General features: G+C 68.4%; 44 protein-coding genes and 2 tRNA genes (2 of these 46 cut by a window edge). 12 read left to right on the top strand and 34 right to left on the bottom strand.

Annotation, left to right across the window (positions count from 1 at the left end):
- The 6 genes in view from FFS20_RS00755 to FFS20_RS00730 are tightly spaced (at most 33 nt apart) and all read right to left on the bottom strand, a layout consistent with a single transcriptional unit that may run on beyond the window.
- On the bottom strand, nt 1–354 hold the 5' end (the start) of the coding sequence (locus tag FFS20_RS00755; protein ID WP_137824022.1) for a SufS family cysteine desulfurase. The gene continues 930 nt to the left of window position 1, outside the view; the window shows 354 of its 1,284 coding nt (coding positions 1–354); the start codon lies at nt 352–354; its stop codon lies off the left edge, out of view.
- Nucleotides 354–1,112 (bottom strand): Fe-S cluster assembly ATPase SufC, encoded by a 759-nt coding sequence (gene sufC / locus FFS20_RS00750; RefSeq protein ID WP_137824021.1) that lies wholly within the window; start codon nt 1,110–1,112, stop codon nt 354–356. The genes FFS20_RS00755 and sufC overlap by 1 nt, the downstream gene beginning before the upstream one ends.
- A gap of 11 nt (nt 1,113–1,123) precedes the next feature.
- Entirely contained in the window at nt 1,124–1,447 is a 324-nt protein-coding gene (locus tag FFS20_RS00745; RefSeq protein ID WP_137824020.1) for a non-heme iron oxygenase ferredoxin subunit, read from the bottom strand.
- A complete protein-coding gene (sufD, locus tag FFS20_RS00740) occupies nt 1,444–2,619 on the bottom strand; it encodes a Fe-S cluster assembly protein SufD (protein ID WP_137824019.1) in 1,176 nt (391 codons plus the stop codon). The genes FFS20_RS00745 and sufD overlap by 4 nt, the downstream gene beginning before the upstream one ends.
- Before the next feature lie 33 nt (nt 2,620–2,652).
- Nucleotides 2,653–4,083 carry a Fe-S cluster assembly protein SufB gene (sufB, locus tag FFS20_RS00735; RefSeq protein WP_137824018.1) on the bottom strand — a complete coding sequence of 477 codons (1,431 nt, stop codon included), beginning with the start codon at nt 4,081–4,083 and terminating at the stop codon, nt 2,653–2,655.
- Nucleotides 4,080–4,799, bottom strand: a complete 720-nt coding sequence (locus FFS20_RS00730; protein WP_137824017.1) for a helix-turn-helix domain-containing protein — start codon at nt 4,797–4,799, stop codon at nt 4,080–4,082. Before FFS20_RS00730 ends, sufB begins: the two co-directional genes overlap by 4 nt.
- 119 nt (nt 4,800–4,918) lie before the next feature.
- On the opposite strand from FFS20_RS00730, the gene FFS20_RS00725 reads away from it, so the two are divergent.
- Genes FFS20_RS00725 through FFS20_RS00710 form a run of 4 tightly spaced genes read left to right on the top strand, consistent with a single transcriptional unit; the run spans nt 4,919 to nt 7,983 of the window.
- Nucleotides 4,919–5,854: an ABC transporter ATP-binding protein gene (locus FFS20_RS00725; protein WP_137824016.1), complete on the top strand. Its 936-nt coding sequence runs from the start codon at nt 4,919–4,921 to the stop codon at nt 5,852–5,854.
- On the top strand, nt 5,851–6,636 hold the full coding sequence (locus FFS20_RS00720) for an ABC transporter permease (protein ID WP_249356336.1): 786 nt from the start codon (nt 5,851–5,853) through the stop codon (nt 6,634–6,636). The genes FFS20_RS00725 and FFS20_RS00720 overlap by 4 nt, the downstream gene beginning before the upstream one ends.
- A 14-nt stretch (nt 6,637–6,650) precedes the next feature.
- A complete protein-coding gene (locus FFS20_RS00715; RefSeq protein ID WP_171006931.1) occupies nt 6,651–7,556 on the top strand; it encodes a COX15/CtaA family protein in 906 nt (301 codons plus the stop codon).
- Nucleotides 7,519–7,983 (top strand): VOC family protein, encoded by a 465-nt coding sequence (locus FFS20_RS00710; protein ID WP_137824015.1) that lies wholly within the window; start codon nt 7,519–7,521, stop codon nt 7,981–7,983. Before FFS20_RS00715 ends, FFS20_RS00710 begins: the two co-directional genes overlap by 38 nt.
- 174 nt (nt 7,984–8,157) lie before the next feature.
- On the opposite strand, the gene FFS20_RS00705 is transcribed toward FFS20_RS00710, so the two are convergent.
- The gene (locus FFS20_RS00705; RefSeq protein WP_137824014.1) at nt 8,158–9,144 is read right to left on the bottom strand and encodes a heme o synthase; all 987 of its coding nucleotides are present in this window, start codon (nt 9,142–9,144) and stop codon (nt 8,158–8,160) included.
- Nucleotides 9,145–9,257: 113 nt separating this feature from the next.
- Between FFS20_RS00705 and FFS20_RS00700 the strand changes: the two genes are divergently transcribed.
- The 4 genes from FFS20_RS00700 (at nt 9,258) to FFS20_RS00685 (ending at nt 14,672) form a co-directional block, all read left to right on the top strand.
- Complete coding sequence (locus FFS20_RS00700; protein ID WP_137824013.1) at nt 9,258–9,659, top strand: hypothetical protein; 402 nt, start codon at nt 9,258–9,260, stop codon at nt 9,657–9,659.
- 215 nt (nt 9,660–9,874) lie between these two features.
- The gene (gene tkt / locus FFS20_RS00695; protein WP_137824012.1) at nt 9,875–11,959 is read left to right on the top strand and encodes a transketolase; all 2,085 of its coding nucleotides are present in this window, start codon (nt 9,875–9,877) and stop codon (nt 11,957–11,959) included.
- Nucleotides 11,956–13,059: a transaldolase gene (tal, locus tag FFS20_RS00690; protein WP_137824011.1), complete on the top strand. Its 1,104-nt coding sequence runs from the start codon at nt 11,956–11,958 to the stop codon at nt 13,057–13,059. Before tkt ends, tal begins: the two co-directional genes overlap by 4 nt.
- Nucleotides 13,056–14,672, top strand: coding sequence for a glucose-6-phosphate isomerase (locus FFS20_RS00685; protein WP_137824010.1), 1,617 nt, complete (start codon nt 13,056–13,058; stop codon nt 14,670–14,672). The genes tal and FFS20_RS00685 overlap by 4 nt, the downstream gene beginning before the upstream one ends.
- Before the next feature lie 81 nt (nt 14,673–14,753).
- Here the strand turns inward: FFS20_RS00685 and secG are convergent, their stop codons facing one another.
- The 10 genes from secG to FFS20_RS00635 all read right to left on the bottom strand — a co-directional run bounded on the left by secG (nt 14,754) and on the right by FFS20_RS00635 (nt 28,433).
- Nucleotides 14,754–14,999, bottom strand: coding sequence for a preprotein translocase subunit SecG (secG, locus tag FFS20_RS00680; RefSeq protein WP_137824009.1), 246 nt, complete (start codon nt 14,997–14,999; stop codon nt 14,754–14,756).
- 44 nt (nt 15,000–15,043) lie between these two features.
- Nucleotides 15,044–15,829: a triose-phosphate isomerase gene (gene tpiA, locus FFS20_RS00675; protein ID WP_137824008.1), complete on the bottom strand. Its 786-nt coding sequence runs from the start codon at nt 15,827–15,829 to the stop codon at nt 15,044–15,046.
- Nucleotides 15,830–15,841: 12 nt separating this feature from the next.
- Complete coding sequence (locus FFS20_RS00670) at nt 15,842–17,062, bottom strand: phosphoglycerate kinase (RefSeq protein WP_137824007.1); 1,221 nt, start codon at nt 17,060–17,062, stop codon at nt 15,842–15,844.
- Nucleotides 17,059–18,060, bottom strand: coding sequence for a type I glyceraldehyde-3-phosphate dehydrogenase (gene gap / locus FFS20_RS00665; RefSeq protein ID WP_137824006.1), 1,002 nt, complete (start codon nt 18,058–18,060; stop codon nt 17,059–17,061). Before gap ends, FFS20_RS00670 begins: the two co-directional genes overlap by 4 nt.
- Nucleotides 18,061–18,069: 9 nt before the next feature.
- Entirely contained in the window at nt 18,070–19,053 is a 984-nt protein-coding gene (whiA, locus tag FFS20_RS00660; RefSeq protein WP_137824005.1) for a DNA-binding protein WhiA, read from the bottom strand.
- Nucleotides 19,054–19,079: 26 nt separating this feature from the next.
- Nucleotides 19,080–20,075, bottom strand: coding sequence for a uridine diphosphate-N-acetylglucosamine-binding protein YvcK (gene yvcK / locus FFS20_RS00655; RefSeq protein ID WP_137824004.1), 996 nt, complete (start codon nt 20,073–20,075; stop codon nt 19,080–19,082).
- Nucleotide 20,076: 1 nt separating this feature from the next.
- Complete coding sequence (rapZ, locus tag FFS20_RS00650) at nt 20,077–20,961, bottom strand: RNase adapter RapZ (protein WP_137824003.1); 885 nt, start codon at nt 20,959–20,961, stop codon at nt 20,077–20,079.
- Nucleotides 20,962–21,111: 150 nt separating this feature from the next.
- Nucleotides 21,112–22,974 carry an excinuclease ABC subunit UvrC gene (uvrC, locus tag FFS20_RS00645; protein ID WP_137824002.1) on the bottom strand — a complete coding sequence of 621 codons (1,863 nt, stop codon included), beginning with the start codon at nt 22,972–22,974 and terminating at the stop codon, nt 21,112–21,114.
- The gene (gene uvrA / locus FFS20_RS00640; protein ID WP_137824001.1) at nt 22,967–25,846 is read right to left on the bottom strand and encodes an excinuclease ABC subunit UvrA; all 2,880 of its coding nucleotides are present in this window, start codon (nt 25,844–25,846) and stop codon (nt 22,967–22,969) included. The genes uvrC and uvrA overlap by 8 nt, the downstream gene beginning before the upstream one ends.
- A gap of 73 nt (nt 25,847–25,919) precedes the next feature.
- Nucleotides 25,920–28,433 (bottom strand): DEAD/DEAH box helicase, encoded by a 2,514-nt coding sequence (locus tag FFS20_RS00635; RefSeq protein WP_137824000.1) that lies wholly within the window; start codon nt 28,431–28,433, stop codon nt 25,920–25,922.
- 71 nt (nt 28,434–28,504) lie between these two features.
- Here FFS20_RS00635 and FFS20_RS00630 point away from each other — a divergent pair, with 71 nt between their 5' ends.
- A complete protein-coding gene (locus FFS20_RS00630) occupies nt 28,505–28,795 on the top strand; it encodes a YciI family protein (RefSeq protein ID WP_137823999.1) in 291 nt (96 codons plus the stop codon).
- 168 nt (nt 28,796–28,963) lie between these two features.
- Here FFS20_RS00630 and FFS20_RS00625 read toward each other — a convergent pair whose 3' ends face one another.
- The 5 genes from FFS20_RS00625 to rpsA form a co-directional block, all read right to left on the bottom strand.
- Nucleotides 28,964–30,025 carry a TerC/Alx family metal homeostasis membrane protein gene (locus tag FFS20_RS00625; protein WP_171006930.1) on the bottom strand — a complete coding sequence of 354 codons (1,062 nt, stop codon included), beginning with the start codon at nt 30,023–30,025 and terminating at the stop codon, nt 28,964–28,966.
- Between the two features lie 321 nt (nt 30,026–30,346).
- Nucleotides 30,347–32,482, bottom strand: a complete 2,136-nt coding sequence (gene uvrB / locus FFS20_RS00620; protein WP_137823998.1) for an excinuclease ABC subunit UvrB — start codon at nt 32,480–32,482, stop codon at nt 30,347–30,349.
- Nucleotides 32,483–32,574: 92 nt separating this feature from the next.
- The gene (gene coaE, locus FFS20_RS00615) at nt 32,575–33,504 is read right to left on the bottom strand and encodes a dephospho-CoA kinase (protein ID WP_137823997.1); all 930 of its coding nucleotides are present in this window, start codon (nt 33,502–33,504) and stop codon (nt 32,575–32,577) included.
- A 22-nt stretch (nt 33,505–33,526) separates the two neighbouring features.
- Nucleotides 33,527–35,386 (bottom strand): hypothetical protein, encoded by a 1,860-nt coding sequence (locus FFS20_RS00610; protein ID WP_137823996.1) that lies wholly within the window; start codon nt 35,384–35,386, stop codon nt 33,527–33,529.
- Nucleotides 35,373–36,851, bottom strand: a complete 1,479-nt coding sequence (gene rpsA / locus FFS20_RS00605) for a 30S ribosomal protein S1 (RefSeq protein ID WP_137823995.1) — start codon at nt 36,849–36,851, stop codon at nt 35,373–35,375. The genes FFS20_RS00610 and rpsA overlap by 14 nt, the downstream gene beginning before the upstream one ends.
- 206 nt (nt 36,852–37,057) lie before the next feature.
- On the opposite strand from rpsA, the gene FFS20_RS00600 reads away from it, so the two are divergent.
- Nucleotides 37,058–37,897 (top strand): class I SAM-dependent methyltransferase, encoded by an 840-nt coding sequence (locus FFS20_RS00600; protein WP_137824113.1) that lies wholly within the window; start codon nt 37,058–37,060, stop codon nt 37,895–37,897.
- A gap of 230 nt (nt 37,898–38,127) precedes the next feature.
- On the opposite strand, the gene FFS20_RS00595 is transcribed toward FFS20_RS00600, so the two are convergent.
- Both FFS20_RS00595 and polA read right to left on the bottom strand, forming a co-directional pair.
- Nucleotides 38,128–38,742 (bottom strand): maleylpyruvate isomerase N-terminal domain-containing protein, encoded by a 615-nt coding sequence (locus FFS20_RS00595; RefSeq protein ID WP_137823994.1) that lies wholly within the window; start codon nt 38,740–38,742, stop codon nt 38,128–38,130.
- Nucleotides 38,743–38,986: 244 nt separating this feature from the next.
- Entirely contained in the window at nt 38,987–41,656 is a 2,670-nt protein-coding gene (gene polA / locus FFS20_RS00590) for a DNA polymerase I (RefSeq protein ID WP_137823993.1), read from the bottom strand.
- 43 nt (nt 41,657–41,699) lie between these two features.
- Here polA and FFS20_RS00585 point away from each other — a divergent pair, with 43 nt between their 5' ends.
- Nucleotides 41,700–42,158, top strand: coding sequence for a hotdog fold thioesterase (locus tag FFS20_RS00585; protein ID WP_137823992.1), 459 nt, complete (start codon nt 41,700–41,702; stop codon nt 42,156–42,158).
- A gap of 215 nt (nt 42,159–42,373) precedes the next feature.
- Here the strand turns inward: FFS20_RS00585 and FFS20_RS00580 are convergent, their stop codons facing one another.
- Entirely contained in the window at nt 42,374–42,997 is a 624-nt protein-coding gene (locus tag FFS20_RS00580; protein WP_232623608.1) for a response regulator, read from the bottom strand.
- Between the two features lie 137 nt (nt 42,998–43,134).
- Between FFS20_RS00580 and FFS20_RS00575 the strand changes: the two genes are divergently transcribed.
- Nucleotides 43,135–43,219, top strand: a tRNA-Leu gene (locus tag FFS20_RS00575).
- Between the two features lie 989 nt (nt 43,220–44,208).
- Here the strand turns inward: FFS20_RS00575 and FFS20_RS00570 are convergent.
- The 9 genes from FFS20_RS00570 to trpB all read right to left on the bottom strand — a co-directional run.
- A tRNA-Gly gene (locus tag FFS20_RS00570) sits at nt 44,209–44,279 on the bottom strand.
- Between the two features lie 86 nt (nt 44,280–44,365).
- Nucleotides 44,366–44,950, bottom strand: a complete 585-nt coding sequence (locus tag FFS20_RS00565) for a GNAT family N-acetyltransferase (protein ID WP_212743266.1) — start codon at nt 44,948–44,950, stop codon at nt 44,366–44,368.
- A 20-nt stretch (nt 44,951–44,970) separates the two neighbouring features.
- Complete coding sequence (locus FFS20_RS00560; protein WP_171006928.1) at nt 44,971–46,488, bottom strand: dicarboxylate/amino acid:cation symporter; 1,518 nt, start codon at nt 46,486–46,488, stop codon at nt 44,971–44,973.
- 458 nt (nt 46,489–46,946) lie between these two features.
- Nucleotides 46,947–48,485 carry a pyruvate kinase gene (pyk, locus tag FFS20_RS00555; protein ID WP_137823991.1) on the bottom strand — a complete coding sequence of 513 codons (1,539 nt, stop codon included), beginning with the start codon at nt 48,483–48,485 and terminating at the stop codon, nt 46,947–46,949.
- A gap of 116 nt (nt 48,486–48,601) precedes the next feature.
- Nucleotides 48,602–50,044 carry a glutamate synthase subunit beta gene (locus tag FFS20_RS00550; protein ID WP_137823990.1) on the bottom strand — a complete coding sequence of 481 codons (1,443 nt, stop codon included), beginning with the start codon at nt 50,042–50,044 and terminating at the stop codon, nt 48,602–48,604.
- Nucleotides 50,037–54,734, bottom strand: coding sequence for a glutamate synthase large subunit (gene gltB / locus FFS20_RS00545; RefSeq protein ID WP_137823989.1), 4,698 nt, complete (start codon nt 54,732–54,734; stop codon nt 50,037–50,039). The genes FFS20_RS00550 and gltB overlap by 8 nt, the downstream gene beginning before the upstream one ends.
- A gap of 188 nt (nt 54,735–54,922) precedes the next feature.
- Nucleotides 54,923–56,083 (bottom strand): prolipoprotein diacylglyceryl transferase, encoded by a 1,161-nt coding sequence (lgt, locus tag FFS20_RS00540; protein WP_137823988.1) that lies wholly within the window; start codon nt 56,081–56,083, stop codon nt 54,923–54,925.
- Entirely contained in the window at nt 56,080–56,877 is a 798-nt protein-coding gene (trpA, locus tag FFS20_RS00535) for a tryptophan synthase subunit alpha (RefSeq protein ID WP_137823987.1), read from the bottom strand. The genes lgt and trpA overlap by 4 nt, the downstream gene beginning before the upstream one ends.
- Nucleotides 56,874–57,671, bottom strand: the 3' portion of a protein-coding gene (trpB, locus tag FFS20_RS00530; protein ID WP_137823986.1) for a tryptophan synthase subunit beta. 417 nt of this gene lie beyond the right edge of the window; only the last 798 of its 1,215 coding nucleotides appear in the window; its start codon lies beyond the right edge, outside the window — the gene reads right to left on this strand; its stop codon occupies nt 56,874–56,876. Before trpB ends, trpA begins: the two co-directional genes overlap by 4 nt.

Here is a 57,671-nt window from a genome sequence, read left to right as displayed (position 1 = left end):
GATGGCGAACCGCTGCGCGGCCTCTCCCCCGAACCCGTGGCTGGCCCGGTCGATGCCGAGGGCGACGATGTTGAGCGCCTCGGTGGCGTTCTTCGTCCACACGACCTGGTTCGGCGCACCGCCGACGAGGTTCGCCACGGCTTCCCGGCCGGCCTCGAACGTGTCGGTGGCCATGACGGCGAGCGTGTGCGCACCCCGGTGGACGGCGGCGTTGCGCTGCGTGAAGTACTCGGTGAACGTGTCGATGACGCATTCGGGCTTCTGCGACGTCGCTCCCGAGTCGAGATAGGTCAGCGGCGACTCCCCGACCCTCGCATGGAGGATCGGGAAGTCACCCCGGAGCCGAGAGAACATCAGACCGCGGACGAGAGGAAGCGGTCGTAGCCCTCGTTCTCGAGGCGCTCGGCGAGTTCCGGTCCGCCCTCCTCGGCGACCTTGCCCTTGACGATGACGTGGACGAAGTCGGGCTTGATGTAGCGGAGGATCCGCGTGTAATGGGTGATGAGGAGGACGCCGACGTCGGTCGTCTCACGGACCCGGTTGACGCCTTCGGAGACGATGCGCAGGGCGTCGACGTCGAGGCCGGAGTCGGTCTCGTCGAGGACGGCGAACTTCGGCTTGAGCATCTCCATCTGGAGGATCTCGTGGCGCTTCTTCTCACCGCCGGAGAAGCCCTCGTTGACGTTGCGGGTCGCGAACTCGGGGTCGACGCGCAACTGCTCCATCGCCGACTTGAGGTCCTTCGTCCAGTTGCGCAGCTTGGGAGCCTCGCCGTCGATCGCGGTCTTGGCCGAGCGGAGGAAGTTCGTCACGGTCACGCCGGGCACCTCGACGGGGTACTGCATGGCGAGGAAGAGACCGGCCTTGGCGCGCTCGTCGACGGTCATGTCGAGGACGTCCTCACCGTCGAGGGTGACGGATCCTCCGGTGACTTCGTACTTCGGGTGACCGGCGAGCGAGTAGGCCAGCGTCGACTTGCCCGAGCCGTTGGGGCCCATGATCGCGTGCGTCTGGTTCGAGTCGATCTCGAGGTTGATGCCGTTGAGGATCGGCTTCTGGCCGGCCTCGGTGTTGACGCTGACGTGCAGGTCGGAGATTTTCAGTGTGGACATGATTATCCTTTTCAGTTCACAGTCGTGTTCGGGTCGAGCAGGATGCGGCCGGCGATCTCCTGGCACGGGTAGACCGCGACGGGTTCGAAGGCCGGGGGGCTCAGCGGCTGGCCGGTGTTGAGGTCGAACTGGGAGCCGTGCAGCCAGCATTCGATGGCGCACCCCTCCACGTCGCCCTCGGCCAGGGACACCTCGCCGTGGGTGCACAGATCGTCGATCGCGTGGACGACTCCGAAGGAGTCGCGGGCCAGGCAGATCTCGCGGTTCTCCACGTCGATCCGCAGCGCGCTGTCGAGTGCCACATCCTCGGAGGCGGCCACGTCGATCATCGTCACAGAACGCTCCGGGACAGTTCGTCCTCGATGCGGGCCGAGAGGACCTCTTCGATCTCCGGCACCTGGATCTTCTGGATGACCTCGTTGAAGAAGCCCCGGACGACGAGCTGGCGGGCGACGTCCTCGGGGATGCCGCGCGACATCAGGTAGAAGAGGTGCTCCTCATCGAAGCGACCGGTCGACGAGGCGTGTCCGGCTCCTTCGATGTCACCGGTCTCGATCTCGAGGTTCGGCACGGAGTCGGCGCGCGCCCCATCGGTGAGGATGAGGTTGCGGTTGAGCTCGTACGTGTCGATGCCGAGCGCCTCGGGGCGGATGAGGACGTCGCCGATCCACACGCTGCGCGCGTCCTTGCCCTGCAGGGCGCCCTTGTACATGACGTTCGACGTCGCCTTCGCGGTGTTGTGGTCGATGTACGTGCGGTGCTCGAGGTGCTGGCCGGCATCGGCGAAGTAGAGGCCGAGGAGTTCGGCCTCGCCGCCGTTGGCGGAGTAGCGGACGTTGGCGTTGAGCCGGACGATATCACCGCCGAGGGTGACGACGATGTGCTTGAGCTTCGCGTCCTTGCCGACGATCGCGTCGTGCTGGCCGAGGTGCTGCGCACCGTCGTCCCACAGCTGCAGGGAGACGAAGGTGAGGTCCGCGCCGTCGCCGACGACGAGGGAGACGAGCTCGGAGTAGCGGGTCAGTCCCTCGTGCTCGACGACGATCGTCGCCTTCGCGTTCGCTCCCACGGACACGACGACATGGCCGTGGACGAGGTCGGTGCCGGTGCCGTCGGCGTGGATGACGACCGCCTCGGTGAGCTCCGTGTCAGCGGACACCGTGTAGTGGGTGACGGAGCTCGTGCGATTCGCGGCCACAGCGGCCGCCCGGTCCTCGGGTTCGAGGATGCCGAGCTCCTGGGCGGCGTCGAGGCTGATCTCCTCGACGGTGACGCCGGCAGGCAGCTCGCCGGTGACGTTCAGGCGCGCCTCGCCGGGCGCATCGGCGAAGAAGTCGCTGAGCTTGCGCACGGGCGAGAAGCGCCACTCCTCCTCCCGGCCGGTGGGCACGGGGAAGTCGGCGACGTCGAAGCTGCGGGTGCGCGCGTCGCGCTTGGCGTCGGGCACGTGGACGCCCGCGCCGTGCGAATGCTCGGAGACGCCGAGCGGGTTGGTGGTGTCAGTCACAAAATCTCCTTAAGCGTGCAGTCGGTCGCGGGCTCAGCCCACGGCGCCTTCCATCTGCAGTTCGATGAGGCGGTTGAGCTCGAGGGCGTACTCCATCGGCAGCTCGCGGGCGATCGGCTCGACGAAGCCGCGCACGATCATCGCCATCGCCTCGGTCTCCTCGAGGCCGCGCGACATGAGGTAGAAGAGCTGGTCCTCACTCACCTTCGACACGGTCGCCTCGTGGCCGAGCGTGACGTCGTCCTCGCGGATGTCGATGTAGGGGTACGTGTCCGACCGGGAGATGTTGTCGACGAGCAGGGCATCGCAGAGCACGTTGTTCGACGAGCCCTCGGCACCCGGGTAGACGTGGACGAGTCCGCGGTAGCCGGCGCGACCGCCGCCGCGGGCGACGGACTTCGAGACGATCGAGGACTGCGTGTGCGGGGCGGCGTGGACCATCTTCGCACCGGTGTCCTGGTGCTGGCCCTCGCCGGCGAAGGCGACCGAGAGCGTCTCACCGCGAGCGTGTTCGCCCGTCAGCCAGATCGCCGGGTACTTCATCGTCACCTTCGAGCCGATGTTGCCGTCGACCCATTCCATCGTCGCGCCCTCTTCGGCGATCGCACGCTTCGTCACGAGGTTGTAGACGTTGTTCGACCAGTTCTGGATCGTCGTGTAGCGGACGCGGGCGTCCTTCTTAGCGATGATCTCGACGACGGCGGAGTGGAGCGAGTCCGTCTTGTAGATCGGGGCCGTGCAGCCCTCGACGTAGTGGACGTACGAGCCCTCGTCGGCGATGATGAGCGTGCGCTCGAACTGGCCCATGTTCTCCGTGTTGATGCGGAAGTAGGCCTGCAGCGGGATCTCGACGTGGACGCCCTTGGGGACGTAGATGAACGATCCGCCCGACCACACGGCCGTATTCAGCGCCGAGAACTTGTTGTCACCCGAGGGGATGACCGAGCCGAAGTACTCCTCGAAGATCTCCGGGTGCTCCTTGAGACCGGTGTCGGTGTCGAGGAAGATGACGCCCTGGCTCTCGAGCTCCTCGTTGATCTTGTGGTAGACGACCTCGGACTCGTACTGCGCGGCGACGCCGGCGACGAGGCGCTGCTTCTCCGCCTCCGGGATGCCGAGGCGGTCGTAGGTGTTCTTGATGTCCTCGGGCAGGTCCTCCCACGACTGGGCCTGGCCCTCGGTGGAGCGGACGAAGTACTTGATGTCGGCGAAGTCGATCCCCGAGAGGTCAGCACCCCAGTTCGGCATCGGCTTCTTCTCGAAGAGCTTGAGCGCCTTGAGGCGACGCTGGAGCATCCAGTCCGGTTCGTCCTTGAGCTTCGAGATGTTGCGCACGACGTCTTCGTTGAGACCGCGAGCCGCTGCGGCTCCGGCATCGTTCTCGTCGTGCCAGCCGTATGCGTACTGCCCGAGGTCTTTGAGCTCGGGGTTCGCCTCGATGATCGGATTGCTTGTGTCAGTCATCGTGAACCTCCTTGAGGTCGATCGATTGAGTGGATGAGGGGCCTGGTGAGTTCCGAGGTCGGAATGTGGGTCGTGCAGACGTGGTCACCGTGGGCGAGCGACGAGAGTCTTCTCACATCGACGCCGAGGTATTCCGAGAACATCGCGAGCTCTGCTTCGCAGATCTCGGGGAACTCGGCGGCCACGGATTGGATCGGACAGTGTCCTTGGCACAGCTGCATCGCCTCGAGCGACGTGCCCGCCGCAACCGGTGTCGCCGAGGCGGCGTAGCCCTCACGGGTGAGCGCTGAGGCCAGGGCTCTCGAGCGCGACGCCACCGACGTCCCGCCCCGCTTCTCGAGCTCTCCGCCGAGGCGGTCGCGCAGCTTGGCGACGAAGTCGTCGGAGAAGTCGACGACCGCGTCCTCCCCCATCCGGTCCTGGAAGAACCGGAGGATGTTGACGGCGAACTCGTCGTAGGAGCGGCTGAGTTCGTCGTGGCCGCGCGAGGTGACGACGTAGTGCCTGGCCGGTCTGCCCCGCCCTGCCTGCTTCCCGGCGAGACCGCGGACCTCGATGAGTCCCTGGCCTTCGAGCGCGTCGAGGTGACGACGGATCGCTGCCGGGGTGAGCTCAAGGCCCTTTGCCAGCGCCGAGGCGGTGATGGGACCGTCGTCGAGCACGGAGCGGAACACCTTCTGCCGGGTCCTGCTGTCGTCCGCGTCGTTCGCAGTCATAGTCCACCTCCCTTGACTAACACAACACTATTGTTGCGTAAATTGTTTCGTAAAACTAGGTGAGCCTAACTGAAGGCCCGGTTTCGACGGGACGTTTCGACCGGTCGTAGAATGGTCGGGTGGCACAATCGGCACTCCTCATCCGTGGGCTGCGCTATTCCTACGGGGCGCACCACGTCGTCGACGGCATCGACCTCGACGCCCGCGTCGGCACCGTCCTCGGCGTTCTCGGCCCCAACGGGGCGGGCAAGTCGACGACGATCGCACTCGCCGTCGGCTCGAAGCGGCCCGACGCCGGAACCGTGGAGATCTTCGGTCGCGACCCGTACCGCCGCCACGAGGAGACCGCACAGCTCGCCGGTGTCATGCTCCAGGACGGCGGCCTGCCGATGAGCGCGAAGCCGCTCGCCGTCCTCCGCCACCTCGCCGCCCTCTATCCCGATCCGCGCCCGCTCGACGAGCTCGTCGAACCGCTCGGCATCCGCGAGTTCGCCAACCGGTCGATCCGCCGGCTCTCCGGCGGACAGCGCCAGCGCGTGGCGCTCGCCGCCGCCCTCATCGGCCGTCCCCGCATCGTCTTCCTCGACGAGCCGAGCGCCGGGCTCGACCCGCAGGCCCGTGAGGTCGTACACGAGGTCATCGGCGACCTCGCCGCCTCCGGGGTCAGCGTCGTCCTCACCACGCATGACCTCGCCGAGGCGGAGAAGCTCGCCGAGGACATCGTCGTCGTCGACCGCGGCAGGATCATCGCCCGCGGTGCCCCCGCGGAGCTGCGCGGCGCCTCGGCGGCGGGACGTCGGCTCGTCATCACCGTGCCCGACGCTCCCGACCCGTCGACGGACGCCGGACGGGAGCTGACCACTGCCCTGACCGCCGTCGCCCCCGCCTCGGTGCAGGGCACGCTCATCGTCGCCGCAGGGAACCTCGACAGCGCGCGCATCGCCGCCCTGTGCACGGTCATCGCCGAGGCGGGGCTGACGATCGGGGACATCAGCATGCAGTCGCAGTCGCTGGCCGATGTCTTCTTCGAACTCACGGGAAGGCCGCTGCGATGACCGAGACGACAGTCAGCGGCGCGGGTGCCTCCCAGCCGTCCACGGCACCGGGCATGCGCGCCCGGCGGGTGTTCGCCCAGGCGAAGTTCGAGACCGCAGCCGTGCTCCGCAACGGCGAACAGCTCCTGCTCGCGCTCATCCTCCCGCTCGGACTCCTCGTCTTCCTCACGACGACTCCCCTGCTCGACGCGCTCGGGGCGATCCCGGCCGGCGGCGACCGGCTGAGCATCGCGTTGCCCGGCACCCTCGGTCTCTGCCTGGCCTCGACGGCGTTCACCGGGCAGGCGATCGCCACCGCCTTCGACCGGCGCTACGGGGTGCTCGCCCAGCTCGCGACGACGCCGCTGGGCACGACAGGCCTCATCCTCGGCAAGCTCGGGGCGGTCATCGGCGTCGTCGTCATCCAGTACGCGCTCGCGTTCGGCATAGCCGCCGTCCTCGGCTACCGCGGCGGACTCGACGTCCTCGCGCTCATCATCACCACGATCCTCGGTACTGCGGCCCTGCTCGCGCTCGGGCTGCTCATGGCCGGCACGCTGCGCGCCGAGGCGACCCTGGGCGCTGCCAATCTCGTCTGGGTCCTCATGGCCGGTGCCGGCGGACTCGTCCTTCCCGCCACCGGCGAATGGGGAACCATCGTCGGCTGCCTTCCCTCCGGTGCCCTCGGGGACGCGATGCGCGCGAGCCTCGCCGGCACCTGGGACGTCACAGCTTTGATCGTGCTCCTCGTCTGGAGCCTGGTGGGAGCGCTTGCCGCACGCAGGTGGTTCCGCTTCGAATGAACAGAGGAATGCGCATGAAGAACCAAGTGACCCGAATCCGGTTCGCCGCGTGGGCGATGCTCATCGCTCAGGCCGGGATCATCTTCACCGGCGGCATCGTCCGCCTCACCGGCTCCGGACTGGGCTGCTCGGACTGGCCGAAGTGCACCCCGGATTCGCTCGTGCCCACGCAGGCGATGGGCTTCCACGGTCTCATCGAGTTCGGCAACCGCCTGCTCGCCGTGGTCCTCGCCCTCATCGGCGTCGCGATCCTCGTCCTCCTCTGGCGTCACCGGAAGGCGCGCCCGGATCTCTTCTGGCTCAACATCGCGCTCACGGCGATCGTGCCGATCCAGGCGGTGATGGGCGGGATCACCGTGTGGACGAAGCTCAACCCGTGGGTCGTCGCCGGACACTTCGTCCCCTCGGCCATCGCCGTCGGCGTCGCCGCGTACTTCGTCCGCCGTACCTATGACACCGGTGTGCGCACCGGAGAGAAGGCGCCGTCCCCGCTGCCGGCCCTCGGGTGGGCGATTCTCGTGCTCACAGCGATCGTCGTGTTCTTCGGTGTGCTCACCACCGGCGCCGGCCCCCACTCGGGATCGACGATCTCGACGCGCAACGGCCTCGACAACATCTGGATCACCCGCTTCCACGCGTTCCCCGTGTGGCTGCTCGTCATCTCGACGATCGCCGCGCTCGTCGTCGCGCGCAAGCGCTGGGCCCCGATGGTGCGCCCCCTCGTCGTCCTCCTCATCGTCGAGCTCGCACAGGGACTCATCGGGTACGTCCAGTACTTCACCGGTGTGCCCTGGGTGCTCGTGGCATTCCATATGATCGGTCTCTCGGCTACGATCGCAGCCAGTGTCGCTGTGCTCGACAGCGCGTACCCGAGGAGAACCCATGTCAACGCCGATCGTTCCGTGTCTGTGGTTCACTGACCGCGCCGAGGAGGCGATGGAGTTCTACTGCTCCGTCTTCCCGAACTCGCGCATCGTCTCGATCGAGCGGTATCCCGATGAGAGTCTCGACGAGCACTTCGTCGGGATGAGCGGGAAGGTCATCACCGGCGTCTTCGAGCTCGACGGCAACCGCTTCATCTGCCTCGACGGCGGACCCGCGTTCACCTTCAATGAGGCGATCTCGCTGACTGTCGAATGCGCCGACCAGGCGGAGATCGACCACTACTGGCAGGCGCTGTCCGCGGTGCCCGAGTCCGAGCAGTGCGGCTGGCTCAAGGACCGGTACGGGATCAGCTGGCAGATCGTGCCGAAGAACCTCGACGAGCTGATGACCGGCGACGCTCAGGTGCGCGCACTCATGGGGATGAAGAGGATCGTCATCGCCGACCTCGTCGCCGCCGGCTGACCTGCCGGCTCAGGAACAGCCTCGGCGTGCCTGCACCACCCGGAGACTCACTGACAACCTCGGCGCGCCTGCGCCACTCGCAGCTGCGCAGTTCGTTCACTCAGGGATGAGCACACCGTGGGCACGGGTGGTGCGTGGAACCTCAGGTGCGGGGCGGCAGAAGCTAGCCGCCGGTCACCAGAGGCTCGGCAGCAGCGGGGTGACGAACGGGTCGACGGCGACGGCGAGGAAGAGCACCGACAGGTACGTGATCGAGCCGTGGAAGACCTTCATCGCCCGCAGCGAGGTGCCGCTGAGACCCTTCTTCGCGCGGGACACGAGCTGGTAGCAGGACCAGAGGAACCAGGCACCGGCGAGCACTGCAACGGCCGTGTAGACCGGGCCCATCGGGGCGACGGGGATGAGCACGAGCGAGGTGAGCACCATCGCCCAGGCGTAGAGGATGATCTGGCGGCCCACCGAGGTCGGCGGGACCTTCGACGGCAGCATCGGCACACCGGCGGCGTCGTAGTCGGCCTTGTACTTGATTGCGAGCGGCCAGTAGTGCGGCGGCGTCCAGAAGAAGATGACGAGGAAGAGGATGACCGGCTCCCACGACAGTCCGCCGGTCACCGCCGACCAGCCGATGAGCACCGGCATGCAGCCGGCCGCGCCGCCCCACACGATGTTCTGCGTCGTCCGGCGCTTGAGGACGAGCGTGTAGAAGACCGCGTAGAGGAGGATCGCCGAGGCGGTCAGTCCTGCCGTCACCCAGTTCGTGAAACCGCCGAGCCAGAAGATCGATCCGATGCCGAGGACGAAGGCGAAGATCAGGGCCGCGCGCGGCGAGATCTCGCCGGTGACGAGCGGACGGTGCTTCGTCCGATCCATCTTCGCGTCGATGTCGCGGTCGACGTAGCAGTTGAACACCGACGCCGAGGCGGCTGCGGCGGCCCCGCCGATGAGGGTGTTGAGGACGAGCCAGAGATTCGGCATGCCGTTGGCGGCGAGGAACATCACCGGGGCGGTGGTGACGAGGAGGAGTTCGATGACCCGCGGCTTCGTCAGGGCGATGTAGGCGCCGATGATCGACCGGGGTTTCTGCGAGTGTCGAGCTTCGTCGATGGTCCTCTGCAGAGGTCGTTCACTCTGCGTGCCCGGGTTCTGACGAAGTTCACTCACGAGACACGATTCTACTCTGTGTCGAATGAATTTCCAGTTGGGGTCGGGCGAGTCGCCCTGTCATCGGGACCGGATGCGCGGTCAGCGGGACCCTGCGCGCGCTCACGGCGGCGGTGGAGAAGCACCGCGACGCCCCCGACGACCAGCCCCACCACGACGAGTGCGGCCCACAGGACCGCCGCGAGGACGACCAGTCCGAGCCCCGCGAGGGGGTCGTCGAGTGTGAGCATCTCGACATCGAGGATGAGGCCGTAGGCTCCGGCGACCACTGTGAAGACCACCGCCGCCCACCAGATGAGGCCGGCAGGTCGGGCGATCGCGAGGACGACGAGGACGACGAGGAAGGGGCCCGCGCCGAGGAGGAAGGCGAGCAGCCAGCTCCCGACCGCCTCGGCGCCGGCATCGTTTCCGAATGGCTCGAGGAAGAGGGTCGTGAAGACGATCCGCCAGACGAGGACGAGGACGGTCAGGCTGATGCCGAGGATCCGGAATGTCCGCGCATGGCGCGCGGGTGATCGACGAGACAGGGGCGGGTGTTGGAGGCTGCGGGGAATGGGGAGTTCTCCTTGAGGCGAGCGTGGACGTGCCGGTGACGAGGTTCGGGCAGCACAGTGGGGACACTGCCAGCGTAGTGGCTGTATCAACCGGTGTCCGGACGGGGAGGGTCGGGCCGGTGCGCGGTAGAGTTTGAGAGGACGCATCGCCGACGACAGAAGGAACGCTCTCAGACATGAATGCCCTGTCCTGGACAGACCTCGACTCACAGGCAGTCGACACCGCCCGCCTCCTCGCCGCAGACGCCGTGCAGAAGGTCGGAAACGGACACCCCGGCACCGCGATGAGCCTCGCTCCCGTCGCCTACTACCTCTACCAGAAGGCCCTCACGCTCGACCCGTCCGATCCCACGTGGGTCGGCCGTGACCGCTTCGTCCTCTCCCTCGGTCACAGCTCGCTGACGCAGTACGTCCAGCTCTACCTCGCCGGCATCGGCCTCGAGCTCGACGACCTCAAGGCGCTGCGCACGTGGGATTCGCTCACTCCCGGCCACCCCGAGGTCGGGCACACTCCCGGTGTCGAGATCACCACGGGCCCGCTCGGCTCAGGTGTCGCCTCGGCGGTGGGCATGGCGATGGCCTCCCGCCGCGAACGCGGACTCTTCGATCCCGACGCCGCCCCCGGCACTTCGCCGTTCGACCACGACATCATCGTCCTCGCCTCCGACGGCGACATGGAGGAGGGCGTCTCCGGTGAGGCCTCCTCGCTCGCCGGCACCCAGGAGCTGTCGAACCTCATCGTCATCTGGGACGACAACCGCATCTCCATCGAGGACGACACCGCGATCGCCTTCGGCGAGGACACCGCGGCGCGCTATGAGGCCTACGGCTGGCACGTCCAGCACGTCGACTGGACTGCCGACGGAGAGTACACCGAGGACCTCGATGCCCTCCACGCCGCCGTCGAGGCCGCGCGCGCCGACTCCCGTCCCTCCTTCATCCGCCTCTCGACGATCATCGCGTGGCCGGCCCCGAACGCCCGGAACACGGGGGCCGCGCACGGCGCCGCCCTCGGTGAGGAGGAGGTGCGGGCGACGAAGGAGCTGCTCGGCTTCGATCCCGATGCGACCTTCGCGATCTCCCCCGAGGTGCTCGAGCACACCCGCCGCAGCGCCGAGGAGCGCGGCCGCGCCGCTCACCTCGCGTGGAAGGAGAAGTACGCGGCATGGCGCGACGCCAACGGCGACCGCGCCGCGCTGTTCGACCGCCTCTCCACCCGCACCCTGCCCGAGGGCCTCGACGGAGACTTCCCCGTCTTCGACGCCGACGCGAAGGGCATCGCAACCCGCGCCGCCTCCGGCCAGGTGCTCAATGCCATCGCGGCCCGGATGCCCGAACTTTGGGGCGGGTCGTCCGACCTCGCGGGGTCGAACAACACCCTCATCAAGGCCGACCCGAGCTTCCTGCCGACCGACCGCTCGACGGACTCGTTCTCCGGCAACCCGTACGGACGCAACATCCACTTCGGCGTCCGCGAGTTCTCCGCCGGCCTCATCGGCAACGGCATCGCCCTCCACGGCGGGACCCGCCCCTACAACGGCACGTTCCTCGTCTTCAGCGACTACCAGCGACCCGCCGTGCGCCTGGCCGCCATCCAGAAGCTGCCGAACATCTTCGTGTGGACCCATGATTCGATCGGCCTCGGTGAGGACGGCCCCACCCATCAGCCCGTCGAGCATCTCTCGGCCCTGCGCGCGATCCCCGGCCTCGACGTCGTCCGCCCCGCCGATGCCAACGAGACCGCGGTCGTGTGGCGGAAGATCCTCGACCGCACCGACGGCCCCAGCGGCCTCATCCTCAGCCGGCAGGCCGTGCCGACCCTCGACCGGACGAAGTACGCCCCGGCCTCCGAGGCGGCCCGCGGCGGCTACGTCCTCCTCGACACCGGCGACGACCCGCAGGTCGCGATCATCGCCACCGGCTCGGAGATCCAGCTCGCGATCGCCGCTGCCGAGGAGCTCGAGACCAAGGGAATCGCGGCTCGCGTCATCTCGATGCCGAGCCAGGAATGGTTCGACGCCCAGGACGAGGACTACCGCGATGCCGTCCTCCCCCGGTCGCTCAAGGCTCGCGTCAGCGTCGAAGCCGGATCGGCGATGAGCTGGCACCGCTACCTCGGCGATGCCGGCCGGGCCGTGTCCCTCGAGCATTTCGGCGCCTCAGCGGACGCCGCGACGCTCTTCGAGAAGTTCGGCATCACCGCCGAGGCGGTCGTCGCCGCGGCCGAGGAATCCATTGCAGCAGCGAAGGGAGAAGCATGAGCGAGAACCTCACCCGCCTCACCGAGGCCGGCGTGTCCGTGTGGCTCGACGATCTGTCCCGCACCCGGCTCGAGTCCGGAGACCTCCAGACCCTCATCGATGAGTCGTCGGTGACCGGGGTGACGACGAACCCGACGATCTTCGCCACCGCGATCGCCGGCTCCGACAGCTATGACGGCGCGCTCTCCGACCTCGCCGCCTCCGGTGCCGACGTCGAAGAGGCGATCGAATCGCTGACCACCGACGATGTCGCCGCCGCTGCCCGGCTGCTGCGTCCCGTCTACGACGCCACCGAGGGCGCCGACGGACGCGTCTCGATCGAGGTCCCCCCACCGCTGGCCCGCGACACCGCGGGCACGGCGTCGGCGGCGAAGCTCATGTGGGAGCGGGTCGGCGAGCCGAACGCGATGATCAAGATCCCCGCCACCGAGGAGGGTCTGAGCGCGATCGCCGACACCATCGGCGCCGGCATCAGCGTCAACGTCACGCTCGTGTTCTCTCTCTCGCGCTACCGGCACGTCGTCGAGGCGTACCTCCAGGGACTGGAGAAGGCGCGGGCCGCCGGCCACGATCTCTCGACGATCCGCTCGGTCGCCTCGATCTTCGTCTCCCGCGTCGATGCGGAGATCGACAAGCGCCTCGCCGCCCTCGACGACCCGGCCGCCGCGGAGCTCGCCGGTCGCGCGGGCATCGCCAACTGCGTGCTCGCCCACGAGATCCACTCGCAGCTCTTCACCTCCGAGCGCTTCCGCGTCCTCGAACTCGCCGGAGCTCAGCCCCAGCGGCTCCTGTGGGCGTCGACCGGCGTGAAGAACCCGGACTACCCGGACACGATGTACGTCACCGGTCTCGTCTCCCCCGACACCGTCAACACGATGCCCGAGGCGACGCTGCGCGCCTTCGCCGACCACGGCGAGGTCGGGGCTCCCATCGCCGCCGAGGACTACCGGGCCGCCGATGAGGTCTTCGACCGACTCGCCGGGCTCGGCATCGACTACGCCGATGTCATGACCGTCCTCGAGACCGAGGGCCTGGAGAAGTTCGACGTCAGCTGGACCGAGCTCCAGGGCACCGTCCGTCGGGCATTGGAGCGCGCATGAGAGTCGAACTCAGCGTTCCCATCAGTGCGGAGTTCGACGCCGAGCTCGACCGCCTGCTCAGCGCCCGGGTGCCCTCCCGGATCGCGGCGCAGGACGCGAGCGTCTTCTCCGACTCCGTCGCCGCCGATCGTCTCGGCTGGGTCGATCTCGCCGGCCGGGCCGGTGAGCTCGTCACCGAAATCGAGGCGCTGCGCGAGGAGTTGGCAGCGCAGGGTCTGCGTTCGATCAGCCTCACCGGCATGGGCGGCTCCTCGCTCGCTCCCGAGGTGATGGCGGCGTGGGCCGGGGTCGACCTCGAGATCGTCGATTCGACCGATCCCAATCAGGTCGCCGAGGCGATCGGCACCGACCTCGACCACACCGTCCTCGTCATCGCCTCGAAGTCGGGGACGACGATCGAGACCGACGCCATCCGGCGTGCGTTCGCCGCGGCGTTCGAGGCCGTCGGCATCGACCCGGCCAGCCGGTTCATCGCGATCACCGATCCGGGGACCGAACTCGCTGAGCTCGCGAGTGCCGAGGGCTACCTGGCGACGTTCCACGCCGACCCGAACGTCGGCGGCCGGTTCAGTGCGCTCTCCCCGTTCGGCCTCGTCCCTGCCGGTCTCGCCGGGGTCGACATCCGCCGGATCGTCGAGTCCGCGGCGGGCATCGCCGCCGACCTCGGCGCCGACAGCGCGGACAATCCGGCGCTGCGGTTCGGCACCTGGCTGGGCATCGCCCACGCCCGGGCCACGGAGAAGCTCGTCCTCGCCCCCACCTCGGCGGCGCTTGACGGTCTGGGAGCCTGGGTCGAGCAGCTCATCGCCGAATCGCTCGGCAAGGACGGCCAGGGGATCCTCCCCGTCGTCCTCGACGAACCCGGTGATGTCGGCTTCGCCGACGCCCGCGCCGATGCCCTGCTCTGCACGCTCGGACCGGCCACGACGATCGGCGCGCCCTCGGGCTTCAACGCCGAGGTCGACGGCGATCTGGGCGAGCAGTTCCTCTTCTGGGAGTTCGCCACGGCGATCGCCGGCTACAGCATCGGAGTCGACCCATTCGATCAGCCGGATGTCGAGGCGGCGAAGGCCTTCGCCCGGGAGGCCCTCGACACGGGCACCCACGCCGAGGAGATCCCGGCGTTCGTCGACGGCGCCGTCGAGGTCTACGGCGACATCGATGAGGCCGACGACCTCGTCGGGGCCCTCCGTGAGCTCTTCGCACAGGTCGACGAGTACGGCTACGTCGCCATCCAGGCCTACCTCGATCGGCTCGGCGACGCCGAGGCGGTCGACCTCCGTCCGCTCGTCTCCCGGCACGCCGGGGTGCAGACGACGTTCGGATTCGGCCCGCGCTACCTCCACTCGACGGGCCAGTACCACAAGGGCGGGCACCCCAACGGCGTGTTCCTCCAGATCACGGCCGACCCGCGCACGGAACTCCTCGTGCCCGGCCGCGGCTACGGGTTCGGTGAACTCGAGCAGGCGCAGGCGCTCGGCGATGCCGCGGCCCTGCGGGCGAAGGGGCGTCCGGTGCTCCGGGTCCATCTCACCGATCGGGCCCGCGGTCTCGAACAGCTCCGCAGCGCCGTCTCCGAGGTCGCCCCGCACCACCACTTCGGAGTCGACTGACCTGGCGAACACAGCGAAGGCCCTCACCGGTAACGGTGAGGGCCTTCGTCGGTTCTGCGCTTCGTCGGGTGGTCCGCCCGCTCAGCTGTTGAAGCGCGTGATGAGTCCGAGGAGGATGATCGACGCACCCCAGACGATCGCCATGAGCGCGGTGAACCGGTTGAGGTTGCGCTCGGCGACGCCGGAGGACCCCAGCGAGGAGGACATGCCGCCGCCGAACATGTCGGACATGCCGCCGCCCTTGCCCTTGTGCATGAGGATGAGCAGGGTGAGGAAGATGCTCGTGAGGACGAGCACGCCGATGAGTACGTAGGTCAGTATTTCCACGTCGAGTTCAACCTGTGTTTCTGTCAGAGGATTTGGGGTTCAGTCTACTTGCCGACGGCGGCCTTGCACAAAGCGGCGAAGTCGGGCCCGCTCAGGCTCGCACCCCCGACGAGTGCGCCGTCGACGTCGTCGGAGACGAGGATGTCGGCGACGTTGTCGGTCTTCACCGACCCGCCGTAGAGGATCCGCGTGGTGTCGGCGAGGCTGTCGCCGTACTTCTCCCGCAGGCGACCGCGGATCGCCGCGGCCATCTCTGCGGCATCAGCGGCCGTCGCCGTCTTCCCCGTGCCGATCGCCCACACGGGTTCGTAGGCGACGACGAGCCCGCTGAGCTCCTCGGCCGAGAGGCCGGACAGCGAGTCGTCGAGCTGGCCCAGGGTGAAGTCGACGTGGGTGCCGTCCTCGCGCTCGGCCAGGGACTCGCCGACGCAGACGATGGGGGTGAGGTCGTGGCCGAGCGCGGCCTTGACCTTCGCGGCGACGACGTCGGAGGTCTCGTGGTTGTCGGCGCGGCGCTCGCTGTGGCCGACGACGACAAACGAGCAGCCGAGGCGGGAGAGGAACGACGCGGCGATCTCCCCGGTGTGCGCGCCCGGTTCGTGGCGGGACACGTCCTGGGCGCCGTAGCGCAGCCACAGTTTGTCGCCCTGGACGAGCGTCTGCACGGAGCGGATGTCGGTGAACGGCGGGACGACGACGACCTCGAGCTGGGAGTCGTCGAGCTTGGCGTCCTCGAGTGCCCACGCGAGCTTCTGGACTGTCGAGATCGCCTCGAGGTGGTCGTGGTTCATCTTCCAGTTGCCGGCGAGCAGCAGTGTGCGGTCAGTCATGGTGGGTCGTCCTCACGCGAGAGCGTCGATGCCGGGCAGGGTCTTGCCTTCGAGGTATTCGAGGCTCGCCCCGCCGCCGGTGGAGATGTGGCCGAATTCGTCGTCGGAGAAGCCGAGCGCCCGCACCGCGGCCGCGGAGTCTCCCCCGCCGACGACGGTGAGCCGGTCGGCTCGCGCCCCCTCGGCGGTGGCCGTGAGGGCAGCGGCCACGGTCTTCGTGCCCGCGGCGAAGGCCGGGAACTCGAAGACGCCCATGGGGCCGTTCCAGAACACGGTCGCGGAGTCGGCGATCACCTCGGCGTAGGCCCGTGCGGTGTCGGGGCCGATGTCGAGGCCGAGTCCCTCAGCGCCGGCCGGGGTGTCCTCGAGGCGGTCGACGGGACGCACCCAGTTCTCGGCGTCGGGGGCGAAGGCGGCGGCCATGACGATGTCGGTGGGGAGCATGATCCGCGCCCCGCCCTTCTCGGCACGGTCGAGGTAGCCCTTGACATCGTCAATGCGGTCCTTCTCGACGAGGCTCGCACCGATGTCGTGGCCGAGCGCGGCGAGGAACGTGAAGACCATGCCGCCGCCGATGAGGAGGTTGTCGGCGCAGTCGATGAGGTTGTCGATGACCCCGAGCTTGTCGGAGACCTTCGAGCCGCCGAGGACGACGGTGAAGGGCCGCTCCGGCGAGTTGAGGAGACGGTCGCTGACCTCGACCTCGGCCTGGACGAGCGAACCGGCATAGTGCGGCAGGAGCTGCGCGAGTTCGTAGACCGAGGCCTGCTTGCGATGGACGACGCCGAATCCGTCGGAGACGAAGTCGTCGGCGAACGCCGCGAGCTGCTCGGCGAATGCGCGCCGTTCGGTCTCGTCCTTCGAGGTCTCCCCCGGGTTGAACCGGAGGTTCTCGAGGAGGAGGACGTCCCCGTCGCCGAGCGCTGCGACCTTCGCCTGCGCATCCTCACCGACGGTGTCGGAGGCGAAGGCGACGTCGCGGCCGATCGCGGCGGCGAGTTCGCCGGCGATCGGGGCGAGCGAGAAGTGCGGGTCGGGTTCGCCCTTCGGGCGGCCGAGGTGGGAGATGACGATCACCCGGCCCCCCGCCTCGGCGAGGGATCGGATCGTCGCCGCGGATGCGAGGATGCGTCCGCTGTCAGTGATCGTCGTCCCGTCCATGGGAACGTTAAGATCGCTGCGGACGAGCACCGTCCGGTGGGCGAAGATCTCCGGGTCCGTGAATGTCCTCATTGGGGCCTTTCGCGCAGAAGGTAGCTGACCATGTCCTTGAGTCGGTTCGAGTAGCCCCACTCATTGTCGTACCACGCGACGACCTTGACCTGGTCGCCGAGGACCATCGTCAGCTCCGAGTCGGCGATCGCCGAGGCGGTGGTCCCGACGATGTCCGTGGAGACGAGGGCCGCCTCGGTGTAGTCGAGGTAGGGCGAGTCCTCTGCGGCGGCCTTGAGGATCGCGTTGACCTCGTCGCGGGTGACCGGCTTCTTCGGGGTGAAGGTGAAGTCGATGATCGATCCGGCGGGCACGGGCACCCGGATCGCGAAGCCGTCGAGCTTGCCCTCGAGGTGGGGCATGACCTTGCCGACGGTGCGGGCGGCGCCGGTCGTCGTCGGCACGATGTTGATCGCGGCCGCGCGAGCGCGGCGGAGGTCGCGGTGCGGACCGTCGACGAGCTTCTGGTCGCCGGTGTAGGCGTGAACGGTGTTGAGCAGTCCGGATTCCACGCCGATCGCGTCGTCGAGGGCCTTGACGACTGTGGCCATGCAGTTCGTCGTGCACGAGGCGTTGGAGACGACTTCGTGCTTCTCCGGGTCGTACGTCTCCTCATTGACGCCCATGACGAATGTCGCGTCGACATCCTTGCCGGGAGCGGAGAGGACAACGGTCTTCACGGACCCGCCGAGGTGGGCCTCGGCCTGGTCGCGGCGGGTGAAGATGCCGGTCGATTCGACGACGAGTTCGACGTCCTTCGCGGTCCACTCGATGTCGGCGGGGTTCTTCTCCGAGAAGACGGCGATCTCACGGCCGTCGACGATGAGCGAGTCCTCCCCGGCCTCGACGGTGTGGTCGAAGCGCGGCCACACGGAGTCGTAGGCGAGCAGGTGGGCGAGCGTCGCAGTGTCGGTGAGGTCGTTGATGGCGACGACTTCGAAGTCGGCACCGGGTTCGAGGGACAGGCGGAAGAGGGCGCGACCGATGCGGCCGAAGCCATTGATTGCGATTCGTCTCATGCTCGAATCCTATCGGTCTTCGAGCATGTCGGGAGTGAGACTTGCTTCAGTCCCAGGAATTCCCAATTCTTCCGCCCGCTTGTCCGCCGTCGACAGCAGCCGCCGGATGCGTCCGGCCACGGCGTCCTTCGTCATCGGCGGGTCGGCGAGCTGTCCGAGCTCCTCGAGGGAGGCCTGTTTGTGGGTGACGCGCAGCTGCCCGGCGTAGCGGAGGTGTTCGGGCACGTCCTCGCCGAGGATCTCCAGCGCCCGTTCGACGCGAGCGCCTGCCGCCACGGCGGCCCGGGCGGAGCGGCGCAGATTGGCGTCGTCGAAGTTCGCGAGTCGGTTGGCCGTCGCCCTGACCTCGCGGCGCATCCGCCGCTCCTCCCACACGAGGACCGCGTTGTGAGAGCCCATGCGCGTGAGCAGAGCGGCGATGTCGTCGCCGTCGCGGATGACGACGCGGTCGACGCCGCGGACCTCGCGGGCCTTCGCGCTCAGGCCCAGCCGCCGAGCGGCTCCGACGAGTGCGAGTGCCGCCTCGGGGCCGGGGCACGTGACCTCGAGGGCGGAGGAGCGGCCGGGTTCGGTGAGTGAGCCGTGGGAGAGGAAGGCCCCGCGCCAGGCGGCCTCGGCATCGGCGACGGAGCCGTTGACGATCGCCGAGGGCAGACCGCGCACGGGTCGGCCGCGGTTGTCGACGAGCCCGGTCTGGCGGGCCAACGCCCCGCCGTCGCGGGTGACGCGCAGCAGGTAGCGGTTGGAGCGGCGGATGCCGGCGGCGTTGATGACGACGATGTCGGCGAACTGGCCGTAGAGATCCTTGATCTCGCTGCGCAGACGCTTCGCGGCCTGCGCGGTGTCGAGTTCGGCTTCGAGCACGATCGAGCCGTTGACGAGGTGGAGGGCGGAGGAGAAGCGGAAGATCGAGGACACTTCGGCCTTCCGAGCCGAGGTGCGGGTGATCTTCACCCTCGCCAGCTCATCCTTGACCTGAGCGGTCAATGCCATTGTTCGTCCTCCTGCACGGATCGGTCCTACCACTGCTCGTCGACGTCGATCCCGGCGTCAACCAACATGTCACGGTAACATGCTGCGAGCTTGAGGCTGTCATGCTGCCCTGCCCGCCGGGAGCTGAGCGGATGCACGCGGAGTTTGGCGTCGAACATCTCCCGCGCATGGTGCTCGAGCTCCGGTTCGGCGACCACGGACGCCTCGTCGACGAGCACGTAGTCGAGGGTGAGGGCGGGCGCGTGGCGGTGCAGCGACATGAGGTGCTGACCGAGGCTGAGGTCCCTCGTCTCCCCGTCCGAGGACGAGAGGTTGAGCGTGAGGGATTTCACCGCGTTCGACCGCACGATCGCATCGGCGAGGGAGGGCACGAGCAGGTGCGGCATCACCGAGGTGTACCACGAGCCGGGACCGAGGTTGAGGACCTCCGCCTCGGCGACGGCTTCGACGGTCTCATAACGGGCCGGCGGATCCGCGGGGTCGAGGCGGACGGATTCGACATGACCGCGGGTCGAGGCGAGCACCGACTGTCCGCGCACAACCTGGAACGAACCGGGGAACTGGACGTCGGCTTCGATCGTCAGCGGCACCGAGGACATCGGCAGCACGCGGCCGTGGGCGCGCAGCAGCTTCGCCATCCAGTCGAGGCCTGCCACGTGGTCGCCGTGGATCTGCCAGAGGGCGGCGATGAGGAGGTTGCCGACGGCGTGGCCGTTGAGCTCCCCGCTCGATTCGAAGCGGTGCTGGATGACGTCGCGCCACGTCTTGCCCCAGTTCCCGTCGTCGCAGAGCGCGGCCAGAGCCATGCGCAGGTCCCCGGGCGGCAGCCCGCCGAGCTCGTCGCGCAGCCGACCGGAGGAGCCGCCGTCATCGGCGACGGTGACGACGGCCGTGAGCGATTCGGTGAGCAGCCGGAACGCGCGCAGCGCGGCGTAGAGACCGTGACCGCCGCCGAAGGACACGATCTTCGGACCCTTGTTGATGACGGCCGGGGTGATCTGCGGGAGATCCTCGGTCTCCATGTCATTCCCTCCCCAGGTCGCGATGGCGCACGGTGACGGGAATGCCGGTGCGGGCGGCCAGGCCCTTCGCGATGCGTTCGCTGATCGCCACCGACCGATGCTTGCCGCCGGTGCAGCCGATGCCGATGAGGGCGTAGCCGCGGCCCTCCCGGAGGTAGCCCTGCGCGATCGTGTCGAGGGTGGCGGTGTAGCGTTCGATGAACTCCTCGGCGCCGTTCTGTCCGAGCACGTAGTCGGCGACATCGGAGTCGAGCCCGTTGTGTCCGCGCAGATGGGGAATCCAGTACGGATTGGGCAGGAAGCGCACGTCGGCGACGTTGTCGGCGTCCTTGGGCAGGCCGTACTTGAAGCCGAAGCTCATCACCGTCAGCCGCAGCGGCGGGGCGTCGTCGGCGCTGAAGCGCTTGCGCACCTCGGCGCCGAGCTGGTGGACGTTGAGGTCGGAGGTGTCGATGATGATGTCGGCACGGTGCTTGAGGGATTCGAGGGCCTCACGTTCGGCTTCGATCCCCTCGAGGAGGGTCCCCTCCCCCTGCAGCGGGTGCGGCCGGCGGGTGGATTCGAAACGGCGGACGAGGACCTCGTCGGCGGCGTCGAGGTAGAGGATGCGCAGCGACAGCCCCTGGTCGAGGAAGTCGGAGATCGTGTCCTCGAGCTCCGTGTACTTCGCCCGGCCCTTCGAGTCGGTGACGATCGCGATCTTCGGCACGGCGCCGTCGGCGCGGGCGACGAGTTCGACGAGGGTGCGCATCATCTGCGGCGGCAGGTTGTCGACGACGTACCAGTCGAGGTCTTCGAGGACGTTGGCCACGGTGGTCCGCCCGGCCCCGGACATGCCGGTGACGAGGACGACCTCGATGGGGTGGTCGTCGGCCTGTGTGGTCATGCGTCCTCCTCGTGTCCCCGGCTCCGAGCGACCGCGCACGGTCGCTCATATCGAACACTACTGTAGAGCACGCCCACGGGGCGTCGATCTCAGTGCCCGTTCAGCTCGGGGTGCTGGGGCTCGGGGTGCTGGGGCTCGGCGTGCTGGGGCTCAGTCCGTCTGCAGGGCCGCGGCGATCTTCTCCGCCAGGGCCGGTCCGATCCCCTTGACCTCGCAGAGCTGCTCGACGCTGGCCGCCCGCGTCCGCTTCACCGAGCCGAAGTGCTTGAGCAGCGCCGTCCGCTTCGCCTCGCCGAGGCCGGGGATCTCGTCGAGGACGGAGCTCGTCATCGCCTTCGCCCGCTTCGACCGGTGGTAGGTGATCGCGAAGCGGTGCGCCTCATCCCGCAGGCGCTGCATGAGGAAGAGTCCCTCGGAGTTGCGCGGGAGGATGACGGGGAACGGGTCGTCGGGGACCCAGACCTCCTCGAGGCGCTTGGCGAGGCCGACGACGGAGATGTCGACGATGCCGAGGTCGTGCAGCGCCCGGGTCGCCGCGGCGACCTGGGGTCCGGCGCCGTCGACGACGAGGAGACTGGGGCGGTACCCGAAGCGGTCGTCGGGTTCGTCGGACGCCATCTGCTCGAGGTAGCGGCTGAAGCGCCGGGAGACGACGTCGTACATCGAGGCGGTGTCGTCGGTCGCCGCCTCACCATGGATCGCGAAGTGCCGGTAGTCGCGCTTCTTCGCCAGGCCGTCCTCGAAGACGACGAGGCTCGCGACGACGTTCGAGCCCTGCGTGTGGGAGATGTCGATGCACTCGATGCGCAGCGGCGCCTCGGGCAGGTCGAGGTGCTCCTGGATCTCCTTGAGCGCGGTGCTGCGGGTCGTCAGGTCGGAGGAGCGCTTGAGCTTGTGCTGGACGAGCGCCTCCTTCGCGTTCTTCGTCACCGTCTCGAGCACGGCCTTCTTCTCGCCGCGTTCGGGCACCCGGACGGTGACCTTGGCTCCGCGCTGTTCGCTCAGCCAGGCTTCGAGCGAGTCGAGGTCGGCGGGCACGGTGTCGACGAGGATCTCCTTGGGGATCGCGTCGGCGTCGAGACCCGTGTACGCCTGCCGGAGGTAGTCGGTGGTCAGCTCGGCCGGAGTGTGGTCGTCGGAGCGTTCGATGATCCACCCGCGCTGCCCGCGGATGCGCCCGCCGCGGACGTGGAAGACCTGGACGGAGGCTTCGAGCTCCTCGGTGACGAGGGCGAAGACATCGCAGTCGGCGGACACGGAGAGGACGACGGCGGACTTGTCGAGGACCTTCTGCAGTGCGGTGAGCTCGTCGCGCAGCCGCGCCGCCTGTTCGTAGTCGAGGTCGGCGGCTGCGGCCGCCATCTCCTTCTTCCGCTCGCTGATGAAGCGTCCCGTATTGCCGGACATGAAGTCGACGACGCTGCGAGCGAGGTCCCGATGCTCGTCGATGCTGATCGCGCCGACGCACGGGGCAGCGCATTTGTCGATGTACCCGAGCAGGCACGGTCGACCTCTGCGTTCGGCACGGCGGTACACCCCCGGGGTGCACGTGCGCATGGGGAACGCCTTGAGGAGGAGATCGAGAGTGTCCCTGATCGCCCACACCTGGGCGAACGGACCGAAGTACTTCACGCCCCGGCGCCGTTTGCCGCGGGTGATGAACGCCCGGGGCACCTCATCGTTCATCGTGATCGCCAGATACGGGTAGGACTTGTCGTCGCGGAACATGACGTTGAACCGCGGATTGAATTCGTTGATCCACGTCCACTCGAGCTGGAGCGCCTCGACCTCGGTGTCGACGACGGTCCATTCCACCGAGGCGGCGGTGTGGACCATCGTCGAGGTCCGCGGGTGCAGCTGCGCGGGGTTGGCGAAGTACGAGTTGAGCCGGTTCCGCAGGTTCTTCGCCTTGCCGACGTAGATCACCCGCCGGTCGGGGTCACGGAACTTGTAGACCCCGGCCGAGGTGGGAATGCTGCCGGTGGCCGGACGGTAGCTCGCGGGATCAGGCATCGAGCATCTCGGCGAGGAAGCGCCCGGTGTGGTTGGCGGGGTTCTTCGCGACCTCCTCCGGGGTGCCTTCGGCGACGACCTGACCGCCGCCGCGACCACCCTCGGGGCCGAGGTCGATGACGTAGTCGGAGTTCGCGATGACATCGAGGTTGTGCTCGATGACGATCACGGAGTTCCCCTTCTCCACGAGCCCCTGGAGGACGTGGAGGAGCTTCGAGATGTCCTCGAAGTGGAGACCGGTCGTCGGCTCGTCGAGGACGTAGACGGTGCGACCGCGGGAGCGCTTCTGGAGTTCGGCGGCGAGCTTGACGCGCTGCGCCTCACCGCCGGAGAGCGTCGTCGCGGGCTGACCGAGCCGGACGTAGCCGAGTCCGACGTCGACGAGGGTCGACAGGTGCCGGGAGATCGCGGGGATCGCAGCGAAGAACTCCGCGGCCTCCTCGATCGGCATGTCGAGCACCTCGGCGATCGTCTTGCCCTTGAACGTCACCTCGAGCGTCTCCCGGTTGTACCGGGCTCCCCCGCACACCTCGCACGGGACGTAGACGTCGGGGAGGAAGTTCATCTCGATCTTGATCGTGCCGTCACCGCTGCAGTTCTCACAGCGTCCGCCCTTGACGTTGAAGGAGAAGCGGCCCGGCTGGTAGCCGCGGACCTTCGCGGACTCGGTCTCGGCGAAGAGCCTGCGGATGTGGTCGAAGACTCCGGTGTACGTCGCCGGATTCGACCGCGGGGTGCGGCCGATCGGCGACTGGTCGACGTGGACGACCTTGTCGAGGTTCTCCAGCCCCGTCACCCGCTTGTGCCGACCGGGCACGCGGGACGCGCCGTTGAGGACGTTCGCCATCTGCGTGTAGAGGATCTCGTTGACGAGCGTCGACTTGCCGGACCCGGACACCCCGGTGACCGCGGTGAGGACGCCGAGCGGGAAGGAGACGGTGAGGTCGCGGAGGTTGTTCTCGCTCGCCTTCTCGACGGTGACCATCCGTTCGGGGTCGATCGGCCTGCGCACGGTGGGGATCGCAATCGACTTGCGCCCGTCGAGGTAGGCGCCGGTGATCGACCGCTCGGCGTCTTTGAGCCCGGGGACCGGACCGGAGTAGATGACCTCTCCCCCGTGTTCGCCGGCGCCGGGGCCGATGTCGACGATCCAGTCGGCCGCGCCGATCGTGTCCTCGTCGTGTTCGACGACGATGAGGGTGTTGCCGAGGTCCTTGAGCTTGATGAGCGTGTCGATGAGACGGCGGTTGTCCCGCTGGTGGAGGCCGATCGACGGCTCGTCGAGGACGTAGAGGACGCCGACGAGGCCCGAGCCGATCTGCGTGGCCAGGCGGATGCGCTGGGCCTCACCGCCGGAGAGCGTCCCGGCGGCGCGGTTGAGACTGAGGTATTCGAGGCCGACGTCGAGGAGGAAGCCGAGCCGGGCGTTGATCTCCTTCATCACCTGCGAGGCCACGGCGGCGTCACGTCCGCTGAGCTCAAGTCCGGAGAGGAAGCCGGCCGCCTCGTCGAGAGCGAGCTCGGCCACCTCGGCGATCGATCGGTCACCGACCTTGACGGCGAGGGCCTCGGGCTTGAGCCGGGTGCCGTTGCACGAGGCGCACGGGATCTCGCGCATGTACGACTCGTAGCGCTCACGCGACCAGTCGGACTCGGTCTCGTCGTGTTTGCGCTGGATGTACTGGAAGACGCCCTCGAAGCCCGTCGAGTACGTCCGCTCCCGGCCGAAGCGGTTGCGGTACTTGACGTGGACCTCGTAGTCCTTGCCGGTGAGGATCGCGGTGCGCTGTGCGCTCGTGAGATCCTTCCACGGGGTCTTGAGCGTGAAGCCGAGCTCGTTGCCGAGCCCGGTGAGCAGGCGGTTGAAGTACTTCGACACCTGCTTGCCGCCCGACCACGGGGCGATCGCGCCGGCGCCGAGGCTGAGGTCCTCATCGGGGACGACGAGGCTCTCATCGACCTGGAGCCGGGTGCCGATGCCGTCGCACGTCGGGCACGCGCCGAAGGGCGAGTTGAAGGAGAACGTCCGCGGTTCGATCTCGTCGATCGTCAGCGGATGCTCGTTCGGGCACGACATGTGCTCGGAGAACGTGCGGGTCACACCTTCGTCGACGAGGTCGACGTCGATGCGGCCGTCGGCGAGTCCCAGAGCGGTCTCGACCGAGTCGGTGAGACGCGGACGCATGCCCGGCTTCGCGACGAGGCGATCAACGACGACGGAGATCGTGTGCTTGTACTTCTTGTCCAGGGTCGGCGGGTCGCTCAGGCTGATCTGCTCACCGTCGACGATGGCACGGGAGAAGCCCTTGGCCTGCAGGTCGGTGAAGAGGTCGACGAATTCGCCCTTGCGCAGGCGCACGACGGGCGCGAGGACGAGGAACTTCGTCCGCTCCGGCAGCTCGAGGAGCTGATCGACGATCTGCTGCGGGGTCTGCTTCGTGATGACCTCTCCGCAGATCGGACAGTGCGGCACGCCGATGCGCGCCCAGAGGAGGCGGAGGAAGTCGTAGACCTCGGTGATCGTGCCGACCGTCGACCGCGGGTTGCGCGACGTCGACTTCTGATCGATCGACACCGCCGGGGAGAGTCCTTCGATGAAGTCGACGTCGGGTTTGTCCATCTGGCCGAGGAACATCCGGGCGTACGACGACAGGGATTCGACGTACCGGCGCTGGCCCTCGGCGAAGATCGTGTCGAACGCCAGCGACGACTTGCCCGACCCCGAGAGTCCGGTGAAGACGACCATGGAGTCGCGCGGCAGCGCGATCTCGACGTTCTTGAGGTTGTGCGCGCGGGCGCCCTTGACCCACAGCGTGTCGAGATGGGACACGCCGGAGGGGTTCTGCGCGCTGTTCGCACTGTTCGTTTTCATCACCTGTCCACTGTATTACTCGGTCCTGACATGACGGTCGCGGCGGGAGGAGGCGACGCCTGCGAGGAGTGTCTCACTCGGCCCTGACATGGCTGTCGGCGATCTCTCCGACGGCGAGGATGCGCACGACGATGTCCCCGGTCTCATCGCTCGCGGCGACGTCGACCTCGGCATCGATCGCCCAGTCGCGGTTGCCGTCGGGATCGGCGAGGATCTGGCGCACACCCCAGGTGGTCGAACCGGGAACGATGTCGATATATTCCCGTCCCCGGGCGGTCTGGTCGACGAGCAGGTCCCCGTATTCGTCGTAGAAGTCCTCGATCGCGGTCTCCCAGGCCTTCTCGTCGAACCCGGACTCCCCGTCGAGGCGGCCGAGTTCGGCGTAGTCCGCGCGTTCGGCCAGCAGCACGCGATGGAACATCGCATTGCGGATCTCAGCGGTGAAGAGCTTCGTGTTCGCCGAGAACGCGCGGTCGAGGTCGGGAAGCTCCTCGTCGCCGAAGTCCGTGGGGCTCAGCCCCTGGAGGGTGCGCCATTCGTCGAGGAGGGAGGAATCGGTGCGGGCCACCGTCTCCCCGAGCCATTCGATGATGTCCTGGAGCTCCTCCCCGCGCCGATCGGCCGGGACATTGTGGGTCAGCGCCCGGTAGACGTCGGTGAGGTAGCGCAGGAGGCTGCCTTCGGCGCGGGCGAGACCGTAGTAGCCGACGAACTGGGTGAAGCCCATCGCCTGTTCGACCATGTCGCGCACGATCGACTTCGGCTCGAAGTCGCCGGCCCGCAGCCACGGGTGGGAGAGGAGGAAGTGGTCGAACGCGGGTTCGAGGATCTCGGCCAACGGCTTCGGTCCGGTCACCTCGTCGAGGATGGCCATCCGCTCCGGGTAGTCGAGGCCCTCGGATTTGAGTTCGGCCAGCGTCTCCCGCTTGATCCGGTCGAGCTGGCCCTTGAGGATCGCGAAGGGCACGGGGGTCGTCGCCTCGACGAGGGAGACGACGTCGAGCGCCCACGTCGGGGAATCGGGGTCGAGGAGGTCGAGTCCGGCGAGGACGAACGGGGCGAGCGGCTGGTTGAGGGCGAACTGGGGGCCGAGGTCCTCCGTCGGCACGAGTTCGGTCCCGCGCCGCTCGATGAGTCCGGCATCGAGGAGGGAGCGGCCGATCTTCAGCGCCGTGAGCTTGAGGTCGAGGTGGCGTTCGCGGCTTTCGTGCGTCCCGTCGATGAACCGGCTGATCGTCGCGACATCGGATCCGGGGCGGGCGATGAGGTTGAGGATCATCGAATGGTCGATGCGCATCCGCGACCGCAGGGACTCGGGCGCGGACTCGATGAGCTTGGCGAAGGTCTCCTCGGACCACCCGACGAATCCGGCGGGGGCGGACTTCTTCTTCACCTTCTTCCGCTTCTTCTCGTCGCCGGCGGCCTTCGCCTCGGCGCGGAGGTTCTCGATGACGTGCTCGGGGGCCTGGGCGACGACGAACCCGCGGGTGTCGAAGCCGGCGCGACCGGCCCGGCCGGCGAGCTGCTGGAACTCGCGGACGCTGAGCTTGCGCATCCGCCGCCCGTCGAACTTCGTCAGTCCGGTCAGGAGCACGGTGCGGATGGGCACGTTGATGCCGACCCCGAGGGTGTCGGTGCCGGAGATGACGAGGAGGACGCCCTTGAGGGCGAGCTGCTCGACGAGGCGGCGGTACTTCGGGAGCATCCCGGCATGGTGGACGCCGACGCCGTGGAGGAGGAGGCGGCGCAGCGTCTGGCCGAATCCCTTCGAGAACGTGAATCCCCTGATCTCCTCGGCGATCCTCGCCTTCTGCTCCTTGCTCGCGAGATCGACCGAGAGCAGGCCCGTGGCGAGGTCGATCGCCCCGGCCTGGGAGTACGAGACGACGTAGACGGGTGCCCGGTCGTGGCGGACGAGAGCGCGCAGGGTGTCGGAGAGCGGTTCGGTCGAGTACTCGTATTCGAGCGGCACGGGACGCGACGCCGAGGTGACGAGGGCGGAGTCGCGTCCCGTCGTCTCCGTCATCGTCGCCCGGATCTCCGCCGTCTCCCCGAGCGTGGCCGACATGAGCACCATCTGCGCCTGCGGGAGTTCGAGGAGCGGAACCTGCCAGGCCCACCCGCGGGTGGGGTCGGCGAAGTAGTGGAACTCGTCCATGACGACCATGCCGACGTCGAGGAGTCCGCCTTCGCGCAGGGCCTGGTTGGCGAGGATCTCCGCGGTCGCGCAGATGACGGGCGCATCGCCGTTGACCGTCGAGTCGCCGGTGATCATGCCGACGTTCTCGGGCCCGAACGCGTCGATGAGGGAGAAGAACTTCTCACTGACGAGGGCTTTGAGCGGTGCGGTGTAGTACGCCCGGATGCCGCGGGTGAACGAGCAGTAGAGCGCGAAGAGCGCGACGAGGGACTTCCCCGAACCCGTCGGGGTGGCGACGATCGTGTTGTCCCCGGAGAGGATCGCGAGCATCGCCTCCTCCTGCGCCGGGTAGGGTTCGATCCCCAGTTCGCGGCAGTACTCGGCGAACGCCTCGAAGATCGTGTCCTCGTCGGCGAACTCCGCCGGTATCTCCTGCAGCCTCGTCACCACTGTGCACTGACCTTTCGCTCTAGACTGATGTCCATCCTATTGACCTCGAATCCCTCAAGGAGTGGCAGATGCCGGTTTTCGCCGTCACCTACGTCTATGGCCCCGACACCGAGACGCGTCTCGCGCACAGGCCCGCACACCGCCAGTGGCAGGCCGCGCAGAACGCGTCCGGTGCCATGCTCGCCTCCGGCCCGTTCACCGACGACGAGCAGCCCGGCGGCCTGCTGCTTGTCAGCGCCGCCGACCAGGATGCCGCCCGCGAGATGCTCACCGGCGACCCGTACCACGACCTCGGTGTCATCGCCGAGACCCGGATCCGTGAGTGGAATCCGATGTTCGGGGCGTTCGCCGAGGACTGAGCCGGTCCCCGACTCACCGGTCCCGGACTCTCCGGTCCGGGCTCTCCGGTCTCCGACACTCCGGTCCCGACGACGCAGTGCGCGGGTGCCCCCGCTGACGGGGGCACCCGCGCACTGCTGTCTCCGCTGTCCCTGCAGGCGGCGCATGCCGCCTGCAGGAACGCGGGCTCAGTCCTGCTTGGCTTCCGTTTCGGTCGTCCCGGCGTCGCGGAACGACCTGCCCTCGCGCTTCATCTTCCACAGCGAGGCGAGTGTCGCCACTGCCATGGCGACGACGATGAAGGTCAGGGACAGCCAGGTCGGGACCTCGGGCACGGAGTTGCCCCACGACAGCCATGAGACGTCCGTTTCGTGGAGGGCGTGGAGGAAGAGCTTGACGCCGATGAACGCGAGGATGGCCGCGATTCCGTAGTGGAGGTAGACGAGCTTGTCGACGAGTCCGCCGAGGAGGAAGTAGAGCTGGCGCAGTCCCATGAGCGCGAAGACGTTGGCGGTGAAGACGAGGAACGCGTTCTGGGTGACACCGAAGATCGCCGGAATCGAGTCGAGGGCGAACATGACGTCCGTCGAGCCGATCGCGAGGAAGACGATGAACATGGGCGTCCAGTACTTCTTGCCGTCGATGTCGACGCGCAGCTTGTTGCCGTGGTACTCGTCGACGACGTTGATCCGCTTGCGGAGGAAGCGGATGAGCGCGTTCTCGCCGTCGCCTTCGTCGTCGCTGCTGAAGGCCTGCCGGTAGGCGACGAAGAGGAGGAAGAGGCCGAAGATGAAGAACACCTCGACGAACGCGCTGATGATCGCCGCTCCCGCGAGGATGAAGATGCCGCGGAAGATGATGGCGATGATGATGCCCACCATGAGGACTTCCTGCTGGTACTTCCGGGGCACCTGGAAGCTGGCCATGATGATGATGAAGACGAAGAGGTTGTCGATGCTCAGGGAGTACTCGAGCAGCCAGCCGGTGAGGAACTCACTCCCGTGCTGGGCGTCGCCGATCCAGAAGAGCGAACCGGCGAAGGCGAGGGCGAGGGCGACGTAGAACGCGACCCAGATGCCGGCTTCGCGCATCGAGGGGACGTGGGGGCGCTTGATGACGAGGAGGAGGTCGAAGATGAGGATCGCGACGACGACGATCCCGGAGGTGATCATGAACCAGCCGGGAATGACTGCTCCTGTCGATGCGGCGGCATTGCCGCCGGCGGCGAGGGTGGAGGACAGGGTATCCAATTGGGGCCTTTCGTGATGACGGACTGTACCCGTGTCGAAAGTCTCTCCCACGCTGTGACCGCGGAATCGTCGGCCGACCGCGGATGGTCGCGGTGCGGCAGGCGGGCCTGCGGCGGCGTGCGCTCCGTGCCCGGACCCGCGGACGGGTCGTGGTGACGAGCACGGATGGACGGGATACTCCCTTTCGCCAGCCTCACCAGTATAGTCGGGTTGCCGCGATTGTGCGCATCCGCCTCTCAGGACGCGGACGGGATTCCCGTCAAGCCCGCCTGCTGCTTTGCCGCCGGCTCCGCCGAGCGCGCGGAGACTGCGGGAGCCGATTCACGCGTGGCCGACCTCCTTCATCGCCCGCAGCTCCTTCTTGAGGTCGGAGAGCTCATCGCGCAGCCGCGCGGCGAGTTCGAACTGGAGTTCCGCGGCAGCCGCATGCATCTGCGTCGTCAGGGACTCGATGAGCTCGGTGAGATCGGCGGCCGGGGGCCGCAGCGAGCCGCCGCCGCTCGAAGCGGCCTGCCGCTGTTCGTCGGTGAGCGTCGAGTTGTAGCCGCGCTTGCCCTTGCCGTAGTCGAATTCGGTGAGGAGTTCGCGCGTGTCGGCGTCCTCGCGCTGCAGGCGCTCGGTGATGTCGACGATCTTCTTGACCAGCGGCGCCGGGTCGATGCCGTGTTCCTCGTTGTAGGCGATCTGGATCTCGCGACGGCGATTCGTCTCGTCGATCGCCTCCTGCATCGACCGGGTGATCGTGTCGGCGTACATGTGGACTTCGCCGTGGACGTTGCGGGCCGCGCGTCCGATCGTCTGGATGAGCGAGGTCGCCGAGCGCAGGAAGCCCTCCTTGTCGGCGTCGAGGATCGCCACGAGTGAGACCTCCGGCAGGTCGAGGCCCTCACGGAGCAGGTTGATGCCGACGAGGACGTCGAACTCTCCGGCTCGCAGCTCGGTGAGCAGTTCGACGCGGCGCAGCGTGTCGACGTCCGAGTGGAGGTACTGGACGCGGATCTCGTGCTCGAGGAGGTAGTCGGTGAGGTCCTCGGCCATCTTTTTCGTCAGGGTCGTGACGAGGACGCGCTCGTTCCTCTCGACCCGCGTCCTGATCTCATCGAGGAGGTCGTCGATCTGGCCCTTCGTCGGCTTGACGACGACCTCGGGGTCGACGAGACCGGTCGGGCGGATGATCTGCTGGACGGTGCCCTCCGACCGTTCGAGTTCGAAGTCGCCGGGGGTCGCCGACAGGTAGACGGTCTGTCCGACGCGCTCGCGGAACTCGTCGAACTTCAGCGGCCGGTTGTCCATCGCGCTCGGCAGGCGGAAGCCGTGTTCGACGAGGGTGCGCTTGCGGGACATGTCGCCTTCGTACATGCCGCCGATCTGCGGCACGGTGACGTGGGACTCGTCGATGACGAGGAGGAAGTCCTCGGGGAAGTAGTCGAGCAGGCAGTTCGGGGCCGACCCCGCAGGGCGTCCGTCGATGTGCCGGGAGTAGTTCTCGATGCCCGAGGTGAAGCCCATCGACTCCATCATCTCGAGATCGTAGCTCGTGCGCATCTTCAGGCGCTGGGCCTCGAGGAGCTTGTTCTGCGCCTCGAATTCGCTCAACCGCGACTGCAGCTCGTCCTCGATCTCGCTGATCGCCCGCCCCATCCGGTTCTCCCCGGCGACGTAGTGGGAGGCGGGGAAGACGTGGATCGTGTCCTCGTCGCGGACGATCTCTCCGGTGAGCGGGTGGAGGGTCTGGAGGGACTCGATCTCGTCGCCGAAGAACTCGATGCGCAGGGCGAGCTCCTCGTACTGCGGGATGATCTCGACCGTGTCGCCCCGCACCCGGAAGGTGCCGCGGGTGAACGCCATGTCGTTGCGCGAGTACTGCATCGACACGAAGCGCTTGAGGAGTTCGTCGCGGTCGTACTCCTGCCCCTTGTGGAGGGTGACCATCCGGTCGACGTACTCCTCGGGCGTGCCGAGGCCGTAGATGCAGGAGACGGTCGAGACGACGACGACATCGCGTCTGGTCAACAGCGAATTCGTCGCGGAGTGCCGGAGCCGCTCGACCTCGTCGTTGATCGACGAGTCCTTCTCGATGAATGTGTCCGTCTGCGGGACGTACGCCTCGGGCTGGTAGTAGTCGTAGTAGGAGACGAAGTACTCGACGGCGTTGTTCGGCAGCAGCTGACGGAATTCGTTGGCCAGCTGCGCGGCGAGCGTCTTGTTCGGCGCCATGATGAGCGTCGGACGCTGCACCTGTTCGATGAGCCACGCCGTGGTCGCCGACTTGCCGGTGCCGGTCGCGCCGAGGAGGACGATGTCGCGCTCTCCCGACTCGAGGCGGTCGGAGATGTCGTGGATGGCGGTGGGCTGATCGCCCGACGGGGAGTATTCGGAGACGACCTCGAACGGCGCCACCGTGCGGGTGACGTCCGGGCGGTGCCCGATCGCGGGCAGGGGACGGGTTTCGCTCATGCCTCCAGCCTAGACCTCGGCCCTGACACGGCACTGAGCGCCTCCGCGCAGCGACCGCGTCGGGCGGTGGGCGCCCGCCTGGCAGGGCGCGGTCACTCCGTTGCCTCGACGAGGAGATCCGCGGGCTGGCCGGGGTCGGCACTCGCCCGCCGGCCGATGTCGCCCGCGGATTCAGCCGGCGGGAATCCGAGCGCGGTCAGCTGCGGGGAGAGCGCCTCGGCGGTCGGGCCGTCCCCGGCGTCGAGGACGAGGGAGAGCGGGGCACCGGGCGGCGTCTCACGCGCGGAGATCGGGTGGGCCTCCCCCGTGCCGTGACGCAGCTTGGCCACGAGTCGGTCCGCGTCGCCGGCCCGATGCTCATCCGCGCCGACAGCGTGCCGCCGGCGGCTCGCCTCGGCACGGGCGGCCGGCCGTCCGGCGGCGAGGTTCTCCGCGAACGGCTCGAGTCGCTGCGTCCACAGCGCGTCGACGACCGCTGCGGTCTCGGCGATCGTTCCCGTGTTGTCGATGAGGACGTCGCATGCGGCGCGGCGCGCCTCGTCCGTGGTCTGCCGGGCGATGCGGGACTCGGCATCGGCCCGGTCCATCCCCCGGGTCTCGACGAGCCGGGCCAGGCGCACCGCGGCGGGGACGTCGACGAGCAGCGTGAGGTGGTAGCCCACCTCCATGTGGTTCTCGACGAGGAGGGGCACGTCGTGGACGACCACCTCGGCGTCGGAGGCGGCGAAGCGGGCGGCGGTGCGGTCCCGGATGACCGGGTGCATGAGCTCGCCGAGGCGCTTCGTCGACTCCGCGTCGGCGAAGGCGACGGCGGCCAGCCGGGCCCGGTCGAGGCTGCCGTCGGCGGCGAGGATCGCGGGCCCGAACTCGCCGGCGAGGACGTCGAGGAGCGGTTCCCCGGGGGCGACGACCTCCCGGGCGATGGCGTCGGCGTCGATGATCTCCGCGCCGTGGGCGGCGAGGAGGTCCGCCACCGTCGACTTGCCCGCGCCGATTCCCCCGGTGAGTCCGATTCTCAGCATGGGGCCAGCTTAGCGAAACGCCTCACGGGCCCACCCGGTAGACGACGACGCCTTCGCCGGAGAACACGGGCTCACCGAGCGCGGCGTCGAGGAGGCCTTCGAGCTCGCCGGTTCCGCCCGGGGTCAGCGGGGCCTCGGGCGCGAGGACGACGAAGTCGACGCCGTCGGCGCGCAGACCCTCGACCCCGGCGGTGACGGCCGGATCCGAGGCCGCCGGCACCGGGGCGCCGTTGAAGATCGTCGCCCGCAGCGCGGCATCGAGGTCGTCCTCGGGGGCCGAATAGATGATCGGCGAGCTCGGGCTCGACCCGATGAAGTACCCGCCGGTCTCCCGGTAGCGGAAATCGGCGACCGACTGCCACACCATCGCCTCGTCGGCGTGCGGTTCGGCCCACGCCAAGGGGCGCGGGAGGGTCTTGACGACGGATCCCTCCGGGATCACCTCGGCGATGGATCCGCTGTAGAAGTCCGGGACGTAGACCTCACGGGTCGGCTGGGCGCCGGGCATGACGACGACGGCGGACACGGCGAGGAGGGCGAGCATGCCGATGCCCGCCCGGGTGCTGCGGCGGTCGAGCGCCCACTGCAGTCCGCAGCCGAGGACCGCCCAGAGCGCGATCGTCGAGTGGAGGACGAGGCGCATCGGCAGGATGTTGTTGAGGACCGGGATCGCCTCGACGAGGGCGAAGGGACCCGCGCCGAGGAGGGGCTGACCGGCGAAGAGCACGGGCGACCCGAGGGAGAGGAGGAAGACGAGGGTGCCGGTGACGGCGGCGACGCGCACCGGCACGACCCATCTCCCCCGCCGTCCGAGGGTGAGGACGATGATGGCCGCGGCCACGAGCGCGGGGACGCCGACGTACGCGCCGATCTCCGCGCCGTCGAGGTCCATGACGCGCGGCAGCGGCGACTCCCCGGTGCCGAAGAGCGTCGGCAGGCCCGGCACGATGGGGTCGAGGAGGTCGGTGTTCCACACGCCGTGCGGCCGGATCGCCCCCGACGGCGCGTTGGGCCCGGCCATCGTCATCAGCAGCGGCAGGGCCGCGAGCAGGGCGATGCCGGCGCCGACGAGGCCGCCGGTTCCCAGCCGCAGCCAGCCGGCCCGCGACAGCAGGGACCGACCGCCGACGATGAGGGCGGCCAGGAAGCAGAGGAACGCGAGGAAGGTCCCGGCGAGCACCTCGGTGGAGACGTAGAACTGGAATCCGAGGACGACGCCGAGGCCGATGCTCGGCAGCCAGAAGCGGCGCCCGGCGGGCCGGCCGGTGCGCGGACCGGACAGAAGCGCGAGAACGAGGGCGGCGACGAGCGGCGGGGTCACGGCGAACGCGAGGTTCGGGTGGCCTGAGAGCTGCGCGATGACGTAGGAGGAGAAGCCGACGCCGGCCGCGGCAGCGAACGCGGGTCCGCGGCCCAGGAACCGGCGGAAGAGGATCGCGCAGGCCAGCGAATTGAGCACCGGGAGGCTGAGGATGAGGACGTTGTAGGCGATGATCGGCCCGGCCACCCACGTCAGCGGGGCGAGGAGGATGGCGATGCCGGTCAGCGAGGTGTTCCAGGCGCCGTTGACGCCGCCGGCCAGCGCATTCATCGCCTCGGTGTAGAGGAAGCCGTCGCCGGTGCCGGCGAGCCCCCCGCCGAAGCCGAGGAGGCCGGCGAGCACCTCGGCGCCGTGGCCGAGCCACCAGATGAACAGCGAGGAGTCGTCGTTGCCGGCCGACACGGTGCCGCCCGGGTCGGCGGCGACCCCGCCGAAGACGGTGATGCTGCCGAGGGTGAGGGCGAGGGCGTACCACGCCCATGGTCGCAGTCGCGCATATGCAAAGGGCTCCCGGCCTGTCGGCCGGGAGCCCTTCACTGCGCTGATATCAGCTGCCTGCAAGCTTCTCACGCAGGGCTGCGAGTGCTTCGTCGCTGGCGAGCGTGCCTTCGTCGCCCGACTCCTCGGAGGAGAAGGACCCGGTGGCAGGAGCGGCGTCGGAGCCCGATTCCGCGGCGCCGGCCTCGGCGTCTGCGGCAATCGCCTTCGCGACCTGCTTCTTGTGCTCTTCCCAGCGGGACTGGGCGGCGGCGTACTGCTGCTCCCAGATCTCGCGCTGTGCCTCGAAGCCCTCGATCCATTCGTTGGTCTCGGGGTCGAAGCCTTCGGGGTACTTGTAGTTGCCGTCCTCGTCGTACTCCTGCGGCATGCCGTAGAGCGCGGGGTCGAGGAACTCTTCGGCCTCGGGGTCGACGCCTTCGTTCGCCTGCTTGAGCGAGAGCGAAATGCGGCGGCGCTCGAGGTCGATGTCGATGACCTTGACGTAGATCGTCTCGTCGACGGAGACGACCTGCTCCGGGAGGTCGACGTGGCGCACGGCGAGCTCGGAGATGTGGACGAGGCCCTCGATGCCGTCTTCGACGCGCACGAACGCACCGAACGGAACGAGCTTGGTGACCTTGCCCGGCACGATCTGGCCGATGACGTGGGTCCGGGCGAAGTGCTGCCACGGATCTTCCTGCGTCGCCTTGAGCGAGAGCGAGACGCGCTCACGGTCCATGTCGACGTCGAGGACCTCGACGGTGACCTCGTCACCGACGGTGACGACCTCACCCGGGTGATCGATGTGCTTCCAGGACAGCTCCGAGACGTGCACGAGTCCGTCGACACCACCGAGGTCGACGAAGGCACCGAAGTTGACGATCGAGGAGACGACGCCCGGACGGACCTGACCCTTCTGGAGGGTCTGGAGGAAGTCGTGGCGAACCTCGGACTGGGTCTGCTCGAGCCAGGCGCGGCGCGAGAGGACGACGTTGTTGCGGTTCTTGTCGAGTTCGATGATCTTCGCCTCGACCTGCTGCCCGATGTAAGGGGCGAGGTCGCGGACGCGACGCATCTCGACGAGCGAGGCGGGGAGGAAGCCGCGGAGGCCGATGTCGACGATCAGGCCGCCCTTGACGACCTCGATGACGGTGCCGGTGACGACGCCGTCCTCTTCCTTGATCTTCTCGATGTCGCCCCAGGCGCGCTCGTACTGCGCACGCTTCTTCGACAGCATGAGACGGCCCTCTTTGTCCTCCTTCTGGAGAACGAGTGCCTCGATGGGGTCCCCGACCTCGACGACTTCGCCGGGATCGACATCGTGCTTGATGGAGAGTTCACGCGAAAGGACGACGCCTTCCGTCTTGTATCCGATGTCGACGAGGACCTCGTCGCGATCGACCTTGACGACGGTGCCTTCGACGATGTCGCCATCGTTGAAGTACTTGATCGTCTCGTCGACGGCGGCGAGGAAGTCCTCAGCGGTTCCGATGTCATTGACAGCGACCTGCTTCGGCTGCACCGATTCCGGCGTGGTGGTGGTCATATAGGTAGGGACTCCGATGGAATTGTGTCCCGGATCCGATACCCTTGATCTGCTGTGACACAGCGTGTGGGGAATCGCATCCGGTCTCGATTACGATTATGGACTTGTATGCATACGCACATACGGTTGTCAATACTAGCATCATTCAGGGCGTGAATGCACCCTCGGAATCCGAGGTGATCTGCCCGTTCGACCGCGGAGGACTCATGAGCGACGGAAGCTATTCGACAGAGGTCATCAGCGGCGGGTACCTGCCCATCGACGAAGAGGCGTCAGTGCGCGCCAATCGCAGCTATTGGGACAACTCCGCCGAGGACTACCTCGCCGAGCACGGCAGCTTCCTCGGCGCCTCCGATTTCATCTGGTGTCCCGAGGGAATTCACGAATCCGACGTCCATCTCCTCGGTGACGTCGCCCGCCGCCAGATCCTCGAAGTCGGGTGCGGGGCCGGCCAGTGCTCCCGCTGGCTCGCCGAAGAGGGGGCGATCGCCACCGGCATCGACGTCTCCGCGGGCATGCTCGAACAGGCCTCGCGCCTGCAGCGGGAGAATCCGCTGAGCGCCGACGCCACTCCCCCGACCTTCGTCCGCGCCGATGCCCGCCAGCTGCCGTTCGCGTCGAACAGCTTCGACATCGCGTTCTCCGCCTACGGGGCCCTCCCCTTCGTCAAGGACGCCGAGGTGGTCCTCGCCGAGGTGGCCCGCGTCGTCCGACCCGGCGGGAAGTGGGTGTTCTCGACGACGCATCCGATGCGCTGGATGTTCCCCGACGTGCCCGGAGAGAACGGGCTGACCGTCGAGTACTCGTACTTCGACCGGACCCCGTACGTCGAGATCGCCGCCGACGGTCAGCCCGTCTACGCCGAGCACCACCGGACGATGGGCGACTGGGTGAGCCTCCTCGTGGCCGCCGGCTTCCGGATCGACGCGGTCACCGAACCCGAGTGGCCCGACTCCAACGAGACGGCGTGGGGCGGCTGGTCGCCCCTGCGCGGTGCCCTCATGCCCGGCACCGTGATCTTCTCGACGACCCTTCCCGAGGCCTGACCCCTGCCCGAGGTCTGAACCCTGCCGGACGCCTGACCCGTGCCTCGCACGGCCGCCTCGGCGCACCGCCGTCTCGGCGTAGCTTCCCCTCATTCAAGCGTTAGCGCGGATGGCGGGCCGTGCACGGGCCGCTATCCGCGCTCCGGCTTGATCGAGAGCGCGCCAACGCGATTTCCTCGTTGCCGCGAGTTCGAGAGCGGGGCGGCCGCGAACCTCGGTTGAGGACCTCGTCAGTCGAGGACGGAGAACCGGTCTCCGAGCGCGGTTCTGCCCGTCAGCGCCAGGAGCACGCGTTCTCCGTCGCCTCCGTGGACAGCCAGTCGGGCTGCGATACCGAGCGATTCGACCAAGGGACCTCGCGGCGCCGAAGCGGTGATTCCGGCAGCTGCGGCGATGTCGAGACCGTGCACGGTGAGTTCGAACGTCCGCGTCGGCAGATAGGCACTGAGCAGCATGGGGCCGGCGGCAGTCGTCATGACGCGGTCCTCAGCCGACTGAACGAGCGGGATGACCCGGTCGGCGATCTCGCTCAGCGCACGCCCGAGGTCGCTGCCGAGGGCCTCACCGGCGGCAACGCCCCGCTCGAACACGGCACCCGGATCAGTGCTCGTCTGCGTGGCGACGAAGGCGAAGTAGGCCTCTGGGCTCTCAAGCGCCACCTCGTCGGCGGGAGCGGCCAGGTAGGCCTCAACGGTGAGCAGTGACCTGCTCGTGTGACCGACGAGGGCACGAAGACTCCAGTCGCCCAGGCCGGGTCCGTCCCAGGCGCGCGGGTCGATGCGGCCGACGAGCGCCTCGACCCAGCGAGCAGCCTCGGCGAAATTCTCAACCAATCGCTCATCCATGCCAGCAGTGTAGTCGGGTCCGCCGGACCGGAATCCCGCGCTCACGCAGGATCCTCGCGTTCACGCCGGGCCGCCTCGTCGCGCTCTTCTGTCGATCACACGTGCGCGCGAGAATCGGCCCGCCCACGACGCGATTTCCCCTCGTGCACGCGGCAGCTTCCCCTCGATCATGCGTTAGCGCGGATGGCGGGTCGTGCACGAGCCACCATCCGCACTCCGGCTTGATCGAGCGCCGCAGACGCCCTCAGTGGGCGGCGGCGTGCCAGGAGACGCCGGTGCCGACGTTGACGTCGAGCGGGACGTCGAGTTCGAACGCCGAGCCCATCTCCTCGGTGACGATGGCCGTGACCTCGTCGGCCTCCTCGGGGTGGAGGTCGACGATGATCTCGTCGTGGACCTGCAGCAGCATCCGGGACCGGAAGCCCTCGAGGCGGTCGGCGACCTTGAGCATGGCGATCTTCATGATGTCGGCCGCCGAGCCCTGGATCGGGGCGTTGAGCGCCGCGCGCTCGGCCATCTCGCGCAGCTGACGGCGGTCGCTGTGGAGTGCCGGCAGATAGCGCCGGCGGCCCATGATCGTCTCGGTGAAGCCGTTGTCCCTGGCCTGTTCGACGATCTCGTCGAGGTAGTCCTTGACGGCGCCGAAGCGCTCGAAGTACTGGTCCATGAGACCGCGGGCCTCGTCGACGCCGATCGCCAGCTGCTTCGACAGTCCGAATGCGGAGAGTCCGTAGACGAGGCCGTACGACATCGCCTTGACCTTCGAGCGCATCGTGGAATCGACCTCGTCGATGCCGACGGAGAAGACCTTCGAGCCGACGTAGGAGTGGAGGTCCTCGCCGTCCTTGAACGCCTGGATGAGCGCGGCGTCCCCGGACAGATGGGCCATGATCCGCATCTCGATCTGCGAGTAGTCGGCGGTGAGGAGCAGCCCGCCCGGCACGTTCGGGTCGGCGACGAAGACCTCCCGGATGCGTCGACCCGATTCCGTGCGCACGGGGATGTTCTGCAGGTTCGGGTCGAGCGAGGACAGGCGCCCGGTCGCAGCGACCGTCTGCTGATACGTCGTGTGGATGCGCCCGTCCTCGGCGACGGTCTTGCCGAGGCCGACGACGGTCTGCTTGAGCTTCGTCGCGTCGCGGTGGGCGAGCAGATGCTGGAGGAACGGGTGCTCGGTCTTGACGAAGAGCTCGGCCAGCGCGTCCGCGTCGGTCGTGTACCCCGTCTTCGTCCGCTTCGTCTTCGGCATGTCGAGTTCGTCGAAGAGCACCGTCTGGAGCTGCTTCGGGGAGCCGAGGTTGACCTCGTGGCCGATCGCCTCGTACGCGAGTTCGGCACTGGCCTGCGCCTGCTTTGTGAAGTCCTCGACGAGTTCGGCCAGCCCCTTCTCGTCGATGGCGATGCCGGCGAGCTCCATGCCCGCGAGGACGGGCACGAGCGGCAGCTCGATGTCGCGGTAGACCTGGGTCATGTTCGCCTCGTCGATGGCCGTCGCGAGGATCTCGTGGACCTCGAGCAGGGCCGCGGCGTTGGCGCCGTGGGTGCGCGCGGTCGCGTCGGTGTCGAGGTCGAGGGCGAGCTGACCGTCCTTCGCCTCGGCGGGGGCGAGGTCGATGCCGGCGCGCTCGGCGGCGATGTCGCGCAGCTCGTAGCTGCGCTGATCGGGCACGAGGAGGTACGCGGCCAGGGCTGTGTCCCCGGCGACGTCGGTGAGGTCGATGCCCACCGAACGCAGGGCCTTGATCTGCACCTTCGAGGAGTGGAAGATGAGCGCGGCCTTCCGCAGGGCGGCTTCCAGGGCGCTGAGGTCGGCGTCGCTCGCCTCTCCCAGGTCGACCACCGAGGCGGTCCCCGGCTGCGCGGAGACCGCGAGGAACCGCACATCGCCGTGCCCGAGTTCGTACGTTCCGTCGGTGTCGAGGGCGAGGACATCCGCCTCGGCGATGGAGTCGAGGAGGGCGGGCACATCGACCGTCGCGACCTCGACCTCTCGGGCGGGTGCGGACTCCCCCGCCTCCGGGGTCGCGGCGTCGCCGAAGATCGCCGCGAGGCGCTTGCCGAGGGCCTGGAACTCGAGCTGGTCGAAGAGGCTGCTGAGCTCGGCCGGGTCGCCCTCGCCCCATTTCAGGTCGGCGAAGTCGAGGCCGAGGTCGAGGTCGTCGAGGAGCCGATTGAGGCGGTAGTTGCGTTCGACCTCGGGGATGTGGTCGCGCAGCTTCTCCCCCACCTTGCCGCCGATCTCGTCGGCGTGCTCGAGCACACCGGGCAGGTCGCCGTGGGCTGTGAGCCATTTCGCAGCGGTCTTGTCCCCGACTCCGGGCACGCCGGGCAGGTTGTCGGCCTTCTCCCCGACGAGCGCGGCCAGGCCCCGGTAGTTGGCGGGGGTGACCCCGTACTTCTCCTCGATCGCCTCGGGCGTCATCCGCACGAGGTCGCTGACCCCGCGCTTGGGATAGAGGATCGTCACGGTGTCGGTCGAGAGCTGGAACGAGTCCTTGTCCCCGGTCATCACCTCGACCGCGGCACCGGCCTCGGTGCCCATCTTCGCCATTGTCGCAAGCGCGTCGTCGGCTTCGAAGCCCTCCTTCGTCACAACCCGGATGCCCATGGCCGTGACAATGTCCTTGATGAGGTCGATCTGCGGGTGGAACTCCGGCGGGGTCTTCGCCCGCCCCGCCTTGTACTCCGGATACTCCTCGAGGCGGAACGTCTCCCGGCCGAGGTCGAAGGCGACGGCGACGTGGCTCGGCGATTCGTCGCGGAGGACGTTGATGAGCATCGAGATGAACCCGAAGATCGCGTTCGTCGTCTGGCCGGTGCTCGTGGAGAAGTTCTCCGCCGGGAGGGCGTGGAAGGCGCGGTAGGCCAGCGAGTGACCATCGATGAGCAGGAGGGATTCGTTAGCGTGACTCACATGCCTTAGCCTAGCGTTCATCACGGACATGAGAAGGAGATCAATGGTGGTTCCGCACGTATCGCTGACAGCAGAGACGACCGAGGACGAGGCGCGGGTCATGCTCGACCAGCTCAATGCCCAGGGCGCCGGCGGCGGCCTGGCCAACCGGATGGGCATCGCGTTCACCGGCATCAGCTTCGACTGGATGAGCGCGACGGTCCCGGTCGCGGGCAACACGCAGCCGATGGGCCTCTTCCACGGCGGCGGTCACGTCGTCCTCGCGGAGTCGCTCGCGTCGATGCATGCGTTCCTCACCAGCGGCGGGAAGAACGTCGTCGGCGTCGATCTCAACGCGACCCATCTGCGGGCGATGCGCGGCGAGCTCGTCACCGGGCGCGCCGAGGTGCTCCACCGCGGCCGCACGCTCATGTCCCACGAGGTGAGGATGACCGATGAGGAGGGCCGGCTGCTCTCGATCGTGCGGATCACGAACATGATCCTCGCCTCGAAGGCGCAGTAGCTCGCCCGGCGGTCGGGTGAGCAGCGCTCACCGGGTGGCAGCGCTCGCCGGGTGGGCACCGTCATCGTGATGCGCCGAGGCGGTCGACCGCCTCGGCGCGTTGATCGCCTCCGCACGCACGACGGCCCCGGTCGCGGTTCTCTCCGCGTCCGGGGCCGAGTCGTCTCAGTGTGAATCCGGGACGGCGCCGCTCAGCGGCGGCCCCGGGGACGGTGTCAGTCCTTCTTCGCGCCGATCTGCTTGAGGACGGTTTCGGCGACTTCGCGCATCGTCAGACGGCGGTCCATCGAGGTCTTCTGGATCCAGCGGAAGGCCTCGGGCTCGCTCAGACCCATCGAGGTCTGGAGGAGGCTCTTCGCGCGCTCGACGAGCTTGCGGGTCTCGAAGCGCTCGGTGAGGTCGGAGATCTCGGATTCGAGCGAGCTGATCTCTGCGTGGCGCGACAGCGCGATCTCGAGGGCCGGGATGAGGTCGGCCGAGGTGAAGGGCTTGACGACGTAGGCCATCGCACCGGCGTCGCGGGCGCGCTCGACGAGTTCCTTCTGCGAGAACGCGGTGAGGAGGACGACGGGGGCGATGCGGGCCTTGGCGATGCGCTCGGCCGCGGCGATGCCGTCGAGGATCGGCATCTTGATGTCCATGACGACGAGGTCGGGGCGCAGCTCTTCGGCCAGCCGGATCGCGGATTCGCCGTCCGCGGCTTCACCGACGACGTCGTAGCCGACCTCGCGGAGCATTTCGACGATGTCGAGACGGATCACGGCCTCGTCTTCGGCCACGACGACGCGGCGGACGGGCACGGATTCATCTGCGGTGGGTTGTTCGCTGTTGGAAAGCACGGCACCAGTCTAGACCAGGCATGCCTGCGCATCAGTCGTTTCTCCTGTGAGGACAGCCACCCATCGGGCCAGGCGATTGGGCGATGCCGCGCGCCCTGCCGTAGAGTTGTCGATGTCGGGAACGGTGTTCGCGACGAGCCGGATTGGCGGAATCGGTAGACGCGGCGCACTCAAAATGCGTTGTCGAAAGACGTGTGGGTTCGAGTCCCACATCCGGTACCACGGCGCTGAATCCCAGCATCACGGTGTCCCAGCACCGCGCTTGCGCGTGCAGAATCGTGTTTCGCGCCGGGTTGAGGGCGGCCACTGGCATTCTGCGCCCGGTTCAGGACGGACTCTGGACATTCTGCGCCAGGTTCAGCGCGGCCACCGGGATTCTGCGCCAGGTTCAGGGCGGTATCGCGCTCATAATCACCATGGGCGCGGCGCACAATCGCCCCGGAGGTGGCGCACACTCTGCGGGGCGGCTCAGATTCGCCACGAGGACGCACCGGGACGACCGGACCGCGCGAAGAAAGAAGCTGCACGGTCACGATTGGCAACACCGCGTGGTTCCGCGCCAGGTTCAGCGCGGCGCCCGAGATTTCGCGCCGGGTTCAGCGCGGCCGCTAGCATTATGCGCCCGGTTCAGGGCGGTCTCTGAGGTTCTGCGCCAAGTTCAGGGCGATATTGCCTTCGTTTTCACCGTGGGAGTGGCGCACAATCGCCGCCGAAGTGGCGCATACTCTGCGGGGCGGCTCAGGGTCGCCACGAGGACGCACCGGCACGGCCGGACCGCGCGAGGAAATAAGCTGCACGGTCACGATTGGCAGCACCACGTGGTTCCGCGCCGGGTTCAGGGCGGCCACTGGCATTCTGCGCCCAGTTCATGGCGGGTCTGAGATTCCGCGCCAAGTTCAAGGCGGCGCCTGAGATTTCGCGGCAAGTTCAGGGCGGCCACTGGGCATTCTGCGCCTGGTTGATGGCGGCGCCTGAGACTCTGCGCCAGGTTCAGGGCGATATCGCATTCATAATCACCACGGGCGCGGCGCACAATCGCCTCCGAGGTGGCGCAGATGCGATTCGTGCAGCGAGTCAGGGACTGCGGAGAGAGCGTGAGTCGCGCGGGGACCGCCGGGGGACAGCGAGGATTTCAGAGAATCTGACGAAGAGCACGCGGCCGACACTGCGACCCTGGAAGACACAAGGCTAACAAGGGCCCGGACGATGAGAGCGGGTGACGGGAGTCGAACCCGCCTCTAGACCTTGGGAAGGTCTCATTCTACCGATGAACTACACCCGCGAAGTGGAACATGTCCCAATGTAGCCGATATCTGGCGGTTCTGCGCAGTCGACGCGCGAATCCCTTCACCGCGACACGCTGATCGCTCATTCCGTGCCGGTCTCGCCTCGCAGGTCGAGGGCGTAGAAGTGGGTGTCGTAGCGTTCATCGCCGACGGCGACGAAACCTTCGAGGAGACCGTAGCGGACAAAACCGAGCGACTCGTAGAGCCGTATGGCTGCGTCATTGTCACCTCGCAGGTCGAGCGTCATCACTTCGACGCCGAGGTCGCGGGCCTCACTGATGAGCGCCGTCATGAGCGATCGCCCGATTCCTGCGCGCTGCACGGCCGCGCCGACTGCGACCTTCTCGACGTCGACATGTCGCCGAAGAGTGGGCCTGGTGTAGCGGGTCCAGTACGCGAATCCGACCACGGCGCCCTGTGACCGCGCGAGCGCGACCCGCGCATCATTCTCTGCCGTCGCGATGGCCAAGTCCTCAAGGAGCGCACTGACCTCCTCACGGCTGGGCGGTTCGATCCATCCCAGCGCTGCTCCCCCGGAGACGAGGTCGTCGAGCAGCCTGGTGAGATCGTCGAGCTCGGCGGCATCGAGCACTGTGTCCGCAGACAGACCGGCGGCCGGGGGCATGAGCATGATGCTCACCCCGCCCGGCCGCCGATTCTCAGTCATGGTCGGATGATATCCCGCATTCAGACGCGTGAGCTCTCCGCCCGCGACTCGGCAGCAGCTCCGGAGTCGGCGACGGACTTCGGCGCATCGCCGACGCCGTTCGAGCCTTCGGCAGCCGGGCCAGCGACCGTCGGGCCAGCGATCGTGGAACCAGTCGCACCCGTGGTGCCGTCCGCATCCGAGACACCGTCCGCACGCCCACCGTCAGCGACGTCCTCGCTCACCGGCACGTAGCCGTCGATGCGCTTCGCGTCGTACCGGGCGACGTCGAGGATACCGTGGCGCTTCGCGACGATCGCCGGGATGAGCGCCTGACCGGAGACATTGAGCGCGGTGCGGCCCATGTCGACGATCGGTTCGATCGCGAGCAGCAGGCCCACACCCTCGAGCGGCAGGCCGATCGTCGACAGCGTGAGGGTGAGCATGACCGTGGCACCCGTCGTCCCGGCGGTCGCAGCCGACCCGATGACGGAGACGAAGATGATGAGCAGGTACTGGATGGGTCCGAGCTCGATCCCGAAGAACTGAGCGACGAACACCGCGGCGATCGCCGGGTAGATGGCCGCGCAGCCGTCCATCTTCGTCGTCGACCCGAACGGCACGGCGAAGGCCGCGTAGCCCTGCGGGACGCCGAAGTTGTCGGTCGCGACCTTCTGCGTCACCGGCATCGTCCCGATCGAGGAGCGGGAGACGAATCCCATCTGCGTCGCCGGCCACACACCCGAGAAGTACTGGCGCACGGAGAGTCCATTGACGCGGGCGAGCAGCGGGTAGACGACGAAGAAGACGATCGCGAGCCCGATGTAGACGGCGACGACGAACCACAGCAGCGATCCCATCGTCGACCAGCCGTACGAGTTCACGGCGTTGCCGATGAGGCCGAGCGTGCCGATCGGGGCGATCCGCACGATCCACCAGACGACCTTCTGGACGACGGCGAGGGCCGCCTCGGCGAATTCGAGGAACGGCTCGGCGGCCTTGCCCACCTTGACCGCGGCGATGCCGAGCGCACCGGAGACGATGATGAGCTGGAGGACGTTGAAGTTGACCTCCGAGGCCAGCGCGCCCGTGTCATCGGGAGCCGTGGCGACCTCGAGGCCGAGGAAGTTCACCGGGATGAGCCCGGTGAGGAAGCCGATCCAGCTGCCTTCGCTCGACGGAGCCCCGCCCTGCAGGGACGCGGCATCCGCGTGCGCGCCGGGCTGCATGACGACGCCGATGATGAGACCGATGATCACGGCGATGAGCGCGGTGAGCGCGAACCACAGCAGCGTCGACACGGCGAGCTTCGCGGCGTTCGTCACCTTGCGCAGGTTGCCGATGCTCGCGATGATCGCGGTGATGATGAGCGGCACGACAGCCGCCTTGAGCAGAGTGACGTACGAGGACCCGATGGTCTCGAGCGTCGTCCCCAGCCAGTTGTCCTGCGTCTCGCTCACAGGACCCCACGAACGGGCGACGAGTCCGAGGACGACACCGGCGATCAGCGCGATCGTCACCTGCACCCCGAACGACTTCGACCAAGCCGGCAGTCTCATATGGTTCCTTTCGACGGTGGCACGGGCACAGCGGCGCCCGCGGAAAACTCAACTCACTGCACAACTGTTGAGCAATCCGTCGAATTCCGCAAACCGGAGTGACATGGATCGCATCCGCGCCGAGGTGGCCGACCCTGCCATACGACCGCGTCCTCGCCGAGGTGGCCGGCGGTCCCGCACACACGCACCGCGCCGAGGTGGTCGACCGATCTCTACGACTGCACCCCGCCGAGGTGGTCGGCGGTCCCGCACGAGCGCATCCCCGCCGAGGCGGTCCACCGTCTCGTACGACCGTTTCCCCGCCGAGGCGGCCGACCAGAAGGGCGGTGGCTGAGAGCAGAGCGATCGCCCCGCAGAGCGTCCCGCACGCAGCAGGGCCCGACCGGAGATCATCTCCGGTCGGGCCCTGCCTGCTGCCAGAAGTGAGCCTCAAGTGCTCAGCACCCGCGCTCAGTCGCTCAGCCCTCCGCGGTCCGCACGATCGGGATGTCGCGGGTGATCGGCGCCTCGGACACGACGCCGTACCCGGCGAGGGGATCCTCGTCGCTGTCGCTCGAGTCCTGGTAGGCCGCGGTCACACCCTTCGCGGCATCGCCCATCGTGTGGATGCGCAGTGCGTTCGTCGACCCGGGGATGCCGGGAGGCGAACCGGCGACGAGGATCGACTGGTCCCCTTCGCGGGCGGTGCCGTCGGCGAGCAGCACCGCGTCGACCTGTCGGGCCATCTGGTCGGTGTGGCGGACGGTCTTGACGAGGTAGGGCCGCACACCCCACGTCAGCGCGAGCTGGTGGCGGACCTGCGGGTCGGGGGTGAAGCCGAGGATCGGCCACCGCGGACGCAGCCGCGACATCCGGCGCACGGAGTCACCGGTCTGCGAGAACGTGCAGAGCAGATCGATGTCGAGCTGCTCAGCGATCTGCACGGCGGCAGCCGTGACGGCGCCGCCCTTCGTGTGGGGGACGGTGCCGAGCGGACGGATCCGATCGAGCCCGTGCTCCTCCGTCGAGGAGATGATCCGGCTCATCGTCCGGATCGCCTCGACCCAGTGCGCACCGACCGAGGTCTCCCCGGAGAGCATGAGCGCATCGGCGCCGTCGAGGACCGCGTTCGCGCAGTCGCTCGCCTCGGCGCGGGTGGGCCGTGAGGCCTCGATCATCGTCTCGAGCATCTGCGTGGCGACGATGACGGGCTTGGCCTGCTGGCGCGCGATCTCCACGGCGCGCTTCTGCACGATCGGCACCTGTTCGAGCGGCAGTTCGACGCCGAGGTCGCCGCGGGCGACCATGATCCCGTCGAAGGCGTCGATGACGGCGTCGAGCTCCTCGACGGCCTGCGGCTTCTCGAGCTTCGCGATGACGGGGGCGCGCACGCCGACCTCGTCCATCACGGCGTGGACGTCGTCGATGTCGGCGGGGCTGCGGACGAAGGACAGCGCCACCCAGTCGAAGCCGAGGCCCAGACCCCATTTGAGGTCGTCGATGTCCTTCTCCGACAGCGCCGGCACGGACACGGGCACACCGGGGAGGTTGATGCCCTTGTGGTTGGAGATCGGACCGCCGATCTCGACCTCGGTGACGACGTCGGTCTCGGTGACCTCGGTGGCCCGCAGGCGCAGGCGCCCGTCGTCGATGAGCAGCGGGTCGCCGACGGACACGTCGTTCGGCAGGGTCTTGAGCGTCGTGCTCACGATCTCCGCGGTGCCGGGCACGTCGCGGCTCGTGATCGTGAAGGTCGCCCCGTCCTCGAGGTACTCCTTGCCGTTGGCGAAGGTGCCGACCCGGATCTTCGGACCCTGGAGGTCGAGGAGGACGGCGACGGCACGTCCGGTGTCGAGAGCGGCCTGGCGGACCCAGGCGAACTTCTCCTCATGCTCTTCCCGCAGCCCGTGGCTGAGATTGAATCGGGCGACGTCGACGCCCTCATCGACGAGTGTGCGGATGTCTTCGTAGGAATTCTGATTCGGACCCAGTGTTGCGACTATCTTTGCTCGCCTCATGCACTCCACCCTACCTGCACCTCAGGAGTCGCATCGACCCCTCTCCGGCAGGAGTTCCCTGCCGGAGAGCCGATGCACGCCCTTGTGCGTATTCTCAAATAGTGACACAGATCATTTTACACTGTGAATCCGGTGTCGCGCGGGCGGACCGGTGCCGGAAGCCGCGTCGACCCGGTGAGGTACGTGTCGACCTCGGCGGCGACCGCCCGTCCCTCGGCGATCGCCCAGACGATGAGCGACTGCCCGCGGCCGGCGTCACCGGCGACGTAGACGCCCGGCTGCGAGGACGCGTAGCTGTCGTCGCGGACGAAGGCTCCGGTGTCGGCGACGTCGAGGCCGAGCGCCTCGGACTCCGGTCCGGAGAAGCCGAGCGCGAGCAGGACGAGGTCCGCGTCGAGGACGTGCTCGGTGCCCGGGGTCGGGATCCGCCGCCCGTCGACGAACTGCGTCTCGGAGACCTCGATGCCCGCGACCGCGCCCTCGCCGTCGCCGGAGAAGCCCGTCGTCGACGCCAGGTACTGCCGGGTGCCGCCCTCCTCGTGGGAGGTCTGGACCTCGAAGATCCGCGGCACCGTCGGCCACGGGTCGCGTTCGCTGCGCGAGGCCGGGGGCTTGGCGCCGATCGCGAGCGTCGTCACCGAGGCGGCCTCCTGGCGCAGCGCGGTGCCGAGGCAGTCGGCTCCCGTGTCACCGCCGCCGATGATGATGACGTTCTTGCCCTTGGCACTGATCGGCGTGGGATCCCCGCCGGCCTGCGCCTTGTTGGACGGGACGAGGAAGTCCATCGCGAACTCGACGCCGTCGAGCTCACGGCCGGCCACCGGCATGTCCCGGGGCACGGTCGCCCCGGTGCACACGATGACGGCGTCGAAGCGCGACTGGAGCTGCTCGAGGGTGATGTCGACGCCGATCTCGACGTCGGTCTCGAAGCGCGTGCCCTCGGCCCGCATCTGGTGGAGGCGCCGGTCGATGTGGTGCTTCTCGAGCTTGAAGTCGGGGATGCCGTAGCGCAGCAGCCCGCCGAGGCGGTCGTCGCGTTCGTAGACGACGACGGTGTGCCCGGCGCGGGTGAGCTGCTGGGCCGCGGCGAGTCCCGCCGGACCCGACCCGACGACGGCGACGGTGTGACCGGTGATGCGGTCGGGGATCTGCGGCTGGATGAGACCGGCGGCGAACCCCTCGTCGACGATCGTCACCTCGACCTGTTTGATCGTCACGGCCGGCTGGTTGATGCTGAGCACGCACGCGTTCTCACACGGCGCCGGGCACGCCCGGCCGGTGAACTCCGGGAAGTTGTTCGTCGCGTGGAGGAGGTCGACGGCCCGGGGCAGCTCGCCGCGGTACATCGCATCGTTGAACTCCGGGATGAGGTTGCCGAGCGGGCAGCCCTGGTGGCAGAACGGGACGCCGCAGTCCATGCAGCGCGAGGCCTGGCGGCGCAGCTGCTCGGGGTCGCCGGCCTCGTAGACCTCGCGGTAGTCGAGCAGGCGGATGGGAACCGGGCGGCGCTGAGGCAGCTCGCGTTCGGTGACGGTGAGGAATCCGTGCGGATCAGCCATGGGTGACCTCCAGAATCTTGCGCCAGGCGGCGTCCGAGTCCGCTGGCGTGCCCTCGGCGGCCATCTCGGACTGGATGTCTCGCACCGCCTGGTAGGCGACGGGAATGATCTTCGTGAAGCGGGAGAGGACGTCCTCGCCGCGGCGCAGGCCGTCAAGCAGCTGGGCGGCCAGTGGGGAGTCCGTCCATTCGACGTGCTCGCCGAGCAGCCGCTCGAGGACCTCCATGTCGTCGACGCCGACCCCGGTGAAGCGGAAGACGCCGGCGGCGCGTTCGTCCGGGTTGAGCCGGGCCGGGTTGAAGTCGAGGACGTAGGCGGTGCCGCCGGACATGCCGGCCGCGAAGTTGCGTCCCGTGCCGCCGAGGATGACGGCGACCCCACCGGTCATGTACTCCAGGCCGTGGTCGCCGATGCCCTCGACGACCGCCTCGGCGCCGGAGTTGCGGACCATGAAGCGCTCCCCCACCTGACCGGAGATGAAGAGCTTGCCGCTGGTCGCGCCGTAGCCGATGACGTTGCCGGCGATGACGTTGTGCTCGGGACGGGTCGGGTTCTCCGGGGCCGGATGGACGGCCACGGTGCCCCCGGACAGTCCCTTGCCGACGTAGTCGTTGGCGTCGCCGGTGAGGTCGATGCTCACCCCGATGGGCAGGTACGCGCCGAGCGACTGCCCGGCGGTGCCGTGGAGTTCGAGGCGGATCGTGTCCTCGGGCAGGCCGCGGTCGGCGTGCGCCCGGGTGACGTGGTGGCCGAGCAGGGTGCCGACGCTGCGGTCGGTGTTGACGACCGTCGAGGAGATCGTCACCGGCGACTTCGTCTCGATCGCCTCCCGGGCCTGCTCGAGCAGCTGCGGGTCGAGTTCCCCGTGGAAGTCACGGAACACCTGACCGGCGCATTTGCGGGCCACCGAGGTGTCCCCGGAGAGGTTGCCCGGGACCGTGAGGATCGTCGAGAGGTCGAGGTCGAGACCCGACTCCCGGGCCCGGTCCTCGTCGACGCGCAGGCGCTCGACGGCGCCGATCGCCTCGTCGAGGGTGCGGAAGCCCAGCTGCGCGAGGTACCCGCGGACCTCCTCGGCGATGAACGTGAAGAAGTTGACGACGTGGTCGGCCTGACCCGTGTAGCGCGAGCGCAGCAGCGGGTTCTGCGTGGCCACGCCCACCGGGCACGTGTCCTTGTGGCAAACGCGCATCATGATGCAGCCGGAGACGACGAGCGCGGTCGTCGCGAACCCGAACTCCTCGGCGCCGAGGAGTGCGGCGATGATGACGTCGCGGCCGGTCTTGAGCTGACCGTCGACCTGGACGCTCACCTTCTCCCGCAGGCCGTTGAGGATGAGCGTCTGCTGCGCCTCGGCGAGGCCGAGCTCCCACGGGGTGCCCGCGTGCTTGAGGGAGTTGAGCGGGCTCGCGCCCGTGCCCCCGTCGTGACCGGAGATGAGGACGACGTCGGCACCCGCCTTCGCGACTCCCGCCGCAACCGTGCCGACCCCGACCGCGGAGACGAGCTTGACGTGGACCCGGGCGCGGGCGTTGGCCCGGCCGAGGTCGTAGATGAGCTGCGCGAGGTCCTCGATCGAGTAGATGTCGTGGTGCGGCGGCGGGGAGATGAGCCCGACGCCGGGGGTCGCGTGGCGGGTCTTCGCGATCCACGGGTAGACCTTCTCCCCGGGCAGCTGACCGCCTTCCCCGGGCTTGGCACCCTGGGCCATCTTGATCTGCAGATCATCGGCCTCGGTGAGGTAGTGGCTGGTCACCCCGAAGCGGCCCGAGGCGATCTGCTTGATCGCCGAGCGGCGCTCGGGATCGAGCAGCCGGTCGACGTCCTCGCCGCCCTCACCCGTGTTCGACTTCCCGCCGATCCGATTCATCGCGATCGCGAGCGTCTCATGGGCCTCCTTCGAGATCGACCCGTAGCTCATCGCGCCGGTCGAGAAGCGCTTCATGATCGCCTCGGCCGGTTCGACCTCGGAGATGTCTATGGGGCCCTCGGCCCCGGGCACGAGGTCGAGGAGGCCGCGCAGGGTCATGAGCTCACGCGACTGGTCGTCGACGGCGCGGGTGTACTCCTCGAAGATGTCATAGCGCTTCGACGCCGTCGCGTGCTGGAGCTTGAAGATCGTCTCCGGGTTGAACAGGTGGCCCGGGCCCTCCCGGCGCCACTGGTACTCCCCGCCGACCCCCAGCGGCCGGTGCGAGGGACGCGGATGGTCGTCGCGGTGGGCATCGGCGTGGCGTGCGGTGTTCTCCGCGGCGATCTCGCGCATCCCCTTGCCGCCGAGCTGGTGCGGCGTCGACGTGAAGTGCCGGTCGATGAGGTCATCGGAGAGGCCGACGGCTTCGAACGTCTGCGCCCCGTGGTAGGACTGCACGGTCGAGATGCCCATCTTCGACATGATCTTGAGCAGGCCCTTGTTGAGCGCGCCGAGGACGTTGGCCACGGCCGCGGATTCGCTCACCCCGGTCACCCGGTCGGAGCGGACGAGGGCTTCCGCGGTCTCCATGAGCAGGTAGGGGTTGACCGCCGAGGCGCCGAAGGACACGAGCGTCGCGGCATGGTGGACCTCGCGGACGTCGCCGGCCTCGACGACGATGCTCACCCGGGTCCGGGACCGTTCCCGCACGAGGTGGTGATGGAGCGCCGAGGTGAGCAGCAGCGAGGGGATCGGCGCGAGGTCGGCCGTGGAGTCGCGGTCGGAGAGGATGATGAACACCGCACCGGCGTCGACCGCGGCGCTCGCCTCGGCGCACAGTGCCTCGATCCGCGCCTCCATCGCGTCGGGTCCGGCGTTGACCGAGTAGAGACCCGAGAGCGTGACGGTGGGACGGGGAGTGTCGACGCCGAGGTGGTGGCCCTTGACGTGGCCGATCGCCGCGAGCTCGTCGTTGTCGATGACCGGGCGCGAGATCATGATGTGCGCGGAGTCGGGGCGGCTGTGCTCGAGGAGGTTGCCCTCCCGGCCGAGTCCCGCGGCCATGCTCGTGACGATGTGCTCGCGGATGGAGTCGAGCGGCGGGTTCGTCACCTGCGCGAAGTTCTGGTGGAAGTAGTCGAAGAGCAGCCGCGGGCGCGTCGAGAGGCCCGCGATCGCGGTGTCGGTGCCCATCGCCCCGAGCGGTTCGGCCCCGGTCTCGGCCATCGGGGTGATGAGCAGCCGCAGCTCCTCCTCGGTGTAGCCGAAGGTCCGCTGGCGCCGGCGCACCGAGGCCTGCGGGTGGAGGACGTGGACGCGGGTGGGCAGATCCTCGAGTCGCTTCGAGGAGTCGGCGACCCACTCGGCGTAGGGGTGCTGGGTGGCGAGCTGGTTCTTGATCTCCGTGTCGGAGATGATCCGCTCGGATTCCGTGTCGACGAGGAACATGCGGCCGGGGGTGAGCCGTCCGCGGCCGACGATGTCGGCCTCGGGCAGGTCGACGACGCCGATCTCACTGGCGAGCACGACGGTGTCGGAGGTCATGACGTAGCGGGCCGGCCGCAGACCGTTGCGGTCGAGCACGGCACCGGCGAGCTTGCCGTCGGTGAAGCCGACGCACGCGGGACCGTCCCACGGCTCCATGAGCAGCGAGTGGTACTCGTAGAAGGCCTTGCGCGACTCCCCCATCCCCGGGTTGTTCTCCCAGGCCTCGGGGATCATCATGAGCATCGCCTGCGGCAGCGACCGCCCCGAGGCGACCATGAGCTCGAGGACGGCGTTGAAGGACGCGGAGTCCGAGGCGCCCGGGGGCACGATCGGGAAGAGGCGCTCGAGGCTCGAGTCGGTCTCGGGCACCGGGGAGGCGAGCAGGTCGGAGGCGAGATGGGCCTCCCGGGCCCGCATCCAGTTGCGGTTGCCGCGCACGGTGTTGATCTCCCCGTTGTGGGCGATCGTCCCGAACGGCTGGGCGAGCTGCCACGACGGGAACGTGTTCGTCGAGAACCGCGAGTGGACGAGCGCGATGCGCGAGGTCACCCGTGCGTCGTTGAGCTCCGTGTAGTACGGGGCGAGCTGACCGGTCGCGAGCATCCCCTTGTACGTGATCGTCGCCGGCGACAGCGAGGGGAAGTAGATGCCCTCCCGATCGAGGCGCTTGCGCACGATGTAGGACCGGCGGCGCAGGTCGTCGGCGTCCCGGGCCGGGTAGCGGGCGTCGAACCCGAAGAAGACGTGGCGCATGTGGGGCTGCGTCGAGGCCGCGATCTCGCCGAGGACGCTCTCGTCGCGGGGGACGTCGCGGATGGCGAGGACGCTCAGGCCCTCTTCGGCGGCGATCCGGCGCACGAGCGCCTCCTCGTCGGCCAGCGGCTCCTCCCCGGCGGTCGGGAACTCGCCAGCGGGGATCGGCGACTCGGTCGAGGTCAGTCCGGTGAGGTCGGTGCGGTAGTCCTGGGAGAAGAAGCCGATGCCCACGGCGTACTCGCCGGGCGCGGGCAGGTCGATGTCCTGCTCGGCGCGGAGCACCTCGGCGAAGTAGTCGTGCGGGATCTGCAGGGTGAGCCCGGCGCCGTCGCCGGTGCCTTCGTCGGAGCCGATGCCGCCGCGGTGCTCGAGCTTGCGCAGCGCCCTCAGCGCCTGTTCGACGACCTCGTGGTCGGCCGTGCCGCGGTAGCGGACGATGAGAGCGAGACCGCACGCATCGTGTTCGAGCGCGGGGTCGTAGAGTCCGGTGCGCTGCGGCGGGAGTTGCGGGGTCGATGAGGTTTCACGGGACATCGGCTGCCTTCACGGGGTCTAGTCATTCTCCAGCAGACGACGCTGTCTCGAACTGGCTTCGGCATGCCCTGGGGAGATCGTCCTGCGGGCACAGGTGTGACGTGGTTCTCACGGTCGGATTACCAACTTACACCCCGTGAGGGCTCAACGTGAAAACGAGAAAGGACCGAAAGGTGAACCTCAACGTCTCAATTGCCGGACTTTTCGTCCTCTCCTCCGCGGTTCCGCGACCGCACATCGGGGATGATCGAGATCGCCGAGGTGACTGCTCCGAAGAATCCGAAACCGGGCTTCTCGTCGTCCTTGCCCCGCTGCTTGCGCCGGGCATCGGCCCGGTCGACAGCCGCGTCGTCGGCGGTCACGGTCTCCTGCGCGGGGGCCTGTCCCTGCGCGGCTGCGCGGGTCGGCCCCGCAGCTCCGCCGCCGGGGGTGCCGTCGTGGTCGGCTCCGTCGTCCTCGTGTCGGCCGTGCTTGGCCAGCGCGCGGGCCCCGGGCACGTAGACGGTCGACTCCGGCTCCTTGTGGCGTGAGCGGGAGACGAGGAACCAGATGAGTCCGACGGCGAAGACGAGGATCGATGTCCAGATGTTGAGCCGCAGTCCGAGGACGAGTTCGGCGTCGTCGATGCGCAGCGCTTCGATCCACACGCGTCCGAGCGTGTAGTAGCAGATGTAGAGCGCGAAGACCTGGCCGTGGCCGAGCCGGAACCTCCGGGCGGCGACGATGAGGATGAGGCAGCCGGCGAGGTTCCACAGGGATTCGTAGAGGAACGTCGGCTGGAAGAGCGTGTCGGCCGGCAGCGCGGGATCCGGCCAGTTCGGGTTGAGCCGGCCGTCGATGAACTTGTCGATGCGTAGACCCCACGGCAGGGTCGTCGGGGCGCCGAAGAGCTCCTGGTTGAACCAGTTGCCCCACCGGCCCACGGCCTGGGCGAGGATGAGCCCGGGGGCGGCGGCGTCGAGGAACGGGAGGATCTTAATCCCCTGATAGCGGGCGACGAGCCATGCCGCGAGCATGCCGAGCGCCACGGCGCCCCAGATGCCGAGGCCGCCGTTCCAGATCTTGAACGCGTCGAGCGGGTTGCCGTTCGGCCCGAAGTACGGGTCAGGGCTGGAGAAGACGTGGTAGAGCCGTCCGCCGATGATGCCCGCGGGCACGGCGATGATCGCGATGTTCCACAGGTCGTCCTCGTGTCCGCCCATCGCCCGCCAGCGCCGCGAGGTCAGCCACAGGGCGAGCAGGATGCCGGCGAGGATGCACAGCGCGTACGCGTGGATCGTCAGCGGCCCGATGGAGAACCCGCTCCACGTCGGAGACGGAATCGCAGCGGTGATGTCGACGGGGCTCATGCACAGCCTTCCCTGAGTTGCGCGGCGAGATCGGACAGGGCGGGGACTCCGCCGTCGTCGAGGCTGCGGACGAGAGCGGAGCCGACGATGACGCCGTCGGCGTACGCGGCGACCTCGGCGGCCTGGTCCCGGGTCGAGACGCCGAGTCCGACGCACGCGTGCGGGGCACCGGCCTCGCGGAGGCGGGCGACGAGGTCGCGGGCATGGTCGTCGACGGACGTGCGCACCCCGGTCACTCCCATCGTCGAGGCGGCGTAGACGAAGCCGCGGCTGGCGGAGACGATGCGGCTGATGCGCTCAGGCGTCGAGGACGGGGCGGCGAGGAAGATGCGGTCGAGGTCGTACTCGTCGGAGGCGGCCAGCCAGTCGGCGGCTTCGTCGGGGATGAGGTCGGGGGTGATGATCCCGGCCCCGCCGGCGGCGGCGAGGTCGCGGGCGAACGCGTCGACGCCGTACTGGAGGACGAGGTTCCAGTAGCTCATGACCACCGGCGTCCCGCCCGCCTCGGCGACGGCACTGATGGCCGCGAAGACGTCCTTCGTCCGCACCCCGCCGGCCAGGGCCTGCTCGGCGGCGCGCTGGATGACGGGCCCGTCCATGCCCGGGTCGGAGTACGGGAGTCCGACCTCGACGATGTCGACGCCGGAGTCGACGAGGGCGGTCATCGCCTCGATCGACCCTGCCACGGTGGGGAACCCGACGGGCAGGTAGCCGATGAGGGCGGCGCTGCGTCCGGCGGCCGTGATCGCGTCGAGCATCGCCCCGGTGCGGGGTCTGGCTGTCGTGCCTGTCATACCTGCACGGCTCCTTCGTCGAAGTAGTCGAACCACGTGGCGGCCGTGGTCATGTCCTTGTCGCCGCGGCCCGAGAGATTGACGAGGAGGACCGCGTCGGGCCCGAGCTGTCGGCCGACCCGCATCGCCCCGGCCAGCGCATGGGCGGATTCGATCGCGGGGATGATGCCCTCGGTGCGGGCGAGCAGCTGGAGGGCCTCCATCGCCTCGTCGTCGACGACGGGTTCGTAGGTGACGCGCCCGGCATCGTGGAGGAACGAGTGCTCGGGTCCCACCGACGGGTAGTCGAGGCCTGCCGAGACCGAGTGCGAGGGCCGGGTCTGGCCGTCCTCGTCCTGGAGGATGTAGGTCGCCGATCCGTGGAGGACGCCGGGGCGCCCCCCGGAGAAGCGGGCGGCGTGCCGTCCGGACTCGATGCCCTCTCCCCCGGCCTCGAAGCCGTAGATGCGGACCTCGGGGTCGTCGAGGAACGCCGCGAAGATGCCCATCGCGTTCGACCCGCCGCCGACGCAGGCGAGGACGGCGTCGGGCAGGCCGCCGGTGGCTTCGCGCAGCTGGTCGCGGGCTTCGTCGCCGATGACGCGCTGGAACGCGCGGACCATCGCAGGGAACGGGTGGGGACCGGCGACGGTGCCGATGACGTAGTGCGTGCTCCCGACGTTGGCGACCCAGTCGCGCATCGCCTCGTTCATCGCGTCCTTGAGGGTGCGGGTGCCGTTGGTCACGGCGTTGACCTTCGCCCCGAGCAGCCGCATTCGGGCGACGTTGAGCGCCTGGCGCTGCGTGTCCTCCTC

Source organism: Brevibacterium sp. 2SA (assembly GCF_005502845.1).
Classification (GTDB): domain Bacteria; phylum Actinomycetota; class Actinomycetes; order Actinomycetales; family Brevibacteriaceae; genus Brevibacterium.
This window is presented reverse-complemented; position numbering and strand designations above follow the sequence as displayed.

What these genes read in the sequence shown, in the direction of transcription:
- sufC (WP_137824021.1), bottom strand. Translation starts at nt 1,112, where the DNA reads ATGTCCACACTGAAAATCTCCGACCTGCACGTCAGCGTCAACACCGAG.
- sufB (WP_137824018.1), bottom strand. Translation starts at nt 4,083, where the DNA reads ATGACTGACACAAGCAATCCGATCATCGAGGCGAACCCCGAGCTCAAA.
- FFS20_RS00730 (WP_137824017.1), bottom strand. Translation starts at nt 4,799, where the DNA reads ATGACTGCGAACGACGCGGACGACAGCAGGACCCGGCAGAAGGTGTTC.
- FFS20_RS00720 (WP_249356336.1), top strand. Translation starts at nt 5,851, where the DNA reads ATGACCGAGACGACAGTCAGCGGCGCGGGTGCCTCCCAGCCGTCCACG.
- FFS20_RS00715 (WP_171006931.1), top strand. Translation starts at nt 6,651, where the DNA reads ATGAAGAACCAAGTGACCCGAATCCGGTTCGCCGCGTGGGCGATGCTC.
- FFS20_RS00710 (WP_137824015.1), top strand. Translation starts at nt 7,519, where the DNA reads ATGTCAACGCCGATCGTTCCGTGTCTGTGGTTCACTGACCGCGCCGAG.
- tkt (WP_137824012.1), top strand. Translation starts at nt 9,875, where the DNA reads ATGAATGCCCTGTCCTGGACAGACCTCGACTCACAGGCAGTCGACACC.
- tal (WP_137824011.1), top strand. Translation starts at nt 11,956, where the DNA reads ATGAGCGAGAACCTCACCCGCCTCACCGAGGCCGGCGTGTCCGTGTGG.
- FFS20_RS00685 (WP_137824010.1), top strand. Translation starts at nt 13,056, where the DNA reads ATGAGAGTCGAACTCAGCGTTCCCATCAGTGCGGAGTTCGACGCCGAG.
- tpiA (WP_137824008.1), bottom strand. Translation starts at nt 15,829, where the DNA reads ATGACTGACCGCACACTGCTGCTCGCCGGCAACTGGAAGATGAACCAC.
- FFS20_RS00670 (WP_137824007.1), bottom strand. Translation starts at nt 17,062, where the DNA reads ATGAGGACATTCACGGACCCGGAGATCTTCGCCCACCGGACGGTGCTC.
- gap (WP_137824006.1), bottom strand. Translation starts at nt 18,060, where the DNA reads ATGAGACGAATCGCAATCAATGGCTTCGGCCGCATCGGTCGCGCCCTC.
- whiA (WP_137824005.1), bottom strand. Translation starts at nt 19,053, where the DNA reads ATGGCATTGACCGCTCAGGTCAAGGATGAGCTGGCGAGGGTGAAGATC.
- yvcK (WP_137824004.1), bottom strand. Translation starts at nt 20,075, where the DNA reads ATGGAGACCGAGGATCTCCCGCAGATCACCCCGGCCGTCATCAACAAG.
- rapZ (WP_137824003.1), bottom strand. Translation starts at nt 20,961, where the DNA reads ATGACCACACAGGCCGACGACCACCCCATCGAGGTCGTCCTCGTCACC.
- uvrC (WP_137824002.1), bottom strand. Translation starts at nt 22,974, where the DNA reads ATGCCTGATCCCGCGAGCTACCGTCCGGCCACCGGCAGCATTCCCACC.
- uvrA (WP_137824001.1), bottom strand. Translation starts at nt 25,846, where the DNA reads ATGAAAACGAACAGTGCGAACAGCGCGCAGAACCCCTCCGGCGTGTCC.
- FFS20_RS00630 (WP_137823999.1), top strand. Translation starts at nt 28,505, where the DNA reads ATGCCGGTTTTCGCCGTCACCTACGTCTATGGCCCCGACACCGAGACG.
- uvrB (WP_137823998.1), bottom strand. Translation starts at nt 32,482, where the DNA reads ATGAGCGAAACCCGTCCCCTGCCCGCGATCGGGCACCGCCCGGACGTC.
- coaE (WP_137823997.1), bottom strand. Translation starts at nt 33,504, where the DNA reads ATGCTGAGAATCGGACTCACCGGGGGAATCGGCGCGGGCAAGTCGACG.
- rpsA (WP_137823995.1), bottom strand. Translation starts at nt 36,851, where the DNA reads ATGACCACCACCACGCCGGAATCGGTGCAGCCGAAGCAGGTCGCTGTC.
- FFS20_RS00600 (WP_137824113.1), top strand. Translation starts at nt 37,058, where the DNA reads ATGAGCGACGGAAGCTATTCGACAGAGGTCATCAGCGGCGGGTACCTG.
- FFS20_RS00595 (WP_137823994.1), bottom strand. Translation starts at nt 38,742, where the DNA reads ATGGATGAGCGATTGGTTGAGAATTTCGCCGAGGCTGCTCGCTGGGTC.
- FFS20_RS00585 (WP_137823992.1), top strand. Translation starts at nt 41,700, where the DNA reads ATGGTGGTTCCGCACGTATCGCTGACAGCAGAGACGACCGAGGACGAG.
- FFS20_RS00565 (WP_212743266.1), bottom strand. Translation starts at nt 44,950, where the DNA reads ATGACTGAGAATCGGCGGCCGGGCGGGGTGAGCATCATGCTCATGCCC.
- FFS20_RS00560 (WP_171006928.1), bottom strand. Translation starts at nt 46,488, where the DNA reads ATGAGACTGCCGGCTTGGTCGAAGTCGTTCGGGGTGCAGGTGACGATC.
- pyk (WP_137823991.1), bottom strand. Translation starts at nt 48,485, where the DNA reads ATGAGGCGAGCAAAGATAGTCGCAACACTGGGTCCGAATCAGAATTCC.
- FFS20_RS00550 (WP_137823990.1), bottom strand. Translation starts at nt 50,044, where the DNA reads ATGGCTGATCCGCACGGATTCCTCACCGTCACCGAACGCGAGCTGCCT.
- gltB (WP_137823989.1), bottom strand. Translation starts at nt 54,734, where the DNA reads ATGTCCCGTGAAACCTCATCGACCCCGCAACTCCCGCCGCAGCGCACC.
- lgt (WP_137823988.1), bottom strand. Translation starts at nt 56,083, where the DNA reads ATGAGCCCCGTCGACATCACCGCTGCGATTCCGTCTCCGACGTGGAGC.
- trpA (WP_137823987.1), bottom strand. Translation starts at nt 56,877, where the DNA reads ATGACAGGCACGACAGCCAGACCCCGCACCGGGGCGATGCTCGACGCG.